Origin of the sequence: Pedobacter sp. BMA (assembly GCF_001027745.1) — a bacterium.
Classification (GTDB): Bacteria; Bacteroidota; Bacteroidia; order Sphingobacteriales; family Sphingobacteriaceae; genus Pedobacter.
The window spans coordinates 1-57,671 of sequence record NZ_LECU01000004.1 but is presented as its reverse complement, the minus strand read 5'-3'; the positions used below and the strand labels follow the sequence as shown (position 1 = coordinate 57,671).

Sequence of the window (57,671 nt, the reverse complement as noted above, 5' to 3'; positions counted from 1 at the left end):
GCATCGAAAAAGAAAACCTTTGATGAGGGCGAAACGCCGGCAAATAAGTTGCTTAAGAATAACAGAAACTACTTGTCGTACGAAACGGGGATAGGTTTCGACTTTTATTTTGAGTATTTTAAAATGTCGCCTGAAATTAAACTATCCTATTCTGCCGGTGATTTGTTGCAGCACGATCCAACGGTTTATGCCAATCCCATTGATAAGTTGAAATTACGTCAATTAACGTTCAGTTTGATTTTTCAATAGCTGCAGAATTCAAAAAAACTTACCTTTGCCATCAGCGGGTAATCCAAAACGCAGGTTGCTTAAAGGGTTTATCCGGACTTAACATTCATAAATATGTCTAAAATTGCATTAATCACGGGTGCAACCTCAGGTATAGGCGAGGCTTGCGCACATATATTTGCCCAACAAGGTTATCAACTTATTCTCGTTGCCCGTCGCGAAGAACGGCTGTCTAAAATTGCACATCATCTTGCAGATAAATATGCTATCGAAATAAAGGAAGTACTGGCCGATGTACGCGATAATGGGAAGCTGACCGAAGCATTTGAAAGCTTACCCGATGCCTGGAAAAAGGTAGACGTGCTCATTAATAATGCGGGTTTAAGTCAGGGTTTAGAGCCGGTAAATGCCGGCAACATCAGTGATTGGGATACCATGATCGATACAAATGTAAAAGGCTTGCTTTATGTCACTAAAATAGTATCAAACTGGATGATTCCACACCAGTCAGGACATATCATTAATATTGGCTCTATTGCCGGGAAAGAAGTGTATCCAAACGGAAATGTATATTGTGCAAGCAAGCATGCCGTAGATGCCTTGAGTAAAGGGATGAGGATCGACCTGCTGCCTCATGGAATTAAGGTTACAGAAATCAACCCCGGTATGGTAGAAACAGAATTCTCTGTCGTGCGATTCAAGGGTGATGAAGAGCGGGCCAAAAAAGTTTATGAAAACTTTGAGCCACTCATCGCAGATGATATTGCAGATGCCATCTGGTATGTAGTAAGTCGCCCGAAACATGTAAACATCAACGATATGCTGATTATGCCAACGGCGCAGGCCACAGCAACAATAGTGAACAGGAGTTAATTGCATACTCCACTCAATCATTTCATCAATTAAACAATCTCCACATGATATCAAACACCATAGATCAGGAAATTAAAAAAGCCATGCTGGCTAAGGATAATGCACAATTAAGAGGTTTAAGAGCAATCAAAGCGGCCTTATTACTGGCAAAAACAGAAAAAGGCTCTTCGGAAGAAATCACCGAAGAAACGGAACTGAAGATTCTTCAGAAACTGATTAAGCAACGTCGCGAATCAGCAGATATATACCGCTCACAAAATCGCGAAGATTTATATCAGGTTGAAGAAGAGGAAATTAATGTAATCAACCAGTTTTTGCCAAAGCAGCTGGACAGGGCAGAAGTTGCCGCAATTATTGAAGACGTGATCAAACAATCTGGTGCTACATCGGTTAAGGATATGGGGAAGGTAATGGGAATGGCTAACAAAGCACTTGCCGGTAAAGCAGATGGTAAATTAATTGCGGAGATTGTAAAGGAGAAGCTCAATTAAGCTGGGATGAGGCTTAGCGGTTTAACGGATCAGGATATAAAACGCCCCGAAAACCTTCACTAAGCCTTGCAAATGGCATTTTTGTACCGTTTTCGTTTTTATTTCATAAAAATGGCATATAAATGCGAAAAATTAATTTTACTCTACTAACTTAGTGCACAATACCATCTAAAACAATATGACATACCAGGTAATAGAAGAAGAAGGATTTAAATACATTGAAGCTGGAAAAGGCGAGACGCTGGTATTGCTACATGGCCTGATGGGCGAGTTGAGCAACTGGGAGCTTGTAATTGAACAGTTTAAAGACCGCTACAATGTTGTGATCCCGATTTTGCCCATTTATGACCTCCCGATTTTAACCCTTGGCGTTAAAGCCTTGTCACGCTATCTCCACCGTTTTTTGAAATTTAAAGGCCTTAATCAGGTTGTACTGGTAGGCAATTCATTAGGCGGGCACGTTGGCCTGGTATTTACGGTTGCGCACCAGGAGTTTGTAAAGGCGTTGGTACTAACCGGAAGTTCTGGTTTATACGAGAATGCTTTTGGTGGGTCTTTTCCACGTCGCGAAAGCTACGACTACATTAAAGAAAAAGTAGAATTTACTTTTTATGATCCGGCTACTGCTACAAAAGAACTGGTTGACGATGTGTTCAAAACAGTTAACGACCGCTCGCGTGTAATCAGGATCCTAACCATGGCCAAATCGGCTATCCGCCATAACATGGGTAAGGAACTTTCAAAAATTACCATTCCCGTTTCTTTGATCTGGGGAAAAAACGATAAAGTTACACCGCCCGAAGTGGCTGAAGAGTTTCACGAATTATTGCCAAACTCCGAGCTAAACTGGGTAGATAAATGCGGGCATGCACCGATGATGGAACATCCCGAGGTATTTAATGCTTACTTAGAAAAATTTTTAGACAGGATTTTACTTAAATAATGTTTGCTGAAGAAATCATATCGTATGCTATACCATCACTAAAGATTGATGACACCGTTCAAAAGGCCCTTGACCGCTTAAATGAATTTAAGCTGAGACATTTGCCTGTTGTTAACGATGCTGCTTTGGTGGGGCTGGTTGCGGAAGATGATTTGCTGAACCTTACTGATCATGATACCTTGCTTAGTGACGCTTCGGTTCGAACTTATAATGCCTTTGTACTCAACGATGCACATACCTATGATGTGATCAGGCTGTTGAGCCAGTTAAAATTAACCTTATTACCGGTTTTGGATCAGCAGAAAAATTATCTCGGTGCAGTTAGCTATGAGAATGTGATTGACGCTGTAGCCGGACAATATGCGGTGAACGAGCCTGGTGGAATCATTGTGCTGGAAATCAGCAACCGTGACAATTCACTTGCCCACATTTCGCAGATTGTTGAAGCCGATAATGCTCAGATTCTTTCATCGTATGTTAATTCATTCGAGAATTCTACCCGTTTGGAAGTGACATTAAAAGTGAATAAAACTGAAATCACTTCTCTTGTGGCTTCATTCGAAAGATATAATTACCTGGTAAAAGAAGTTTATAACAACACCCAGGTTGATGATGGTTCTCAGGAACGATATGATTCGTTTATGAACTATTTAAATGTATAAACCAAACTATGAGGATTGCAATTTACGGAAGAGACTTTAACGATACGGTTTTGCCTTACGTTCAGGAGGTTTTTGACCAGCTGGAGGCACATGATATCCAGCCCCTGCTGTATTCAAAATTCAAAACCTCTTTACATGGTAAAATCCACCTTCCGGCAAATACAGTTATTTTCCACAACCATAAAGAGTTAAAAGACCACGCCGATGTGCTTTTAAGTTTAGGGGGCGATGGTACTTTACTAGATACCCTTTCGCTGATCCGAAACTCAGGTATTCCTGTCATCGGGATTAACTTTGGGCGACTCGGATTTCTGGCCAGTATCAATAAAAACGAAATCAGCTCTGCGCTTCATGCATTGATTAGCGGCGAATATACGCTTGACAGCCGCTCTCTATTGATTCTTGAATCGGATAACGGTCTTTTCGGTGAGGAAAACTTTGCCTTAAATGACATTACCATTCACAGAAGGGATAATTCGGCAATGATGATTATTCACGCCTCCATGAACGGGGAATTCATCAACTCCTACTGGGCTGACGGACTAATTATAGCTACCCCAACGGGTTCTACCGCATATTCACTGAGTTGTGGCGGACCGATAATATACCCGGATTCAGAAAACTTTGTGGTGACACCAATTGCACCGCATAACCTGAATGTGCGTCCGGTGGTTTTACCGGATGATAATACCTTGTCATTTGAAGTGGAAGCGAGGGAATCTAAGTTTCTGGTATCGTGTGATAGCCGGACTGTTACCGTAGAACGCTCTGTTAAAATATCCATCAAAAAAGCCGACTTTTGTATAAATCTGATTCGCCTTAACAATGAAACGTACCTAAACACGTTAAGGAATAAATTATTATGGGGAATCGATACCCGTAACTACTAAGTATGACGCTAAAAAAACTCCTGTTAATCATCCTCTGTTTTACCTTGGGCGGTGAAATTTCCCGCGCACAGGAAGGGACCTGGGAATTGGGATTAATGGGTGGCGGAGCAGGATACATGGGCGACCTTAATCAGAATAATCCTTTACAAATCAGCGGCTTTTCTGCAGGTGCTTATGCCAAGCGAAATTTTAATCAGTACCTGGGCGTTCGGCTCAACTATAATTACGGACAAATACAGGCCAGGGATGCCAAATCAGATAATGAGCAGTTCCGCGAAAGGAACCTGGCATTCAAGACATCGTTAAGCGAGCTGAGTGCACTCATTGACTTCAACTTTTTCAATTTTAATCTTGGTGGCGGAACACGGCAGTTTACGCCGTATCTTTTTACTGGGGCGGGCTTTGTGATTTTCAAGCCAACAGTAAAATTTGATGGAGACAAGTACCGTTTAGACCGGCTCGCTACAGAAGGACAGGAAAATGGTTACGGTAATGTGGTGCTCACCATCCCGTATGGTGTTGGTTTGCGCTATAATTATAAAGATACCTGGAGTGTTTTTATCGAAATTGGTTACAGAACAGCCATGACCGACTATATTGATGACGTAAGCGGACGATATCCGGATAGGCCTGTTATCTTGTATAGCGGGGATAAACAGCTCAATTTATCTGATCCATCTATCAACCAAATAGGTGCCCCTGGAACACAAAGAGGAGATTTTAGAAAAAGGGACACTTATCTATTTGTTAGTGTTGGCATATCTTTTACCTTTGTAACCTCAAAATGCTATTCCTTTTAAGCTGATTTTGACATAATTAATGGGATTTAAAGAACAAATAGACTATAGTCGCCTGCCAAAACACATTGCCATCATTATGGATGGTAACGGTAGATGGGCAAAAGGCCAGGGCAAAGTAAGGATTTTCGGACACGAACAGGGCGTACTTTCGGTGAAAGATATTGTGGAAGGCTGTGTAGAAGCAGGCATAGAATACTTAACACTTTATGCTTTTTCGACAGAGAACTGGAACCGACCTAAAGAAGAAGTAGATGCACTGATGCAGATTCTCATTTCTACGATTAACCGCGAAACTGAAACCCTCAACAAGAATAATATTAAGCTTAATGCCATTGGCAACATTGCCTCTTTACCCCAGGAGTGTATTGATGATTTAAATGAAGCCATGGCCAAAACGGCACATAATGTAAAGTGCACCCTTACTTTGGCGTTAAGCTATAGCTCGAAGTGGGAAATTCTGGAGGCGACCAAGAAAATCGCTGCGGCAGTTAAAGACGAATCCTTATCAATCGATGATATCGATGAAACCTTGTTTTCATCAAAGTTAACCACTGTTAATTTACCTGATCCTGAACTGATGATCAGGACCAGTGGTGAACACCGCATCAGCAATTATTTGCTTTGGCAAATGGCTTATACCGAATTTTATTTTACCGATGTTTTATGGCCGGATTTCAGAAGAGAAAATCTATTTGAGGCCATTGTAGACTTCCAAAAACGTGAGCGCAGATTTGGCAAAATTAGTGAGCAATTAAACTAATTTTTCTTTTAACACTTTTTAACAAGCCTTTAAACTAACTTAGCTGCACTTTTATACGATAAATGTAACCATAACAAGGAGAATGAAAAGCGTAATGATTTCCGCTTTCAGTAACCGAAAATTGTGGTCATTACTGAACAAATTATTTTAATGAAAAGAATATTTCAAGTTTTAATCCTACTAGTTTTAGCCGCTCCGGCCTTTGCTCAAATACGTCCACAAGGTCAGGCTCCGGCAACCCCATCCCTAAAGGTTGGAGGCTTAGATCTCGATTATTTTAGTCCAAAAGAATATATTATTGGTGGTACAACGGTTACAGGTACACAATACCTTGATAAAGAGGTGCTGATTACCTTATCAAAGTTAACTAAAGGCGATAAGGTAGTGCTTCCGGGAGAGGCGACTTCTGATGCGATCAAAACCCTTTGGGCGCAAGGCTTATTTGACGATGTAAAAATTAACATCGAGAAGTTTGTACAGGATTCAGTGTATTTCGAAATTGAAGTTGTTGAACGTCCTCGTTTGACTTCAATAGAATTAAAAGGAATAGGTAAATCGCAAAGAACTGCTATTCAGGAAAAGTTAAATGATAAAACAGGTAAAATCGTAAACGATAACCTGTATAATACAACTTCTGCCATCATTAAGAAATATATGCTGGATAAAGGTTTCTTCTTTACTAAAATTGATTATAAAACCCGTAAAGATGCCAATGCTGAAAACAGCGTGGTGCTGGAAACTTATATCGACAAGGGTTCGAGGGTTAAAGTAAGGCATATTGACTTCACGGGAAATAAAGACTTCAAATCAGCAAAGCTTAGGAAATTCCTTAAAAACCCTAAGCAATTTGCCTGGTGGCGTTTCTGGGGTTCCGGAAAATTCTCTAAGGAGAAGTATGAAGAGAATAAGGTAAAAATGATCGGCAAGATGCAGGAAAAAGGTTACCTGGATGCTGAGCTGATTAAAGATAGTGTTTACCAGTACAACGAGAAAAAGGTAAGCATCAAAATGGATCTTTATGAAGGTAAAAAGTATTATGTAGGTTCGGTAAGCTGGGCTGGAAATGCAATTTACCCGGATAGTATTCTGAATAAAGTATTAACCCTGGAAAGAGGTGATATATACAGCGAAGAGAGACTGAACAAAAAATTAAACGGTGGTGGTGAGAACGGTGGCGATATTAACAGTTTGTATACTGATAATGGTTACTTAACATTCAACATTGATCCGGTTAAAACCATTCGTGGCGATACTGTTGATGTGGAGTTAAGGATGTATGAAGGTCCGCAGTTTACCAACAACCGCATTACCTTAAAAGGAAATACCATTACCAATGATAAAGTAGTATTGCGTGAGATCCGTACTAAACCGGGACAGAAGTTCAACAAAAGTGATTTGATCCGTACCATTCGTGAGATTGGTCAGCTGGGTAACTTTGATGAATCTAAAACGGTACCTACACCACGCCCTAATCCGGCAGATGGAACGGTAGACATTGAGTATGCTGTAGAAGAGAAACCTTCAGACCAGATTGAACTTTCGGGTGGTTTTGGTGGTGGCCGTATTATCGGTACATTGGGTTTAACCTTCAATAACTTCTCATTACGTAACTTATTCAATTTAAAAGCCTACAAGCCGCTACCAAAAGGTGACGGACAGAAATTAAGCTTACGTGGACAAACGAATGGTAAATACTATCAGTCGTACAGTTTCTCATTCTCACAACCATGGTTTGGTGGTGAAAAACCGGTAAGCTTTGGTGTAAGTGCATTTACCTCATTGCAATCTAATGGTTATGATGAAGCAAGTAATCAGTATCAGAAGATTCGTTTAAATGGTGTTACTGTAAGTTTAGGTAGAAGACTGAACTGGCCGGATAACTATTTCCAGTTAACCCATGCCGTTAACCTGCAACAATACATCCTGAATAATTATTCTGGTTATTTGTTCAACACGGGTACATCTTACAATTTAAACTTATCACAGGAGATTAGCCGCGATTCAAGGGATTCGCCTATCTTCCCGAAATCGGGTTCATTCCTGCGTTTCACGGTTCAGGCGACGCCTCCATACTCGTTGTTTAATAAGACGAATTACGCTACTGCATCAGATAAGGAGAAATATCGTTTCACCGAATACCACAAATGGAAATTCGATTCGCAATGGTACCAACGCGTTGTGGGTAATTTAGTTATCAAGGCTCAGGCTCAATTCGGTTTTCTGGGTCAGTATAACAAAGCAGTTGGTCAATCGGCATTCGAACGTTTCAAACTGGGTGGTGATGGTATGCAGGGATTCGACTTTTTGCAGGGATCAGAGTTGATTGCAATGCGTGGTTATGCCAATAATACTGTTATTCCGGTAGGATCAAATCCGACTGTTGCACAACAATCAGGTAGCCCGATTTATACCAAATATGTATTGGAGGCACGTTACCCGGTTATTGCAAGTCAGCAAGCTACCGCTTTCGTACTGGCATTTGCTGAAGGTGGTAATACCTGGAACAGGTTTAGTGATTACAATCCATTTAACATCAGGAGATCAGTTGGTGTAGGTGCAAGAATCTTTTTACCGATATTTGGATTACTGGGTATTGATTATGGTTATGGTTTTGATGCCATCCCTGGTTTGTCTGATGCGAACAAAGGTCAGTTTCACTTTAGTATCGCACAACAATTAGGTGGATTTTAATTGATAAAGAATAAAAAAATACCTAATTATGCAATAAAACATTGCAAGAAGAGTTTAAAGGAAGCTTAGGTTATTATAAACTATATCATTAACACACACATGAAACCATCACGATTTTCCCTACCAACAAAAAACAATACAAAATCGTGATAGCTTCATCACCTTTAAAAAACAAATATTAAACTTGATGAAAAAATATCTTTTAATTGCATTTCTAATTTGCACTTCGTTTGGCGCATTTGCCCAGAAGTTTGCTTATGTAGATACAGAGTATATTCTGAAACATTTGCCAGAATATAAATCGGCTTTAAGCCAGCTGGATGTTGCTTCTAAACAATGGCAGCAGCAGGCAGATCAAAACTTCTCGGAGATTGATCGCATGTATAAAGCTTATCAGGCAGATCAGGTTTTATTAACTGACGATATGCGTAAGCGTCGTGAGAATGAAATCATCGAGAAAGAAAAACAGGCAAAAGAATTTCAACGTTCTAAGTTTGGTCCTGACGGTGACCTTTTTCAAAGCAGGATAAAACTGATTAAGCCTATTCAGGACAAGGTTGCTGATGCGGTGAAACAAATTGCAAAAGCAAAGTATCTGGACTTCATTTTTGACAAGAGCAGCGAAGCTACCATGATGATTTACGCCAGCAGCAGTTACGACGTAAGTAACGACGTAATTGTGAAATTAGGCTATAAACCAGGGACTGCAAATAATTAGTATATTCGCGTCCTTGATTTCGGGAAAAATAAATTAAAAAAAATAAAAAAGTAAAATAGAACGATGAGAAAGTTAATTAACGTATTCTTTGTAGCAGCAGGGTTATTGTTTACAGCGAATATGGCAAGTGCGCAACAGAAGTTAGGCCACATTAATTCGGAAGATGTTTTTGCTAACCTTCCTGAAGCAAAAGCGGCTCAAGGTACATTAGAGACTTTGGGTAAAACCAAACAAGCAGAGATTGATGCCATGATTAAAGAATATCAAACACAATTAACTGCAGCCCAGGCGAAGGAAAAAACTTTAAGTGAAGCTAACAAAGAGCAGGTTGGTAAAGAATTACAAGCTGCTGGTCAGGCTTTACAGGATCTTGAAAAACGCATCACCGATGCACGTACTAAAGCATCTCAGGATGTAGGTACTAAACAAGGTGAATTATTTCAACCAATCCAGGCTAAAGTTGCAACTGCAATTTCAGCTGTAGCTAAAGAAAAAGGCTTAGCATATGTATTCGATATCGCTAACGGTCAAGGTGGTAATAACCTGGTTTTCTGGGATGGTGGCGAAGACATTACCGGAGCAGTTAAAACTAAATTAGGCATTTCTGCAACTGCAAAACCAGCAGCTGCTGCACCTAAAAAATAGTATTAAGTTTAACCGGGAAAGATACGCTTCCGGTATAAGATTAAAGAAATTGCGGAATTAAGTTTAACTTAGTTCCGCTTTTTTGTTGAATACATGATGAACACTCCGATAGGTATTTTCGATTCAGGCTACGGCGGATTAACCGTATTCCGGTCAATTGCCGATCGCCTGCCACAGTATAACTATATATATCTTGGCGATAACGCTCGTTCACCTTATGGAGATCATTCTTTCGATACCATTTATAGATACACTTTAGAATGCGTGGAATGGCTGTTTGCGCAAGGTTGTGAACTCGTTATTTTGGCTTGTAATACCGCCTCTGCGAAAGCCTTGAGAACCATCCAGCAGAAGGATTTACCATTCAAGTATCCAGGTAAACGTGTGCTGGGTGTCATCCGCCCAACTGCAGAGGTGATAGGGGATTTTACCGCCAATAAAACTGTTGGAGTGATGGGTACGCGGGGGACGATTAATTCGCAATCCTATCTGCTGGAAATTAATAAGTTTTTTTCTGATATTAAGGTTCATCAGCAAAGCTGCCCAATGTGGGTTCCTTTGATCGAGAACAATGAACACCTTCAGTCGGGTGCTGATTTTTTTATCAATGAATACTGTGATCAGTTGATGCAGCAATCGGAAGCGATCGACTGCGTGTTACTGGCCTGCACACATTATCCCTTATTGTTGCCTAAACTCAAAACTGTCTTTCCTGATTATATTAACATTTTAACGCAGGGAGAAATCGTTGCCACCAGTTTAGTTAGCTACCTGGAAAGACACCCGGAGATGGAAGGTAAACTGGGCAGAGGCGGTACACGGGCTTTCTACACCAGCGGCGATCCACAAACGTTCGACGAAAGGGCTTCTATCTTTTTTGGTGAAGAACTGAAGTCGGGAAAAATGTAGCGAAGTTTCAGTTTAGATCTTAAGTTCAAGTTGTCTATACTGCTCTATCATCAGAGCAAATATCCCTTAAAATTGCTATAAAAAAATAGCAATATCCAATATTATTGATTCTTTTTACATGCAAATTTGTAGTGATTTTCTGCTCAGGGTAACGATAAGCTTAGCTATGATGCCGATAGAGACATTACCAAATTAACCTCAACCTGACAAAAGAAAGTATTTTTGTTTAGGTAGTGATGCTTTAAAAGGATAACTTTGCGGCTTCAAACCCACACAATGAGTGATCAGATAAAACACGAATGCGGAATCGCTTTTATTCGCCTGTTAAAACCACTTTCTTACTACCAGCAAAAGTACGGTACAGCACTTTACGGCCTTAACAAATTATATCTTTTAATGGAAAAACAGCATAACCGGGGCCAGGATGGCGCGGGTATTGCCACCATTAAGCTGGATATGAAACCCGGCAGTAGGTACATTAGCCGCTACCGGAGCATGGCTTCGAATGCAGTTGCAGATATCTTCGAATATGTTCAGAACAAATTTGTAGATATACAGGAAAATACGCCTGAATTAATGCAGGATACAGAATGGCTCAAAGACAACGTAAGCTTTATCGGCGAAGTGTTATTGGGCCATTTGCGTTATGGCACCCACGGCAAAAACAGCATCGAGAACTGCCACCCTTTCTTAAGGCAAAACAACTGGATGACACGTAACCTGGTTATTGCCGGTAACTTCAACATGACTAATGTAGACGAATTGCTTGAGCAATTGTATGAATTGGGTCAGCATCCTAAAGAAAAAGCGGATACGGTAACCGTGCTGGAGAAAATCGGTCACTTCCTGGATGATGAAAATCAGGATCTGTTTGATCAGTATAAAAAAGAAGGGCACGACAATGTGGCGATTACCCAGAAAATTTCTGAGCATTTAGATATTGCCAACATCCTTCGCCGTTCGGCTAAAACATGGGATGGTGGATACTCGATTTGCGGTATGGTTGGTAATGGCGATTCGTTCATTATGCGTGATCCGGCAGGTATTCGTCCTGCTTATTACTATTATGATGATGAGATTGTAGTCGCTGCGTCAGAAAGACCGGCATTGCAAACCGCATTTAATATTCAGTTTAAAGATGTTAAGGAAATTGATCCGGGACATGCTTTAATCATCAAGAAAACGGGTGAGGTGAGCATGGAACAATTCCGTGAGCCTACCGAAAGATTATCATGTTCATTTGAACGCATTTACTTCTCTAAAGGAAGTGACGTGGAAATTTACCGTGAGCGTAAGCAATTGGGTAGATTACTAACGGAAAAAATCCTTCAAACGGTTAATTACGATCTGAAGAATACGGTGTTTTCATTTATTCCAAACACGGCAGAAGTGGCCTTTTTTGGAATGGTGGATGGGGTGAACCAATATGTTCGCAGGCATCAGAAGGATATTCTTTTACATAAAAAAGAAGAGCTCAGTGATGAACAGCTGGAAGAGCTGCTATCAATGGCGCCGCGTGTTGAAAAGCTTGCTGTAAAAGATGTAAAGCTTCGTACGTTCATTACTCAGGATGCTGACCGTAGTGAAATGGTTGCACACGTTTATGATACTACTTACGGTATCATCAATAATCATAAAGATACATTGGTGGCATTGGATGATTCAATTGTTCGTGGTACAACTTTAAAGCAGAGTATCATTAAAATTGTCGATCGCCTGCATCCAAAGAAAATTATTATCGTTTCTTCTGCACCTCAGATTCGTTATCCGGATTGTTATGGGATCGATATGAGTAGAATGGGACAATTTGTAGCCTTTGATGCCGCAATTCAGTTACTTACTGAGCGTGGCATGTGGCAGGTAATTGAGGATGTTTACACCAAATGTAAGGCCTCATTGTTATTGCCTAAAGAGGAGATCGTCAACCATGTGAAAGAGATCTATGCACCATTTACGCCTGAAGAAATTTCAGCGAAGATTGCACAGATCATTACACCTAAAGGCACTGTAGCAGAAGTAGAGGTGATTTACCAGAGCCTGGAGAACCTTCACGAAGCTTGTCCTAAAAATAAAGGCGACTGGTATTTCTCCGGAAATTATCCAACGCCAGGTGGAAATAAAGTAGTAAATAAAGCTTTCATTAACTGGAAAGAAGGAAACAATCAGAGAGCTTATTAAGCTTTTGTTATTCTTATAATATACATACAGAAGGTCCGTAAAATACGGGCCTTTTTGTATTTCAGGGGTTATAATGGCATCCTATCAGAAATAGGAGAAAATTTAGGGCAGGAATTCAATAATTTGGATGGGGTGCTTACTAATAATTAGCAATGAAATGTCCTTACAATCCTTAAATGGTTAACATTCTACACCAATCAATCAGGCATAAAATTTTAAATAGGTTTTGATTACCAGCCAGAAGGCGAACACAATAATAATGACGCCCGCAATTTTATTCAGCTTTCTAAGTGCATCTTCCTTAATGCGGTAACGTAGTTTACTGGAGTAAAAGCTTTTGGCTCCGTCGATACTCAGCTGAGTTGCCATGGCAATGAAGAAGCATAAAAGCTTTTCGTTAAGCATGTTATTAAGTTTCACAGAGATGATCCCGCTTACCACGATCCAGAACATCAGTGTTGAAGGGGTAAGGATGCACATTAAAAAACCCTTCAAAACGTAGCTTCTTTTGCTTACTTTCTGAAGGGTTGCGCTGTTGTAATGAACTGCTATTTTGGATACGAGGTAGTAGATGCCGACGGCCAGGAGGAAAACACCCCCGATGATGCCTACATACTTATCGAATTCTGCTTTATAATCAACAAACTGGGCACCGAAAAGCACCATACTGATGAGGATGACATCACTGATAATCACACCAATAGCCAGAGAAAAGCCGGCCATAAAACCTCTTTCTATACTGGTTTTAATCATTGCGAAAAATACCGGACCTGTTAAAAACGACGAAATAATCCCTGCCCCAATACCTAATAATATGGCTTCAAACATGTATTGTATTATCTTATAATATGCGAATATGCAATTTTAAATATAAACATGTAGCATTTATTTTTGTTGCACAGGTTGCATAAAAGTTACGGGTTTTTAACTTTTTTTTATTTATGTTTAGCCCCACTAAAACTAAATATATAAAATGAATTCAGAACAAACACAAACCAAGTGGGGGCAGTTCATCCCCCTCGTTACGGTATTCTTTTTTTGGGGCTTTGTAGCCGCGAGTAACGATATCTTGATCCCTGTATTTAAAAAAGCATTTGATCTTTCGCAAGCTGAAAGTCAGCTGGTGTCATTAGCTTTTTATATTGCCTATACCGTTGGGGCATTAATTTATAACGGTATCTCTGTATTGATGGGGCAGGATATTGTAAACAAGCTTGGCTATAAAAACTCATTGGCGCTTGGTTTGGTGATTTCAGCCTTGGGAACACTATTATTTTATCCGGCTGCAAATCTTCACTCATTCCCTTTAATGTTATCAGGATTGTTTATTGTTGCCCTGGGCTTCTCATTACAACAAACAGTTGCCAATCCTTTGGCTATTGCCTTAGGTCCGATCAGAACAGGTTCACAACGCTTAACACTTGCAGGCGGGATTAATAACTTTGGTACCACTATTGGTCCGTTGGTGGTTAGTTTTGCAATTTTCGGATCAGCAGCAACCGCTTCTACAGATATCAGCGTGGAGAGTGTTAAAATACCTTACCTGATTTTAGGAGTAGCTTTTATTGCTGTTGCCATTTTCCTTAAACTATCTTCATTACCTGACAGACCAGCTTTAGTGGAAGCTTCATCAGATGATACTAAATCGATTAAGGGATCTGCCCTGAAATATCCACAATTGGTTTTGGGTATGATTGCGATTTTTGTTTATGTGGGTGTTGAGGTATCTACGGCGAGTAATTTACCTGCCTATATGGAGAAAGACCTTGGTTTTGCCCTTCATGATATTGCACCGTACATTTCACTTTACTGGGCAAGCATGATGATTGGCCGTTGGACGGGTGCTGTTGAAGCGTTTACAGATAATGTAAGCACTCAAAAGATATTGAGATTTATTGCGCCTTACCTGGCTTTCGGAATTTTCCTTGCTGTGAATGCTATCGCAGATCATGATCTGGCACCTTTTTATGTGTATGGCCTGATTATTCTGGTACTGATTGTTGCTGATATGGCTAGTAAAGGAAACCCTGCCCGCATGTTATTGATTTTCTCAGCCATTGGCATCACTGCATTATTGGTTGGAATGTTTACTACAGGAATGGTGAGTGTTTATGCCATCACCAGCGTAGGCTTGTTCTGCAGTACGTTATGGCCATGTATTTTTACTTTAGCGGTGAGCGGCCTGGGTAAACATACCAGTCAGGGTTCCTCATTCTTAATCATGATGATTATGGGTGGTGGTATCATCAGCTGGTTACAAGGTGTAGTATCGGAATTCACAGGGATTCAATACAGCTATGTTGTAGGGATTATCTGTTTTGCCTACCTCGCATTTTATGCCTGGAGAGTGAGTGGTATTTTAAGATCGCAGGGAATCAGTTTTGATAAAAAACTTTCTGGCGGACATTAATTTATAATAAACTATTTTTACAGCCACAAAGATTCATGTCTTTGTGGCTTTTTTGATTTTATAGATGACTAACAAACCTAGTTTCGATACCATATTTATGAATCTGGCGACAGATTTAGCTGCCCGTTCTCACTGTGTCCGGGCACATGTTGGTGCGGTTTTAACAAAAGATACCCGGATTATTTCCATTGGTTATAATGGCCCTCCGGCAGGTACACACAACTGTGATGAAGAGTGGCCGGAACATGGTTGTGCACGCGATAGCAAAGGTAGCTGCTCACTTGCGCTGCATGCGGAAGAAAATGCCATTCTTTATGCTTCAAAAAACGGTTCGAAAATAGAAGGCTGTACTTTGTATACCACACTATCTCCATGTATTGCCTGTGCCCGTCTGATTTTATCATCAGGGATAAAACTGGTTTATTATTCTAAATCTTATGCAGCCTATAAGGGGTTGCCAAGCGATGAAGGTGTAGATTTCTTAAGAAAATTTGGCGTTGAAGTTGTTTTGCTGGAGTCTTAAATTCATTTCTAAAAATCTCTTGCCGCACCTCTCAAATCTCACATCTAATCACTAACTTTGCGGATGCAAGAAAAAATCATTATCGTCGATTTTGGTTCGCAATTTACACAACTCATCGCTCGTAGAGTTCGCGAACTGAATATTTACTGTGAAATATATCCATATAATAATCTTCCGGAGGTTACGCCAGATGTTAAGGGAGTGATCTTCTCAGGAAGTCCTTATTCTGTTCGTCAGGAAGATGCCCCTCAGATCGATTTATCAAAATACCATTTAAAATATCCGTTACTGGCTGTTTGTTATGGTGCACAATACATTGCCCAGCATGCTGGCGGTGCCGTTCAGGCATCTTCTACCCGTGAATATGGCCGTGCTAACCTGAATTTTGTAAATCAGGAAAATAAGTTATTCAAGGGTATCAACATCAATTCGCAGGTTTGGATGAGTCATGGGGATACCATCACAGAAGTCCCTGAACACTTTGAGCTGATTGCCAGTACCGAAAGTGTTAAAGTTGCAGCATACCACATTAAAGATTCTGATACCTATGCGATACAGTTCCATCCGGAAGTGACGCATAGTATCGATGGAAAAATCCTCTTGGAAAACTTCCTGGTAGATATTTGTGGTTGCAGTCAGGACTGGACTTCAGCGGCTTTCGTAGACACGACCATTGCGGAGTTGAAACAGACTTTAGGGGATGATAAAGTAGTGTTGGCACTTTCTGGTGGTGTGGATAGCAGTGTAGCAGCGGTATTATTGCACAAGGCGATTGGTAAAAACCTCCACTGTATATTCGTAGATAATGGTTTATTGCGTAAAAACGAATATGAAAGTGTATTAGAGCAATACAAAGATTTCGGTTTAAATATCAAAGGTGTTGATGCAAAGGATAAATTTCTGGGTCAGTTAGCTGGAGTAGAAGATCCGGAGCAAAAGCGCAAAATAATCGGCAGGGTATTTATCGAAGTATTCGATGAAGAATCTCACCAGATTCAGGATGTAAAATGGCTGGCTCAGGGAACCATTTACCCAGATATTATTGAGTCAGTTTCAGTAAAAGGCCCATCCGCTACAATCAAATCACATCATAATGTTGGGGGCTTGCCTGACTTTATGAAATTGAAGGTGGTAGAGCCGCTTAAAACGTTGTTTAAAGACGAAGTACGAAGAGTAGGGAGCACACTTGGTTTAGAATCTTTCATCTTAGGCCGTCACCCTTTCCCGGGTCCGGGTTTAGGTATTCGGATTATAGGTGAAGTTACACCAGAGAAAGTAGCCATTTTACAGGATGCTGATAAGATTTACATCGATAACCTGAAAGAAGCCGGTTTATACGACAAAGTATGGCAGGCTGGTGCCATTTTCCTTCCGGTTCGATCGGTAGGGGTAATGGGTGATGAGCGTACTTATGAGAATGTGATTGCTTTAAGGGCAGTAGAATCTCTTGATGGGATGACGGCAGATTGGTGTCACTTACCTTATCCTGTGTTGGCTAAAATTTCAAATGATATTATTAATAAAGTGAAAGGGATCAACAGGGTTGTTTATGATATCAGCTCTAAACCGCCCGCAACTATCGAGTGGGAATAATTTAGTTGGGGTCTGCAAATAAAATCAGTATGCTAGCAAGGTGGAATAAACTTTGCTAGCATATTTTGTTAAAAGAGAAAGGTATGAATTTGAAAAAGGTTTACTGGGTTTTATTTTCTTCTGTTGTGATTTTGAGTGCCTGTTCGCCGAAGGTATTAACGCCAAAAGCGGATAACACGAAAAAAACAGAAAATAAAGAAAAGCCTGCCGAGAAAAAAACAATTAAAAAGTTTAGCCAGGCAGGAATTTCATTACTGGTACCTTTCAAACTCGATGAACTGAATTTAAAAACAGCCAGCAAAGCAGACATTGAAAAGTATGCAATGCCAATCGACTTTTATCAGGGCTTTAAACTGGGGCTCGACTCTGCTGCCGCTACGGGTGTGAACTTTAAGCTGAATGTGTTCGATACACAAGATGATAATGCACACATTTCGATGCTGTATAAAAATGAGCGGTTTAAGCAAAGCAACCTGCTGATTGGTCCTGTTTTTCCTGACGGGCTCAGGTTTATCAGCACCTATTCTAAAGAGAACAACGCTTTAGTGGTATCTCCTCTTGCCGCTACAAACCCTGCAGAGATTAATAATCCCAATCTGATCTCTATCGTCAATAATGTCGATTTGCATGGGAAGAAGATTGCGGCATATATTTCGAAAGAGTACAATCCGGCGAATACCATCATCGTAATCATCAATCCAAAGAAAACGGAAGATGAAAGTTTTGCAACTCCAATTCGTACCTATTTACAAGCCAATGGTAAGTTTATTGTGCAGGAATACGCTTCGGCGTACACCTTTGAAACTAAAATGATCAAAGGAAAGCAATATGCAGTTATTGTTACTTCTTCTGACCGAGCCTTTGTACTGCCTACCATAGAGAAGCTATACAAACTCAAAACGCTTGCTTCAGGAGGATACAATATTAATCTGTTTGGTCATCCAAACTGGGTCAAACAAAACTATCCAACTGAAAAGGTTCAGGCATTGAATACCATTATCAGTTCGTCGTATAAAGTTGATTACAAAAGCCCGGGTACGATTGCCTTTATTAAAAAATACAGGTATCAGTATGGATTTGAGCCTGGCGAATATGCTTTTAAAGGCTTCGATATTGGTTTCTATTTTGGCAGATTACTTTCCAGCTATGGTGAAGACTTCAGGGATTACCTTACGAAAGAAAAATATAAAGGCTTACATAATTCATTTTCATTTATCCACGACGAGAAATTAGGCTATATTAACACCAGCTTAATGCTGTTGAAGTACAAAAACTTCGCATTGACTGCAATAGACTAAACTAAATTTTCACCAAGCTGTATGAGAGCAGAGCATCAACTTAAAGCCTTTGAACAAATTCTAAGTCAATACGACGGCGTTTTACCCCTACATCGTTTCCTGCCGGTTTATTTTAAACAGCATAAGCAGATGGGCTCGTCAGACAGGAGATGGGCTACCCGGCATTTATATAGTTTTTTCCGGCTGGGAAAAGCATTGCCTGCACTTGGTAACGAAGAGCGTTTAAGCATTGCCGATTTTCTTTGCCATGATACTTTAAGTTTGATTGTAGAAAAAAACCTGCCGGATTTCGCCGCGCATATTCAACTGTCGTTTAAAGAAAAGCTTTCGCTGGTAAAGAATAAATATCCGGCATTTGACCTGGCTGCCGTTTATCCGTTTCATGCTGATCTTTCTGAAAGTGTAGATCAGGAGGGTTTTTTTGAGTCATTCTTTAAACAACCTGATCTGTTTATCCGTGTGGAGGCCATGGATGCTCCCGGGATTATTCAAAAATTGAAGTCGGAAAACATTGCTGCCAGGCAGCTTTCCGAAACCGCTTTGGCATTGCCGAATGGGACTAAGCTTGAAACGATTCTGAAGGAGGGATCTTATCAGGTTCAGGATCTTTCATCACAGCATACGGGCAGTTATTTTCAGCCTGCCAAATGGGATAAATGGTGGGATTGCTGCGCAGCTTCTGGCGGTAAAAGTTTACTTCTTCATAGCATGGAGCCTGTAGTTGAGTTGCTGGTTAGTGATTTAAGGGCTTCTGTTTTAACGAATCTCGATGAGCGTTTTCAACAGGCAGGAATCAGAAAGTACCATAAAAAGGAAATAGACCTCTTAAAAAATAACGACCAGATTTTGCACCATTATCAGTTTGATGGCATTATTCTGGATGCACCATGTACAGGTTCTGGCACCTGGGGCCGTACCCCGGAGATGCTGACTTTCTTCGAAGAACGGAAGATTAATCAGTTTGCCGCCATTCAAAAGGGGATTGTGCAAAATGTGGTGAAATACCTTAAAACCGGTAAGCCTTTGGTTTACATTACCTGTTCAGCATTTAAAGCTGAAAACGAAGCCATAGTGGAGCACATGCTGGCGACGCTTCCGCTGGAACTGGAAAGGATGGAAGTAATTAAAGGATATGAAGGTCATGCCGATACGATGTTCGTGGCCAGATTGGTCAAAAAGGATTAGGAATGTTCAAACCAGGATCTGAAATTCTTTTTGAAGTATTTTGCTGCTTCGATTAAAACAGCAATTGCTCCGATGATTAAGGTATATTCTTCAAAGCTGTTCATTCTTTGGTTAGCTTTATTGTTAAGATGAATATACGGATAATTTGTTACAGATCCTAACCACCTTTACCGTGTAGCTGCTAAAGTCCTGTATTGTTTCTAAAGAGCTTGATTGCAATGGCCAGCAGGATTACCCCAAAAGCTTTACGAAGGATATTCAATCCTGTTTTACCAAACAGCCTTTCTAAGCGCTCGGTGTTTTTAAGCACGAAATACACAAATAGCATGTTTAAAATGATACCAACCAGGATATTTTGAGTTTGATATTCCGTTTTAAGTGATAGTAAAGTAGTCATCGTTCCGGCACCGGCAATGATCGGAAAAGCCAAGGGCACAATTGAAACCGTTTCAGGCGCTTCTTCTTTGAAGATAGTTAATCCCAATACCATCTCCATGGCGATACAAAAGATTACCAGTGAGCCTGCGATGGCAAAGGATTCTACATCCAGACCAATTACTTTAAGCAGTGATTCTCCTAGAAAAAGAAACAAAATCATCAATCCGGCAGCTACAATCGAAGCTTTTTCTGACTCAATATGGCCTGCCTTTTTCCGAAGCTGGATCACTACCGGTATGGATCCCAGAATATCAATAATGGCAAAAATAACCATTGTTGTGGTCAGGATCTGATTAAGGTCGAATTTCATGAAATCCAGTTTCATATTAGCGCTTTTTAACAAATGTAACGCAATAGTATTAAATTCTACCTAGAAAGGGGTTAAAAATAGAATTGCGTTCGTAAAGTGAATACATTATCCTTGCGGTCGGCAGTGTATCCCGATACCTGCGTACTTTCATTGCGTATCACGTCGTAATATACTACCGCTTTAAAATGAGGATTAAAATGATGCAGAAAGCCAAAGCCGAAGGTGTCGAATCTAACATCCGCAGCCGATAAACCCCTTGCTGAGCTGATGTCCATTCCTTTAACTTTTGAATTGGGATCATACCAGTCGTATTTTAAAATTAACTGATCACTGGTACTGCTCAGGGTTTGAACGAATGTCAGATAGGCACCGTTAAATGTTCGGGTATAGTATGGAAGCGCAACAGATTTGCTGTCTACAGGATAGGATCCGGGGGTAGTGGAGGTGGTAGATGTTCCGGTCTGCATTCCCGATATTACTTCAGCCCTTACTTCTGATTTCCAGCTTTTCGTCGTCGTGGCCAGCTGAACGTCGGCTCCATAATAGCGGCGTGGTGCCACCTTATTTACGGTACTTGCCGATGAGTCTTTCACCATCTGATACATCCCGTTTACGTTATCCATTTTATAGCTTACCGGAAGACGGTGATTTAATCCGCCCTGCAGCATGCTGATGCCTCCGGCGATAGAAAAGCCTGCATTTTTGAAAGTGTAAGGCTTATGACTTAGTCTGAAAATAACGTCTTTACTGTTATCAAATTCGCCTGTGCCTGCAAGGCCCTGGCCATTGTAAACCCCAATATCGAGCACCAAATTTTTTAGCGTCGCATCTTTCCATCTCGGATTGAATGAAAAAGTTGCCCCCAGATCACGTTCTGTTTTCATTAATATCTGCGACATTCTTCCACGCTCGGGTGCTTCACGTACTGATGAAGACAGCTGTAGCTCATTGCCGAAAGGACGACCGGAAAGACCAATAGTTACATACATGAGTTTCCATTTGTTTTCATAGTACCGACCCCAGAAATCGCGGATGGCTACGCCCTGTTCAGTTCCGTCGAATTGAAGAACAAAGTAAGTCGACGGGTCGCCTTCGTCAGTTAGTAGCATATAGTCTGCCCTTAAGCGGCCTCTGCGCAGTCTGAAACGGTTATTGGTAAATTCTCCGAAATTCCCACCCTGGTATTCAGCCTGGGTTCCGTTTGATTGTGCAAACTGAAACTGGGGTTGCAGGTAGCCGCTGAAAGAAAGTGAACCATACTTTTTGGAAATAATGAGCAGGTGGTTAACTGTGGTTGAGTCCATTACATCGTTGATGGTACGTTGTGCAAAGAGGTGCGAAGAAATCAGTAGCAGCACTGAAGCAATCACATAACGAGGTTGAAATAATGGTAATGAATGGCGCATTGCGTTTTTTCTGCAAAGTTAATTTATTAACAATAACTTAACATAAAAAAAGCCCCGACTTTCGCTGGGGCTTTCAAAAATTATTAAAATTTTAATCTAAAATATCAGGTTTTGGCGGATCATTAGGGAAAACTGTTTTTCCGGTTTTACGTAAAACCGAATTCTTCACACTGTATCCGAAATATATTACAAATCCAATGGCCAACCATCCAAATAATCTCAACCAGTTTGTCCAGCCTAATCCGAATATCATCGCTCCGCAAACTACAACACCTAAAATCGGTACTAAAGGCACCCAAGGGGTTTTGAACTGACGAGGTAGATCCGGATCTGTTTTTCTCAGGATAATTACGGCGATACAAACGAGCATGAATGCAAACAATGTACCGATACTCGTCATATCACCAACCACATCCCCAGGGATAAAGGCAGCGAAAAGGCCAACCAGTACCAGGATAAATAAGTTTGCTTTATGCGGTGTTTTGAATTTTGGATGTAAATCACTAAACATTTTAGGCAATAAACCATCTTTACTCATGGAGTAGAAAACACGGCTCTGACCCAGTAGCATCACTAAGATTACTGATGAGAAACCAGCCAGGATTGCTACTGTCACCAGTTTAGCTAACCAGCCATATCCTGTCATATATTCACTGATTGCTGCTACCACTGAAGCTTCTCCACCTTTAGTACGGAAGAATTCAATTGGCGCCATTCCGGTTAATACGTGGGCAAAAAGGATATACAATACGGTACAAACGGCAAGTGAACCAAGAATACCGATTGGCATGGCTGTTTTAGGATTTTTAGTTTCCTGTGCAGCGGTACTTACGGCATCGAATCCGATGAAAGCGAAAAATACGGTTCCGGCGGCACCGAGGATTCCCATAATACCACCATAACTATGGCTGATTCCTGCATGATCTAAATAGGTTGTAGCTGGCGGGATATAAGGGTGGTGATTTGATTCATTGATAAAGCCCCAACCTAGAATAATAATTAAAATTACGATACTCACCTTGGTGATTACGATTATCCCGTTTACAAAAGCAGATTCGGATGTTCCTTTGATTAGCAATAAACTCAATAATACTACAATGAATAAAGCCGGTAAATTGATAATTCCAGACACAGTACCATCTACGTGGGTTTGGAAAGGGGAGTGACACCATTCATAGGGTATGGGGGAGGTGTGTAAAACTTCGACCAGTAATTTATTGAGGTATTCGCTCCAGGCTATACCAACAGTCGCAGCACCTACAGCGTATTCAAGTACTAAATCCCATCCGATAATCCAGGCCATTAGCTCTCCCATTGTTGCATAGGTATAAGTATAGGCACTACCAGAAATCGGAATAGAAGATGAAAGTTCAGCATAACATAAACCTGCTAATGCACAGCCTATGGCAGCAATGATAAATCCAATCGTTACAGAAGGGCCGGCGTTTTGCGCAGCAGCAGCAGCTGTACGTACAAACAGACCTGCTCCAATAATTGCCCCTATGCCCAGCGCAACCAGGGCACCCGCACTAAGCGTACGTTTTAAGCCCTTACTCGAATCTCCAGCTTCCTCAAGGAGAAGGTGCATAGGCTTTTTTGCAAATAAACTCATATTATAGTTTTGTTTAGATTAATTCAGTGCCAAACCTAAATAAAAATTACGGAATTGTAAAAGGGATTTAAGTTAAAAGTCCCTTTTACCCGTTTTATATCTAGCTTTTTACAACTAATGAGAAATTGTATCTGTTGAATTTATTAAAGTGTCGGTTATTACCCTTCCTGTTTCATTGGTTTTTTGCTCAATTCTGATTTCTTTGCGAACTTCTTGCTTAACTTCACCGGGAATTGCCTTCACTGCAATATATGGTGCAATTACTAGTGAAACAATAGACATTAATTTAATTAAAATGTTCATAGACGGACCTGAAGTATCTTTAAAGGGGTCGCCAACTGTATCTCCCGTTACAGAAGCTTTATGTGGTTCTGATTTTTTATAGAAAGTTTCCCCGTTTATCATTACCCCTTGCTCAAATGACTTTTTGGCGTTATCCCATGCACCGCCGGCATTGCTTTGAAATATTCCCATTAAAACACCTGTTACCGTTACTCCGGCCAGTAAACCACCCAGTACTTCAGGGCCAAAGGTAAAGCCAATAATAATAGGCGTAATCAGGGCAATTGCTCCGGGCATCATCATTTCGCGGATAGATGCCTTGGTAGAGATGGCCACACATTTTTCATATTCAGGTTTGGCTTTATACTCCATAATACCGGGTATTTCGCGAAACTGGCGGCGTACTTCCTGTACCATATCCATAGCGGCTTTACCTACTGCCTGAATGCACAGGGCTGAGAAAATAAACGGAATCATCCCGCCCACAAATAGTCCGGCTAAAACAGGTGCTTTGTAAATATCGATGGCGCTAATGCCGGCAATACCCACAAAGGCGGCAAACAGGGCTAATGAGGTTAGTGCTGCGGAAGCAATGGCAAAACCTTTACCTGTTGCCGCAGTAGTGTTGCCTACCGCATCGAGGTTATCGGTGCGTTCGCGCACTTCCGGAGGCAGCTGACTCATTTCGGCGATCCCACCGGCATTATCAGCAATGGGTCCGAATGCATCTATTGCCAATTGCATGGCTGTGGTAGCCATCATGCCTGCTGCCGCAATGGCCACACCATAAAGTCCGGCGAAATGATAAGAGGCCATGATGCCTCCTGCCAGAACAAGAATCGGGATCACCGTAGATTTCATTCCAACGGATAATCCGGCAATGATATTCGTAGCGTGTCCGGTAGAGGATTGCTGAATGATAGAGTTAACCGGGCCTTTACCCATAGCTGTAAAATATTCGGTAACGATGCTCATGATGGTTCCCACCACCAGGCCAACCATAATGGCGTAAAATACATTGATGCTGGAGAATGAATAGCCACGTAAACTTAATGTTTCCGGAAGCATCCATTTTACAATAAAAAACGAGGCTATTGCGGTGATCACGATTGAAGACCAGTTTCCAAGATTCAACGCATTCTGGACATTGGATTTATCATCCTTTATGGTGACAAACCATGTCCCTATAATCGAAAATACAATACCCAGTCCACAGATCACCATAGGAAGTAGAATAGGTGACATTCCACCAAATTTGTCGTTAACATTGATTTCCTGTCCGAGAACCATTGTGGCTAAAATGGTTGCCACATAGGAACCAAACAGATCGGCTCCCATTCCAGCTACATCGCCTACATTATCGCCCACATTATCTGCAATAGTGGCTGGGTTACGAACATCATCTTCAGGGATACCAGCCTCTACCTTGCCAACCAGATCGGCGCCAACATCGGCTGCTTTGGTGTAAATCCCACCTCCCACTCTGGCGAACAATGCGATTGATTCGGCGCCAAGTGAAAAGCCGGTTAGTACCTCGATTGCCGTTTTCATTTCTACGCTGTTGACAGAAACGACATTAAAGTGCTTTAAAAATACGATGAACAATCCACCAAGGCCTAATACTGCAAGTCCGGCAACCCCAAGTCCCATTACCGTTCCGCCGGTAAAGGAAACTTTAAGTGCCTGTTTAAGGCTGGTACGGGCGGCTTGTGTGGTTCGCACGTTGGCTTTGGTTGCCGATTTCATTCCGATATATCCTGCCGTTGCCGAGAAAACAGCGCCGATTAAAAAGGAGATGGAGATAATCCAGCTAGAGTGCATGGGAATCCCTTTGATTTCGGTAATGGTGCCCGAATAGGCCAGCAGTGCAGCAGTAAAGATGGCGAAAATGCTCAATACCCGCCATTCTGCTTTCAGGAATGCCATTGCTCCGTCGGCAATGTAGCCTGCAAGTTCCTGCATATTTTTATCGCCGGGATCCTGTTTGTTTACCCAGGCGCTTTTAAACAGCATCACAATAATCCCCAGAAAACCCAGGGCAGGAATAAAGTAGATTAGGTTGTTTTGTAAAAAATCCATAATTAAATATTTGGTTATTGGTTAAGTTATATCATGTTCCGTTGTTTTACGCTCATAAGTAAAGAACACTGATTTTTAATGGTTAAGCAATATAATAATTTATTCGCTAAGAGAAGACTGATTATCAGCGTGATTTGAATAGTGGGAGAATGAAAGAATGACTGAGCGGGGAATGATTGATCGTTAAATTTACGTTTACAATATTGAGATAGCAGCATCGGGATGACGATAAAAATTATACCTAAAAGCATTTAAGTTCTCTTTTTTTAGATAAATTAGCCACAAACAAATGCTAAAAACCAAAAACTAAACTAAAAAATGGAAAATATACCGGAAAATGGGCCTTCTAAACGGAAATTAGGTCTTTTTGATGCTGCTATGCTGGTGATGGGTTCAATGATCGGGAGTGGTATTTTTATAGTAAGCGCCGACATCATGAGAAACCTGGGTTCCGGCTACTGGCTGATTATGGTTTGGATCATCACTGGTGTAATGACGGTTGCAGCAGCCATTTCCTACGGCGAACTTTCCTCAATGTTTCCGAAGGCCGGTGGACAGTATACCTATCTGAAAGAGATTTTCGGTAAAATGATGGGTTTTCTCTACGGCTGGGGTTTGTTTACCGTCATCCAAACTGGTACCATAGCTGCCGTTGCAGTGGCCTTTGGTAAGTTTACAGCTTATTTAATCCCTGCCTTGAATGATGCAGCCCCCTTGTTTCAAAGCGGAGGTTACAAAATTACCTGGATACAGATACTGGCTATTGGTGTGATTTTACTCCTTACGTATATCAATACTAAAGGCGTTGAAAGTGGTAAATTACTTCAGAACGTTTTTACAGGATCAAAAATTATTGCCCTCATCGGTCTGATTATATTAGGATTTCTGCTGGTTAAAACCAGCTTCTGGTCGGAGAATATGAATTTCGGCTGGGATGCGTTTAATAATCTGAAAACCGACGCTGTTGGGAATTTTACCAAAAGTGGCTGGGAATCTATATCAGGAATGACCATTATGGGTGGGATTGCGGCCGCCATGGTGGGTTCAGTTTTTTCGAGTGTAGCCTGGGAAAACGTAACGTTTGTGTCGGGAGAAATAGAAAACCCTAAAAAGAATGTGGTGCGTTCAATGGTGCTGGGTACATCGGCAGTGATGGTCCTTTATTTACTGGTTAATTTTATTTACTTAAATACTTTGGGCAGAGACGGAATCGCTTTTGCACCAAACGACAGGGTTGCAGTTGTGGCATCTGAACAGATTTTTGGTAATGGAATAGGGACAATTGTTATGGCTGTGCTGGTGATGATATCTACGTTTGGCTGTGTTAATGGAATCGTACTCGCGGGTGCGCGCGTTTTTCAGACCATGGCAAAGGACGGGATGTTTTTCAAGGCAGCACTTGAGAATAATAAAAACGGTGTGCCCGAAAAATCCCTCTGGATGCAGGGGATCTGGGCATCAGTGTTATGCCTAAGCGGTCAATACGGTAATCTTTTAGATATGATTTCTTTTGTAATCGTACTTTTCTACATGATTACTGTTTTTGGTGTAATTTATCTGAGGCTAAAAAAGCCTGGTTTAGAAAGACCCTATAGAACATGGATGTATCCTGTTACGCCCATAATTTATCTGTTGATAGGTGCTGCATTTTGCATTTTATTATTGATTTACAAACAACAATATACCTGGCCCGGGCTGGTAATTGTTTTATTGGGTGTTCCGGTTTACTTGTTCATTAATAAAAAAGAACAACAGGCTTAGGCCGGTTTTATATAGTAACTTATTTATCTTACTCAGCCCCGCATATGCGGGGTTTTTTGTTTGCCCTTACTTTTGTAATCTTAAAAAACCAACGCACTATAATAAATGTATTTGTGTATTTTTGCCGGATGGGAACTCAGGTTGATTTTGGAATAAAAGGGTATAAAAATTACGGAACACATTTACGGGAAAAGTACAATGGCCAGCGTGTGTTCAAGGTAATTGTTGATGGAGGATTTACCTGCCCAAACCGAGATGGGAGCAAAGGGTATGGGGGCTGTACCTATTGCAATGTCGATTCCTTTACTCCAGAGCCTTCACGCAAAATGCCAACCATAAGAGAGCAGCTTGAAGAAGGCATTAAAAGGGCTAAAAATGGTTATCGTGCGGACAAGTTTATTGTCTACTTTCAGCCAAATACCAATACCTATGCGCCAACACATTATTTAAAGATGATGTATGATGAAGCTTTATCAGTAGAAACTGAGAATATCGTAGGTTTTGCTGTAGGTACACGTCCTGATTGCATTGATGCAGAGAAGGTAGCCCTGCTGGAAAGTTATACCGATCGCTTTGATGTAGATTTAGAGATGGGCATGGAGTCTATATATGATGAAACACTGGAGCAGATTAACAGGGGCTGTAGTCACGGTGAATTTGTTGAAGCCGTGAAGCTTCTTGAGAACAGCAAACTGGATCTGTGTGTGCATACTATTTTCGGATTTCCATGGGAAACCAGAATACAGATGCATGGCTACATTCACGAAATTAACCGCTTCCCGCAAATCAAGTTTGTTAAATTCCACCACCTTCATATCGTAGAAGGCTCGATAATGGGGGCCAGGTATAAAAAAGAACCTTTCAAACTATTTTCTCTTGAAGAGTATACTGATCTTTTGTGTGAACTGATTCCTATGCTTCGTCCGGATATCGTCATTCAGCGGCTTTTCGGTATTTCGGACTGGGATTTGCTTATTGCACCGAACTGGGGTTTAAATAAATCAGCGATTCAAACTTATATTGATAAAGAAATTGAAAAAAGAGGTGTAATTCAGGGTTCAGCGTATTCAGCTTAATTTTTGAAATTTTATTCATATTTTTTGTAAAACCAGTCATTTTTTGACTGGTTTTTTGTTTATATGGTGTTTTTAAAGGTAATTTATTATAAAATAATGGTATTATAGTATAAATAATCGAAATATGGTTTTTTTGATTTTCTTAAAATCTCGCAATCTGGAGGCCTGTTTTTTGACTGATTCGCATTTTGGTTGAGTTTTTTTGGGTGGTTTTATAAAAATTTAGCTTTTTTGTTAAAATATTTCTATTTTCTGGTGTAAAAATGACAATATCTTGTATTTTTATAAAAATTAATTCCTATTAAATCACATATTTAATCAATACAAACAAATTAATCTAAAAACCATGAGTAAATTCTCCTTTAAACAGTTTGCACCTTTTGCGGTCTTAATGATCTTCGCAATCTTAGCGCTCTTTGTTCCCCTTCTGCCCAATTTCGACGAAGGCAAATACAATGGAGCTGATGTAGCTTTCATCCTGATTGCTGCAGCTCTAGTATTTTTAATGACTCCAGGCCTTGCCTTTTTCTATGGTGGTATGGTTCATCGTAAGAATGTACTTTCGACCATGATCAAAAGTGTTGTGGCTGCAGGTGTAATTACCGTGTTATGGACAGTTGTTGGTTTCAGCTTAGCATTTGGTGATACAATCGGCGGTTTTATTGGAAATCCATCCACATTCTTGTTCTTTAAAGGCGTTAATTCGGGAGCCCCACATTTACAGGGCGGTGCTGATTTAACCATTCCACTTTCATTATTCGCTGTTTTCCAGTTAATGTTTGCGATTATCACTCCAGGTTTGGTTGTTGGTGCGGTTGCAGAACGTATTAGGTTTACTTCTTACATCCTTTTCATTGTATTATTTGCGATTTTCGTTTATTCACCATTGGCACACTGGACATGGCACCCACAAGGTATCTTATTCAAAATGGGCGTTCTTGATTTCGCCGGAGGTACCGTTGTTCACATTTCCGCTGGTATGGCTGCATTAGCTGGTGCATTGGTGTTGAAAAGAAGAAAATCTCACTTAGAGCATAAAGAAGTTCCACCAGCTAATATCCCATATGTATTAATTGGTACTGGATTACTATGGTTCGGTTGGTTCGGTTTTAATGCTGGTTCTGCATTAAGTGCTGGTAGCTTAGCTGTATCTGCTTTCTTAACTACAAATACTGCTGCTGGTGCTGCTGGTTTATCATGGATGTTCTTTGATGTTGCCAGAGGTAAAAAACCATCAGTTTTAGGGTTTTGTATTGGTGCGGTAGTTGGTCTTGTTGCCATTACTCCGGGTGCAGGTTTCGTAAGTATTCCATCAAGTATTTTTATTGGGGCAATTGCTGCGGTAATTTCAAACCTTGTTGTTTCATGGAAACAAAAAACTGCTTTGGACGATACGTTAGACGTTTTCCCTTGCCATGGTGTAGGTGGTATTGTTGGCATGTTATTGACCGGTGTTTTCGCAACTAAAACTGTGAATGCTGCAGGTGCCGATGGTTTATTCTACGGCGGTGTTGATTTCTTTATTACACAATTGAAAGGTGCTGCTTTGGTTATAGCGTTCAGTTTCGTAGTTTCTTTCATCATCTTTAAATTCATCAATTTGATTCAGCCAATCCGCGTTTCTGAAGAAGATGAAGAATTAGGTCTTGACCAATCTCAACACGATGAAAAATACTCACAAGGTACATTGCTAGTAGAAGAAAAAGCAATTTATGTAGAAAGTCACAGACCCCTCACAGAAGCAATTTAATCCCCCCTAAAAATAAATATCTAAACCCCCACAAAAGCTCAAACATGAAAAAAATTTTAACTGCTATTTTCGCAATGGCCAGCACTACGTGTGCCCTGGCTCAGGAAACGCCAACATCCCCTCTGGAAATTTCCGGATCAGTAGATACTTATTTTAAATATGATTTTGCGAAAGACCCAAGAAACGCGAAAACCTCATTTGTAACAGATCACAATTCAGTTTCTCTGGGCATGATTGATATCGCCTTGAAAAAGAAAACAGGCAAAGCTTCGTTTGTAGGTGAGCTGTCTTTTGGCCCTCGTGGGCAAACACAATCTATTCCTGATGCAGCAGCAGCAGGTTCATCATTCAACATCCAGAACTTATATGTAAACTATGATTTTACTGACGAGTTTTCAATGACCGCAGGTTATATGGGTACATTTATTGGTTATGAGGTGATTTCTCCGGTAGGTAATTTCAATTATTCAACTTCATATTTATTTACCAATGGTCCATTCCAGAATGCGGGTATCAAAGCGACATATAAATTTAGTGATAAAGTAAGTTTAATGGCTGGCTTATTCAATGACTGGAATGTATATTCTGCTTCAAGAGGCGTTTCTGCTATTGGTGGTCAGTTAATGGTAGCGCCGGTTGAAGGCTGGACAGCATACCTGAATGTTCTGTCAGGTGCCGGATTTGGCGGATACGGAACGATTGAAGATTTAACAACCTCTTATCAGATTACAGATAAGTTTAAACTGGGGTTAAACGCGGCGAACTATGATATTAAGGATAGCAATGTTTTCGGAAGCTATATTGGTGCTGCGTTATATCCTCAGTATGCCGTTGCTGATGCTGTAACATTAGGTTTAAGAGGAGAATATTTTCAGTACAAAAAATACGGGACTACTCCGAAAACTTCCTTCACCGCAGTAACCTTCACCGCTAATATCAAAGCTGGCGGTTTAACTTTTATTCCTGAAGTAAGGTTAGATCACAATAGCGACAAGCCATTTTACAAAGAGAGTGGTGCAATTGCTCCTAATGCAGGTCAATTCTCTTTAGCAGCAGTTTACGCCTTCTAATACAAAAACAACTATTTATATTGCCGCCGGTTTGCAAAAGCTGGCGGCTTTTTCTTAAATTCATTTTTGCTTAACTCCATTTATAAATGAGATCTATCCTTGTCGTACTATTTAGCATCTGCTCATTGTGTTTGTTTGCCCAGCAGAAAAACTTCTCTAAAGATGATCAGGGTAAGTTTATTTACTATAAAGTGGTCGATTCGGTAAATTTGAATAAACAGGTATTAACATCGAGGGCTTCTAAATTTGTAAATGACTTTTACAAAAAACAGTTAAAGCAATCTTCGGCTACGGATAGTTCTGTGTTAGCCACTGGTAAAGTTGTGATTGATAAAACCCTATTGGTTGCTGGACACCCGAGTGGAGAAGTAAGTTATCAGTTCATTTTTGAGGCGCGTGATGATAAGTACCGTTTCTGGCTGACTGATTTTAGTTTTGTTCCATATAAGCGAGATCGCTATGGTAATTTTGTAGCATCAACCACAATTAGTACGCCTTTAGAAAAACCTGTTGGCAAACTCAATGCCGGGGAGTGGACGGCCATTCAGGAAAGTGCTTATTCGAAAGCTGTAAAGTTCGCTGAAGATTTCAGGAAGTATCTGGCAACAGAGTTGCCGGCACAGCCGAAGCCTAAAAAAACAGAGACCATCTCAACTAAAAAATGGTAGTGTTGTTTAGAACCTCCCGAAAATCTCCTCTACCTTTTTATACCTGAAATTAAAAATAGACTTCACTTTTCTATTCACGGTAATGGCGTTGGCTATTTTGCCAATGGGTCCCCAGCCTATACTATAGTGCAGGATATCGTGCATCAGTACGCCTCCATCTATTTTACTGAAATGGTGCTGGTGGTGCCAGAAAGCAAAGGGTCCAAAACGTTGCTCATCTATAAAGTATTCATGGTCTTTAACATGGGTGATCTCTGTCATCCAGTCGAGTTTGATTCCTAACAGGGGTGAAACTTTATAGGTGATGATTAAGCCGGAATACATTTTAGTGTTTTCCATGCCTGGCGTTGTCACCTCAAAGGTCATGTCTTCAGGTGTAATCTCTGAAAGGTTTAATGGAGAAGAGAAAAAGTCCCAGGCGTTTTCCAGCGTGATGGGTAATTTTTGAGTGAATTCTAAGCGGTAAGTTTTCAATACAGTGTTTTGATTTACAAACAAAGAACGCCGTTTTTAGTTTTGCATTTTTTGGCACGGAAGCACTGCATACATCTCATTAAAGCAGGTGTATATTTTCACGGTATCTAAAGTGCCTTCGCGACTTTGCAATTACAACTGACTACAAAAACGCAAAGGACACAAAGATTTAGTATTTTATCGATAATTAATGAACCATTTTATCTGCGCAGGTTGAGCTTGCAAAGGCTTCAGGCTTGGCTTTGAAAATGAATCCCATGCTCATAATATATCCCATTGCATCATTCAGGGCTTTATTGGATTTGAACGACGGGTTGGTATTGATATCAGCATGAACCTCCAGTGCAACATCATAAATATCCAGTAAATCACAGATCGCGTAAGCGGTTTCAATTGATTTTTGTACCTCTGTAAGCATGCGTTCTTTGATACTGACCTGTTGGTTACTTTTCTCCTGATGGATGTACATGAATCCTCCATGGTGTTCGCGAAGCAATACAATAACGGTTGCGAAATCGGTAATAACGCCCTTTACCTGCGAGTCTGTTCCGATACAAACTTTTAGTTTATATCCGTTCTCAGTTTCTCTGATAATTGCTTTTTCGATTTCTTCGAGGATGGAAGATTGAATAATCTCTCCACTAAATTTTTTCCATGTCATACATTGTGTTTTTTTGAGGTTAACAAATGGTAATCAGGTTTTTATAAAAATAGGTGGTAAAAATTAAATACTTGTTAACTTCAGGTTGTTTATTTGCTAACAAAAGTTTAGTTATCAACAGGTTATACGGGATTTTCGGAATCAATGTATGTTTTTTGAAACAATTGCAAAAAGACACCGTTCTTTTAATGATAACAAAATGAAAAAATTATGGTAAGCACAGAATTAATTCAAGAGTTTCAACTATTACAAAACAGCAGGGCAAATCGTATTGCCGATGAATTGGCCGACCGGATTTTATTGTCGGTTGACAGCGTTAATGAAAAACTGCATTCTTCATTGGGGAAAAGAGGTACTATGCTTCTGGCCCTGGAGAAAGGACTCAATGCGAAGGTTATTCGGAAACTCAGAAACCGTTTCTTAAATAAAGGCTAACAATCATTAGAGGAAATCAGAAATGCTTACCTTTACGGCATATGATGGAAAATGCCCTTAAAAGGTTGAAAATATCTGCATTAAATGAAATGCAGGAAGCATCTTTAAATGCATCGTCGAAAGGTGGAGATGTGGTTTTAATTGCACCTACCGGTTCGGGTAAAACGCTGGCATTTTTGTTGCCGCTGATCAATAAACTTAAAACTGAGGTTAATGGTGTGCAAACGCTTATTCTGGTACCCTCGCGAGAGCTTGCTTTACAGATTGAACAAGTTTTCAAACAAATGGGTACTGGCTTTAAAGTGAATTGCTGCTACGGCGGACATGCAGTCAGGATAGAGAAAAATAATCTTGCTCATCCTCCGGCGGTGCTCATTGGTACACCTGGAAGAATAGCCTACCATCTGGAGCATCAGAATTTTGATGAATCTTTTATTGAAACCCTGGTTTTAGATGAATTTGATAAGTCGCTTGAGTTCGGTTTCGAGAATGACATGAGCTACATCATTGGTTCGCTGTTATCTTTAAAGCAAAGGGTACTTACTTCGGCAACCAGGATGGATGAGATTCCGGCATTTGTGAAGTTAAAGCAGGCGATTGAAGTAGATTTCTCGGCTCACATTCAAAATAAACCCGCCCTGCAGTTAAAAATGGTTAAAGCGCCTGCCGCTGATAAACTAGAGATTCTTTTTAAGCTGCTGAGCAAAATCGGAGGGAAGAATACCCTTGTTTTCTGTAATCACCGGGAAACGGTCGATCGGATAAGTGATTTGCTTTTTGAACACGGATTGGCCCATGATGTTTTTCATGGTGGAATGGAACAGCTCGATCGCGAAAAAGCCCTGTTGAAATTTAGAAACGGAAGTCACAAAATATTAATCACCACCGATCTTGCAGCACGGGGACTCGATATTCCGGAGGTGGAATATATTGTTCACTATCAGCTTCCATATACTGAAGATGCCTACATTCACCGCAACGGCAGAACTGCAAGAATGAATGCGAAGGGTACAGCGTACGCAATTCTAACTGAAGAGGAACACTACAAGTACCTGCCGGAAGATATTGAAGAGGAAACATTGGATCAGGACTATCAATTACCTGAAGCAAGCGATTGGGTAACCTTGTATCTTGCCCATGGCAAAAAAGATAAAATCAATAAGGTAGACATCGTAGGATTACTGCTAAAAAAAGGTGGACTCCACAAAGAAGACCTGGGTTTGATTGAGGTGAAAGATACCTCCAGCTATATAGCCGTAAACAGAAAAAGCATAGATAAGTTATTGAAGGTTTTAAGTGGCGAAAAGATTAAGGGAAAGAAACTTAAGATCGCTATAGCGAGTTAGGCCGAGTGTTCACTCGTTCATTATTCCGAACTATAAGGTTAAGACTCCATTCAGCCAGTAAACCATTCATTCACTCATTCAAATTGAATAATTATAAAATATGAGCAACAACGACATACTAAAAAAACTTAGAGTAGCACTTTCGCTAAAAACAGAAGATATTATTACCATTTGTGATTTGGTAGGCTTTAAAGTAACGAAAGCCGAGCTGGGTGACATCTTCAGAAATGAGGATCATGAAAATTTTAAGCCTTGTGGTGATCAGATTTTACGCAACTTTTTAAATGGCCTTGTGATTTACAAAAGAGGTCCGAGGGAAGAAAAGAAATAAACTACAGCATCGGCACCTGATATGAAACCAGAAAACATTAAAACAAAGGCCATATTTTGCATTTTCATTGTTACTTTATTTTGTCGCATTAATTTATTTGCGCAAAGTGCAGCAAGCGATCAAAAGGAAAACTTCGCTGATGACTGGGCAAGACTGACTAAATATCAGAAAGAAAACGACTCCGTTGGTCAACCGAAAAGAGGGGAAAAGCGTGTAGTATTCCTGGGGAGTTCCATATTTGAATTCTGGAAGCAGAAAGACCCGGAATACTTTGAAGGCAAATCTTATCTGGACAGGGGAATATCGGGACAGATTTCTCCTCAACTGCTTATCCGTTTCAGGCAGGATGTGATTGATCTTAAACCAAAAGTGGTTATCATCCTGGCTGGCAGTAACGATATTTCGGGCAATACAGGGCATGTTACCAATGAGAAGATCATGAAGAATATCCAATCAATGGCAGAGCTTGCTAAGCTACATCACATTAAAGTGATCTTGTGTAAATATTTGCCAATAAATGAATACCCATGGGCAAAACACATCCGGCCGGCAGATCAGATTATTGCTTTAAATGATATGATTGAGGCCTACGCCAGGAAAAAACACCATACTGTTTTGGATTACTGGACACCTCTTGTGGATGAGCAGAAGGGGCAGCGTAAAGAATGGTCTGTGGATGGTGTTCATCCTAATCTGGAAGGGTATAGGATTATGGAAAAGGTTACAGAAACTGTGCTGGATAAGGTTTTGAAGCGACGATAATCTTACGCTCAGGCTGAGTACATAAAAGCTAAAAACTCCCGGTGTAAACCGGGAGTTTTTAGCTTAAATTGCGGTTTTTTCAGCCATTAATCAAGTTTTTTATACCTGATTCGTTTAGGAGTTACATCACCCAAACGTTTTTTGCGGTTTTCCTCATAGTCAGAGTAGTTACCTTCAAAGAAATATACTTCCGAATTACCTTCGAACGCCAGAATGTGCGTACAAATCCTGTCGAGGAACCATCTATCGTGACTGATTACCACAGCGCAGCCACCAAAGTTTTCCAGTGCTTCTTCAAGCGCCCGTAAGGTGTTTACGTCAATATCGTTGGTAGGCTCATCCAGTAATAGTACGTTAGCACCTTTTTTAAGCGTAATGGCTAAGTGAACACGATTTCGCTCTCCCCCAGATAGAACACCTACCTTTTTCTGCTGATCGCCACCATTAAAGTTGAATTTAGAAACGTAGGCACGGCCATTTACAGCTTTATTACCCAACTGGATATTGTCCAAGCCATCAGTAATATTTTCGTAAACAGTTTTATCTGCATCCAGGTCATTGTGCATCTGATCCACATAGCCCAACTCTACAGTTTCGCCAACACGAAACGTACCGTTATCAGCCTCTTCCTGACCGGTTATTAAACGGAATAGCGTGGTTTTACCTGCACCATTGGGGCCTATGATTCCAACAATACCCGCAGGAGGAAGCGAGAAATTCAGGTTATCAAACAATACTTTATCGCCATACGTCTTCGTTACGTTGGTAGCCTCAATCACCACATTACCCAAACGGGGACCTGCAGGAATAAATAATTCCAATTTATCTTCTCTTTCTCTTCCGTCTTCAGAGGCCAGCTTATCGTAATTAGCTAAACGTGCTTTGGATTTTGCATGGCGCGCTTTCGGCGCCATCCGCACCCATTCCAATTCACGCTCAAGCGTTTTCTGGCGTTTGCTCTCGGTTTTTTCTTCCTGAGATAAACGCTTGGCTTTCTGGTCCAGCCAGCTGCTGTAATTTCCTTTCCATGGAATACCTTCACCACGGTCGAGTTCTAATATCCAGCCTGCTACGTTATCCAGGAAGTACCTGTCGTGGGTTACTGCAATAACAGTACCTTCGTAATTTTGCAGGAACTGCTCTAACCAATCTATACTTTCTGCATCAAGGTGATTGGTAGGCTCATCTAGTAACAATACGTCTGGTTTTTGGAGTAACAAACGGCACATGGCCACACGGCGGCGTTCTCCACCTGATAATACGCCTATTTTGGTTTCAGGATCAGGACAACGAAGTGCATCCATTGCTCTTTCCAGCTTAGAATCAAGTTCCCAGGCACCTGATGCATCAATTTTATCCTGAAGCTCACCCTGGCGGGCCATCAGCTTATCCATTTTATCAGGGTCGGAGTAATTTTCTTCCAAGCCAAATGCTTCGTTTACCTCCTCATATTCTTTCAAAAGTGCAGTCACTTCGGCAACACCTTCTTCCACTACTTCACGTACAGTTTTATCAGGATCCAGAATCGGCTCCTGCGCCAGGTACCCTACAGAGTAACCCGGAGAGAACACCACTTCGCCCTGATATGACTTATCCAGGCCGGCAATGATTTTAAGTAATGATGATTTACCTGAGCCATTTAAACCGATTACACCAATTTTGGCACCGTAAAAGAAGGAAAGGTATATGTTTTTTAGAACCTGTTTTTGTGGAGGGTAAATTTTATTTACTCCTGCCATTGAAAATATTATCTTCTCGTCAGACATATTGATTTATAAATTTTTACATGTTTTTTGAAACGGCGATCAGTATTTAGGTAGTATGTATCTGTTGTTCCAATTCGCACAAAGATAGAACACCGCCAAGAAAAAAGGATAAAATTTGATCACTTTGTTGGGGAGTTGTTTAGCATACCCTGATGTTTCATAAAAAAAGCGGCAGTTCTCTAGAACTGCCGCTTTTTTTACTGGTTAACTTTATGAATTAAAAGCCTAAACCGAGTGCGAATCCTCTGGCAGCTGTGCCAATGGTAGCACCTGCGGTTGCCGCGCCTGTTGTTAAGTTAATGCTGTAAATTTTCTGGGTTCCACCTACAGTAAGCAGTGCATAAGCCTGGCCACTAGTGCCGCCGATGTCAAAACCATTATTGGCTTCAACATTCACACCTAGCGCACCCACATCTACCAATGTTCCAGCGTTTGGCGGGTCTTGTTTATAGAGTCTGTCACCTGTCGAATCGATGTCGTACAACACTGTCGTAGCGGTTCCGGCGAAGTTATTAGTATATGCTGAGCCTGATATGGCTGCAGTGGTTATTGATATCATGCCGTCAACAGTTAACGAAGCATCTACCGGGTTAATTCTGAAATTCTGCCCATTGATGCCTACTATTCTAATCCTGTCGGCAAATGGATTGAAATCGAAACCAACCTGTGTGGCGGTAAGCAGTGTACTTAGCGGACCAGTACCTACCAAGGTTGCTGCACCAGATGATGCATTGATGGTATAAATACGGCTGGTACTTCCCAGAGCGTATAATTGTCCGTTTACAGGGCGCATATCGATTCCTAAAATACTCTCACCAGTCTGAATACCTGAAATGGTTTTGGTACTGATTGACGGTGTTGAAGCAAAGGGATTGAAAATGAGCAATTCATTATTGTTTGAAACCGCATATGCCACGGCTTCCGTCGGGATAGCAATGGCAGTAATTGTTGCACCTATATTGCCAATTTTAGCTGCTTTTCCCGTATTTAAGTCGATAGTATATAATGCGGAAACACCAGCACTGGTCATTGCGGCAATTGCTGCGGTACCATCAGGATTAATATCAAAACCACCTGTTTCATCAACATCATATCCAAGCGAACCTACTTCAACCAGTTTTCCATCATTTGGCGGATCTTGTTTGTAAAGTTTGTCTGTTGCTGCATCTATATCAAAAAGCACGGTTGTTGTTGCTCCGGCTTTGTTTTGGGTATAAGCTACAGACGCTACACGTGCATTGGTAGCCCCGTTAATTGACCCATCTGTTGCTGCAACTGTACCTGTTTCCGGATTTAAACGCAGGTTTTGACCTGTGTTCGTTACCAGGCGAATCCGGTCTACAGTAGGATTAAAATCGAATCCTACAGATGAACCTGAAATAGCCGGTGTGAATGCTGCCGTGGCAATAGATCTTGCAACCCCGGTTTTTTGATCAATAACATATAAGCGGCTAGTGCTTCCTATGCCATAAAGCTGACCTGTTGCTGGCCTGAAATCAATTCCCAGAATGGATTCTCCGGTTTGTAACCCCGAAATACTTACCTGTGAGACAACTGCATATGGATTTTTCGCATTAATTAATAGCAATTTGCTATCAGAGGTTAATGCATAAAAATTTAGGTCAGGTCCGGCAGTTAACATCTCCTGGTCGTTGCCTCTGTCTTTTTTACAGGCTGTAAATATAATCGGGCTCATTATGGCACACAAGGCCACAATGATAAAGTGTTTAAGTTTAATCATTTCAATAAGGTTTTAATAGAAAAAAATGTAATTGTATCAGATTAACAGGCCTTGTTTTTAGGCGGCTGAATCAAAATAGGAAGGTGGCAAATGGTAAGATTGAAATTATTTGCAAATAAAGTCGATGCTTGGTTTTTGGTATTGATGAATTCAAATTTAAATCCGGTAGGTACTATAATGTCGGCGATTTTTACTTTGTTTTCCGTTGAATCTTCCTTTTCCTGTTTTTCGCCGGAATCATTTTTGGAAACTTCTGTTAACAATTTTGATTCTGTCAGGGCGTAAACAGTAATTCTTCCTCCAAAAGCGGTGAGCAACATCATCATAATCACGAAGCGGTATGCAAAGAAGGACATTAATGCGATTTAATTTTAGTGTACATACGGGAAATTTGTATGCTCAGATTCTATAAGCTTAAAAAGCTTTTTGATTTTTGTCAAATAACCTAAAACATGCCTTTATGAGTTGCGGGCCGCTTTCCCCTAATACACCTCTGAATTTTCTTCAGACTTTCACTCAAAACGATTAGTGGCTGATTGTTGCAAAAAAAAAGGGAGCCAGATCATGACAATCTAGCCCCCATTCTTAATTAACGCTCTCTGAAACAAAACTAGATATCGATTATGAAGGTTTAATGAAGATTATTTTCTTTTAATAACGGCATTGTTCCTAAAACAAAACGGTATTGTTTAGGTTATTTCGATGGGAACTTTAAGTTAATGGAAAATTCGTCCTTTCAAAGTTGTAATTCACTTACTCGGTCCGCAATTGATGTCAGATTTTTTTGTTTTCCTGTCAAAAATTGTAAATTGCCTTAGTGAAAAGTTACAAATTGTCAGTTTCAGTGGCTGATGAAATACTTACAATACACAGACATTGATCAAATCAGTTTAAACTTCCTGCAATAAATGTGTTTTTAAAACTTAAAAAACACTTATTACGTAGATAGATAAAGGCTAAAATATTATTACCGTCGTTATTCCTGGGTAAGTATTGAGCAAGTTAATACGAGTAAAAGGGTGTTTATACACCTACATGGCGCAATTGTTGATAAAATAAAGAAAACAGTAAGTACGCTATTTATAATTAATTTTATAGTTTAGGGACGTAGCTGTTAAGAAAGGAATTATGGAAGCAAAATTTTCACCACAGGTTAAAGATGTGATCTCTTTCAGTAGAGAGGAAGCGCTGCGTTTAGGGCACGATTACATTGGAACCGAGCATTTATTATTGGGCCTCATCCGCGAAGGCGATGGTATGGCTATAAAGATTTTACGATCGTTGGGAGTTGATACTGGTAAATTGCGCCGCTCAATTGAAGATGCCGTTCGCGGTACTTCGAGTGTAACAGTTAATCTGGGTAATATTCCTTTAACTAAACAAGCCGAAAAAGTTTTAAAGATTACTTACTTAGAAGCTAAGATATTTAAAAGCGATTTAATTGGAACCGAACACTTATTGCTGTCTGTTCTTAGAGATGATGATAACATCGCCTCACAGATACTATTGCAGTATGGTGTTACTTATGATGTATTTAAACAGGAGGTAGAGGTGAACAAAAATGGTTTTAGGGACGATATTTCAAACAGCGCATCTACAGGAGGCGATGATGATTATCGTGAAGAGGAGAGCTTTAGTGCCCCTAAGAAAGTTTCCGATATTAAATCTAAAACACCTGTTTTAGATAACTTCGGTCGTGATTTAACCAAGGCAGCAGAAGAGGGTCGTCTGGATCCGATTGTTGGCCGCGAAAAAGAGATTGAGCGTGTATCACAGATTCTGTCGCGTAGAAAAAAGAACAATCCTATTTTAATAGGTGAGCCAGGTGTTGGTAAATCGGCAATTGCTGAAGGTTTGGCCTTACGCATCGTTCAACGTAAAGTATCGCGTGTACTTTTTGGAAAACGTGTTGTCACACTTGATCTTGCCTCACTGGTAGCAGGTACAAAATACCGTGGTCAGTTTGAAGAGCGTATGAAAGCGGTGATGAACGAGCTGGAAAAATCTACTGATGTAATTTTATTCATTGATGAGATTCACACTATCGTTGGCGCAGGTGGAGCTTCGGGCTCGCTGGATGCATCGAATATGTTCAAACCTGCTTTAGCAAGGGGTGAAATTCAATGTATCGGTGCGACTACATTAGATGAATATCGCCAGTACATCGAGAAAGATGGTGCGTTAGACCGCCGTTTCCAGAAGGTAATGGTTGAGCCGGCTACACCAGACGAAACCATTGAAATTTTAACGCGTATTAAAGATAAATATGAGGAGCACCATGGTGTAACTTATACTCAGGACGCGATTGAAGCTTGTGTGACTTTAACCTCACGTTACATTTCTGACCGTTTCTTACCTGATAAAGCCATTGATGCTTTGGATGAGGCGGGATCAAGAGTGCATTTAACCAACATTCACGTTCCGCAGAATATTATTGATATCGAAGCTAAAATTGAAGATATCAAGCTTGAGAAGAATAAGGTTGTTCGCAGTCAGAAATATGAAGAAGCAGCAAAACTGCGTGACACAGAGAAAAATCTGATTGAGGAATTAGATAAGGCTAAAGCCGAATGGGAAGCTGAAACAAAAACCAAGCGTTACGAGGTATCGGAAGATAACGTAGCTGAAGTTGTCGCCATGATGACTGGTATTCCGGTTCAGCGCGTTGGACAAACAGATAGCCAGAAGCTTTTGAATATGTACGATAAGGTTGCTGAGAAGATTATTGGTCAGGATGATGCGATCAAAAAATTAACGAAAGCCATTCAGCGTACAAGAGCAGGTTTAAAAGACCCTAAAAAACCAATTGGTTCATTTATATTCTTAGGTCCTACCGGTGTGGGTAAAACGGAGTTGGCGAAAGAACTTGCGCGCTTTATGTTCGATAGTGATGATGCATTGATTCAGATCGACATGAGTGAATACATGGAGAAATTTGCCGTATCACGATTAGTGGGTGCGCCTCCGGGATATGTTGGTTACGAAGAGGGTGGACAATTAACTGAAAAAGTAAGAAGAAAACCTTATGCGGTAATTTTACTGGATGAGATCGAAAAAGCGCATCCTGACGTATTTAACATCTTATTACAGGTTTTAGACGAAGGTCAGTTAACTGATAGTTTAGGACGTAAGGTTGATTTTAGAAATACAATCATCATTATGACTTCAAATATAGGTGCCCGTCAGCTTAAAGATTTTGGTCAGGGTGTTGGTTTCTCTACTTCAGCGAAAACTAACCAGGCAGAGCAGCATAGCCGTGGTGTAATAGAGAGCGCATTGAAACGTGCTTTTGCACCAGAGTTTTTAAATCGTGTTGATGATGTTGTAGTATTCAATAGCCTGGGTAAGGAAGAAATCTTCAGAATTATCGATATTGAATTGAAAGCATTATTTGGTCGTGTTCATACATTGGGTTATGAAATTGCCTTAACTGAAAACGCTAAAGAATATATAGCGGAGAAAGGTTTTGACAGCAACTTCGGCGCCCGTCCGTTGAAAAGGGCAATTCAGAAATATCTTGAAGATCCGATTGCAGAAGAGATTTTGAAGGGCGAGCTTACTGAAGGAGATGTTTTGGAAATTGATTATGATAAAACAACTGAAGTCATTTCAGTTGTGCATAAAAAAGGTGAAAAAGAAAAGGAAGCCCCTAAAGAGGAAGATTCTCCCAGTAAATAAAATGAAAAACTCCCAATGAAAATTGGGAGTTTTTTTTTTGCTTAATCACATCCAGGAATGTGAATATTTTTGTTTGGGCGTAAATATTTCTCAAAAATCGCTGTATCTTTCGACAAACAAACTTTCTAATGAAATCTTTGACTAACCAAATGATGTGCCTTGTGGTGCTTTGCTTTGCGTCATCCTGCAAGAAAGGAACTGACACTTCTGCTTCAGAAGCTTCCACAACCTTAAAAATCGAAGCATCGACTACGACAAATATTAACAATGATGCCCTTTTAAAACTGGTGAATGATACAAGACTGGCAGGCTGTACATGCGGTACAACCCCGATGCCTGCTGTAGCTGCAGTAACCTGGAATGCTAATTTAGCTTCAGCTGCGATTTATCAAAGCAACTACATGGCATCTATTAAGCAATTGGTACATACTTCCGGTAAGGGCGAAACTGTGGGCGACAGGGCAAAGGCTGCAGGTTATGTCTGGTTGACCGTTGGTGAAAACCTTGCTGAAGGACAAACGACAGAAGCGCAGGTTTTTACCGATTGGATTAAAAGTGAAAGTCATTGCAAAAACATCATGAATGCATCCTTCAAAGAAATGGGCGCAGCAAAATCTGGTGTTTACTGGGTGCAGGTGCTTGGAGCGAGATAATATCATAATCAATATTGAAGCCCTTTAGCATTTTAAGCTATCATCGCTTATTTGCGGTGTTATTATATGAGCTCCATTAACGCCTGGTAGTATCGCTCATAGTTTTGCGGATCAGTATTCAGGAAAAGAAACGGCTCTATAAGTTCCAACTCCATCAATAGAAATTCGTCCTGGACGAAAGTTCCGTCAACACGTGCATAAAGGCAATTTTTGGCAAACTGGTTTACATATTTCGCAGCTGTTTCGATGATATGGAGTTCAGGATGTTGCGGATGGACAGAGCCGCCATGTGCGGGTTGCACCCTAAAGTCTCCTGCCTTCGCTTTTTTGATTAAGGTGTGACTATATTTTCCATTGAAAAATACAAACGACCATTCTCCACTTTCCAGAATCTCAGGCAAAAATGGCTGAATGATAAAATCTTCTGTTTTCTTTAATTCATTCAATATTTCGTGGATTTCTGTTACGTTGGCCTTCGTTACCTTAAAGGTATTTTTCGCACCTCCACTGATACAAGGTTTTACGATCAGCTTATCCGAATTAAATTTTTCAAAAAAATCATTTAGATCTATCTGGTCGGCTGCGGTTACGAAAACACCAGGTGTAATTTTCAATCCTGCCTGTTCAATTTCTTTGAGGTAATGTTTATTGCTGTTCCAGCGAATGGTATTGACAGGATTTAATAGTCTGATGCTTTTTTGTTCCAGTAGATCAAGCCATTGATAAAAGTCTTGAATGAGATCGAAATAGTCCCATGGAGATTTCAAAATGGCAAGTTGATATTCATCCCAATTAACTGCCGGATCATTCCATATTACTTCTTCTATATCTAAACCTTTGGCTTTTAAAAATCCAAGGAGTTTGTCGTCTTCCGATTCAACAGTTTCGCTGTCGTAGGCTCCCAGATCCAGGTAGGTAATAAGTGCAATCTTCATGCACCTAAACTAAGTGAAAGAGGTGGTTTTTTCAAGCTTAGCTAAATTTATTGACGTATTGGTGATGCTAAAACAAGGTCATCTGACTCCTGGGAACTTTGAAAAGAGTATGATCTAATATGATATCGTTTTGGTTTAATCCGTTTAACCGGCTATGCAGCCTGAAATTGTCGCGAATCATTTTGGCAATATTTCCATCACCCCGCATCCTGTCGCCAAATCTGCTGTCATTTACATTGCCGCCATGACAGCTTTGGATCATGTGCCACACCTTATCAAACCTTTCAGGAAAGTTCTTCCGGAGCCAGTCTTCAAATATCTGCCCGATCGCGCCGTTTAATCTGACCACGGTATAACCTGCTTTAACAGCGCCCGCACTGGCTATTGCTTTAAGAATATTTGGAATTTCATGATCACTTAAGCCGGGCACGAGCGGCGCAACCATCACGCCCATCGGAATTCCGGCTTTGCTCAGTTCCTCAACTACTCTAAGCCGTTGTTTTGCTGTAGTGGTGCGTGGTTCCATTACCTGTCTTAATTCCTCATTCAAACTATTGATGGAAACATAAACCATACACAGGTTAAGTTTGGCCATTTCCTGCAGAATATCACGATCGCGCAGAATAAGCGAGTTTTTGGTGATCATGCCTATTGGCTGTTTATATTCGAGCGCTATTTCTAAAAGCTGTCTTGTGAGTTTAAATTGTCTTTCGGCAGGTTGATAACAATCTGTGTTGCCAGATAAGGAAATCGTGGCGGCATCCCAACCTTTTTTCTCCAGAAATTTCCTGAATAGGGCAGGGGCATCCTTTTTTACGATAATTTTCCGCTCAAATTCCAGGCCTGCACTATAGCCCCAGTACTGATGAGAATTTCGTGCGTAACAATAGGTACAGCCATGTTCGCAGCCCTGATATGGGTTCAGTGAATAAGCCATGCCCACATCCGGGCTATCCACTTTGTTTACTATGGTTTTTGAGTTTTCAAAGAGGAAGGTTGTTTTTCGATCACTTTCTTCCCAATCGTCAATTCCTTCACCGTATTCTTTAACATAAACATCTTTTAAAAATTTGTTATGCGGATTTACCTGAGCACCTCTTCCCTTAAAATATTGTTTTTCTTCGTCACCAATCATGATCTAAAATTACTAATTAAATTAGCAATTTGATCGGCTAGGTAAGGCTACTTTTCAACAATTTGCTATAAAATAATTCAATCACTTTCAGCGCATCCATCTCAGATGTTCTTATTTCTTAGGTAGCGGAATGTAATCCATGGGTACCATATCTGCGATTTTTTCATATGCCCAATAGCCTTCATAAAGTAATGAACGCGAATCATAGATACCGCCATTTTCGTAGAACCGAACAGGTCCTTCAGTTAAGTTGGCCACAGAGATCTCATTTTCGGGTACATCTAAGGGTCTGAAAATCCAGAAACCTGTTTTAGAATAAGCAAGAGATTCTTTTTCTTTGGTATATTGAATCAGTAAACCGTCGGTATAGTTCAGGTATCTGAGGTTTTGATTAAAGTAGTGTACGAGCGTATCCGTGAGTACATCGGCCCTTGAGAATTTATCAATAGTTCTTGGCATTTCCTTTTGTTTGGTCCAGAACGCCAGTAAAGCAGTATCTATCTTTCCTTTGTTTTGCCTGATTCCTGTTTTCTCAGCCACGGCTTTAATTTTTTCCAGGTTACCATTGATGAGGTATTCAGGATATCGGTTTGGGTTTGGGATTTTTACCATTTTGTTGATAATAAATCCTTCTTCCTGGCTTTTACCTGCATACAGTGACCTGAAAAAATGTTGTGATGAACCATAGTAGGCAACCTCACGTGCGGCGATATATTTCTTTTTTTTGGCTGCGGATGCTTTTAATTCCTCGAAAAAAGGATGCCCTGAATAATAAATGATGTGTGTTCTCGAGTTATATTCGAAATGATCGAGCATGTACTTTAAGCGATATCCCAGGGCTTTGTTTTCCACGACCAGAAATTCAGTTGTAGAAACAGTGAGTGTACTTTTGGTAATATCAAAGTCTACGTTCAAGACCTGTGGATTTAAAATTCTGCACTGCGTTGCATTTGGAGTTTTTCCGATGAAAAATTCCTTAAACTGGTTAATATATTTCTGACGATTGGGATCTGCCCGAACCGTAACCTCATCAAGTTGCGCAACATTTTCTTTCAGTACCAGATCAACCTCTACTGATTTGTCTGATATAATCACACTTTTGGAATAGGGCAGGTATCCAACAATCTGTACAAGTAAATCGTAGCTTCCGGGTTTCAGGTTAGTGAGCTTAAACCTCCCGTTGTTGTCAGCTACAGTAGCAACTTTATACCCACTCAGGTATATGCTTGCCCCCGGCAGGCCGTCCTTTTTATCCCTAACAATGCCACTGATGGAGAACGTGTTTTGTGCAAGTGCATTAGCGCCTAAAATGAAGAATAGCAGGGCGACTAAAAGGCGTTTATACATAATGACGAATGTAGCCAAAAGGCGGAATATTTATTAAAATGTTCAAATATATTTAACAATTTTAACACTTCAAGGCTTATTTTCCTGGTGGTATATAATCCATTGGAACGCTATCTGCTATCTTTTCCCAGGCCCAGTAACCTTCATAAAGCATTGCACGGGGGTTGTAAACACTACCATTTTTATAAAAATATGCCGGCGGGGATGTCATGTTGATCAAAGAGATCTGAGTATTGTTCAATTCTGATGGCCTGTTCACCGGCATGCCAATACGGGCTTTAAAACCTGAGCTTTCGCGCTCTTTGGTGTAGATCACATAAAGTACATTTGTGAAATCTATCTTTTTAATTTGATCATTATAACGGTGAACTAATGTGTCTGTTAAAATCTCCGCCCTGTTTAGTGCTGCAAAGCCTTTCGACTGTTTGGGTTTCGAAACAGTAACCGCAGTATTTGTAGTTTTCGGTGAACCAAACTGGTGTGTGCCTGGCAGGGTAAGCAAAGTAGAGGTAAATCCACCAACCTGTGCCTGGATAATGCTATCTGCAAGATTTTCCTGAACCTGATTTCTGATCAGTTTATTGATTATGAACCCTTCTTCTTTAATCGTGTTATTGAATAAGGCACTAAAAAAGTGTTGTGACGAGCCATTATAGGCTTCTGATCTTCTGATCGCCCATTTTTTCTTCTGGTTGTCTGTGCCCGGAAGGTCTTCATAATTAGGATAACCTTCATAATAAACAATTCTGGTTTTGTAATCGTATTGAAATTCTTTAACGAGATATTTGATTTTATAACCTAATGCTTTGTTCTCTATGATCAGAAATTCGTCGGACTGAACGGTTAGGGTTCTTTTTTCATTATCGTAATCAAAACGCAGGATTTCGCTGTTAAGCATTTTACATTTCTGAGCATTTTCAGTTAAGCCGATAAAATAGGTTTTAAAGGTATTTAGATAATGTAAGCGGTTGGGATCAGGTTTTATGGTTACATCTGACAATTGTGTTTCACTTTGTTCTAAAGTGAAATTGAGGTTTACAGGTTGATTGTTGATCACTACATTTTTATTAGTGGCCTTAAAACCAAGTAACTGTACCAGGATATTATAATTTCCAGCTTTTAATCTAAGGGCATATCTACCTTTATCATCAGTAGATGTAGCAATTTTGTAGTCGCTTACATACACACCCGTTCCCGGAAGTGGTTCGCCATTTTTGTCTTTAATGGTTCCGCTTAAGGTAATGGTTTGCTGAGCTTGAACTACGTAGCAGGCAAGGAGAAGAATAAAGAAAAGTAAAGACTTCATTTCTTAAAAATAACTAAATAATTAGTTTTATGAAAAAAATATTTACCTTAATAATTCTTTCGCATTTTCTATTGCCGAAGCACCAGGATTTCTTCCGCTCAACATCTCTGCAATAACGGCCACGCGTTCTTCTTGTTTCAGTTTACGGATACCGGTGGTTGTTTTACCTCCAGACTCATTCTTATGCACGAAGTAATGAGATTCTCCTTTAGCAGCAATCTGTGGCAGGTGAGTAATTGAAATTACCTGCATATTTTCTCCGAGAGCTGATATCACTTCTCCGACTTTCAGAGCCGTTTCGCCTGAAATACCCGTGTCAATTTCATCAAAAATAATGGTTGGGAGCGAAGTATGTTTAGCTAGCAGTGCTTTAATCGCCAGCATCAGGCGGGATAGTTCACCTCCTGAAGCGACTTTATTTACAGGCGCAGGGCTTTGACCGGCATTTGCCGTAAACAATAAAGTAATTTCATCCAAACCATCTTTGCCCAACTCGCCGAGGGGCTTTTGTTCCAGCACCAAACGGGCACTGGCCATACCAACATTTTTCAGCGTTTTACCGGTTTCATCCTCAACCACCTTAATCGCTTTTTTACGGTTTTGACTTAACTGGTTGGCTTGCTTTGTAAGCGTTGTTTTAAGCGCTTCAATTTCTTTTTGCAGTTTTTCAATGTTTTCATCTGATGAAAGCAATTGATTCAGGTTTTGTTCCAACTGATGCTGTAATGCCAGTAGCTCATCATTGTTGCTTAAACGATGTTTTTGCTGAAGAGAATAAAATAAATCTAAACGCTGATTAATGGTTTCCAGACGTTCGGCGCTATGCAGGGTATTTTCTTCAATAACTGAAACCTCATCTGCAATATCCTTGATTTCGATGATGGATGATTTAAGACGCTCAAAAAGTGTATTGATCGTGGAATCAAATCTCTCCACACCTTGTAGCTGTAGCTGAGCCTCTTTCAACATTTGCAAAGCCGATGGCTCGCTTTCAGTCAACAACCCTGTAGCAGTAAGCAAAGCTCTTTTTATGGTTTCTGCGTGCGTAAGTTTTTCAAGTTCAGTTTCAAGCTCTTCCTGCTCTCCGGTTTTGAGTTGCGCCTGTTCCAGTTCATTGAACAGAAACTGTTCATAATCTTGTTTGCTTCTCGCCTCATCTGCATCGCTTACCAGTTTTTTTAACCTGCTGCTTTCCTGCCTGAGCCTTTTATAACCTGCACGATAATCGCTAATCATCGTATTGTGACTGGATAACGCATCTACAATGAGCAATTGGAACGAAGCATCATTAATTTCCCGGGTAGCATGCTGCGAATGAATGTCGATCAGCTTTTCGCCAATTTGTTTTAATATGGTTAAATTAACAGGGCTGTCATTTATAAAAGCCCGTGATTTTCCATCTATTGATATCTCTCTGCGAAGTATACTCTCCCGCTCAAAATCCACATCACACTCTTCAAATACCTCTTTTAAATTTTCATCGGAAAGCACAAAATTTCCTTCAATCACACATTTTTTATCCTGGTTAAAGAAATACTTGCTTTCCGCCCTTTGCCCTAAAATAAGTGATAATGCACCGAGTATAATGGATTTTCCAGCACCCGTTTCTCCGGTGATAATATTCAATCCTCTATCAAATTCGATATCAAGGCTATCGATTAGTGCGTAATTACGAATAGAAAGTTTTTGTAGCATACTTGGTTACGAAAATACTAAAAGTTATTTCAACAGCCAGTATAAAACAAAAACAGCGGAGAATTTTCTCCGCTGTTTGAGCTGTTTGGTTTGATTAATTTTTAGACTTTTCTTTTTGTTCTGACTTTTCCATTTTGACTTTAAGTTCTTTTACTTCCTTATCGAATTTTTCTTTGAGTTTTTTATACTCTTCAGAATTTTTAAGCTTGAGGGATTCGCCGTTCAGGAATATAACATTGTCATTGTTTGAATCAAAAGTGTAGACATCTTTTCCGCTGTTAAAAGCAGTATCGAGCTTTAGCCGTCTCAGGTCCTTCAGCTTAGCGTAATTTTCATTCGTATAAAGCCTAACCTTTGTATCTCCTTTTAAATTTTCCACCGTAGGCAAGGCAGCAACGAGCTCACCAATTTTTTCAAATTTTGCAATAGCTTCTGGTGATGAATACTGTTTTGCAACATCTTCACCAAACTTCTGCCATTTAGCCTGTGCTTCAGGCGAGTTGTATTCTTTAGCGATATCTTCACCAAATTTCTTCCATTTTGCCTGTGCTTCGGGCGAAGAATATTCCTTTGCCACATCTTCACCGAACTTTTTCCATTTCGCTTGTTCTTCTGGCGAATTATACTTTTTTGCTAAGTCTTCGCCAAATTTTTTCCATTTAGCCTGGGCCTCGGGAGAATTGAACTGTTTATATATTTTAGCATGGAAAACCGAATCACGGAATTTGAAACCAGAATCAGAAGTGATGCGGAAGACATTCCGACCTGAAAATAATTCATTCGCATCAAGATCCTTTTTGATGCTATCCGGAATTTCTTTCATAGAGTTGTATTCTGTTCTGTTCCCATTTTTATCTATGGTGACTATTTTTAATTTGCGTTTTTTAGTAGTATCCTGGAATATGATTGTTTGTAAATCATTCGATTTATCATTAGAACTTATCACCTGTTCAACCACAGACTTTTTATTATCCTTGGTTTTCTCTGCGGGATTAATCCATGCAATCGAGAAAATACAGGCTATTCCCAGGGTAAGGGCAGCCATTTGTTGCTTTGCATTTAAATAATTCGTTTTCATATTGGTTATCCTTTTAATGCGTTGATATAAATTTTGTGTTTTCCCTGTTGCAGCCATTGCGTATGCAGGGCTCGATTTATCTTTAAGAAGTTCCAGCTTGAGCAGCGCATGTGCATAGTTCAGTGGTTTGCCGGTAATTTTCAGTACCAGATCATCGCAGGCATGTTCGCGTTCGATGTGGATAAACCTGCCGGCCATCCATACAAATGGATTATAGAAAAGCAACGTTTCAATAGCTGTTTTGATCAGATTTAACAGAAAATCGTTTCTTCTGATATGAGAGAGTTCGTGGATCAATATCGCTTCTACCTGATCATGATCCAATTGATTGACCAAGGCAACAGGAAACAATACCACCGGCTTCAGGTAGCCAATTACCAATGGAACATTTACTAAAGCTGACAGGTTAAACCGGATTTGTTTTTTAATGTTCAGCTGCGCGGTTACATGCGCAAAAATGTTCTTCCATTCGTCGGGAATAATACTCAGGCTATCTTTCTTTAATTTCGAAAGCTGTTTATAACCTTTTGCAATTACAAAAAGCTGTAATAAAATGCCAAGGATATAAAAGGCGACAACTACCGGAAAGTATTGCTCTGCCCTGCTGGCGAAACTAGGAGGGAGGTTGTTGAAATACTGGTACGCCTGAATTTGATCTGTGCTAAGCCCGGGAGACTGCTTAGGGGCGGTAATCATAATTTGCTGAAAAAAATTATAGGCAAAACCTGCAAACATGAAGATAATTGAACCAAAAGCGAGGTTGTGCTTGTGTTTGGCAGCTAGCTTAGGCAGGCTAAGCATGATAATGAATAGGATACCATAAATGATGGCGCTTTGCCAGAGGGAGTTTAATATACTCCAACCAAATGCTTTAACAAACTGTTGTACTAAAGTTTCCATAATGGTGATTTTTGGGTTCTTCGACTTATTTCAGGCTATCTAAATATTTTTTAATTTCATCAATTTCATCCGCACTTGCACTGTGATTACCTAGTGCCTGCATCACAAGCCTTGCAGCTGAACCATTGAAAACATTATCAATCATTTTATTTACCAGTTGTTTTTCCGTTTTATCCTGGTTTACAATTGCCTTATAAATGTGTGTTTTCTGATTGGTATCTCTTTCTACCATACCTTTCTCGTGCATGATTTGCATCAGTTTCAAAGTGGTGGTATATCCGGCATCCTTTTTATTCAGCGCTTCATGAACTTCCCTCACAGTTGCCCGGTCTCTTTGCCAAAGCACCTGCAGGATTTCCATTTCGCCTTCTGTTGGTTTGATGTTACTGGCTGTCATATTGTTACACGTTGTACGAATTATTTCGTAATCAAATGTACGAAGATATTCGTATAAACAAAATATTTTAGAAAAAAATTATTGATGTTCAGTTTTTTTGCTCCCATGGAGCTCAGGAACATGGATTCGCCTCTGCATCAGGCCAGGAAATCTATTGATTATTGTTTTAGTCCCTCGTATTTTCCGATATTTGCAGGATCAATTTCGGCCAGCATATTGTAAGCTTTGATTCTTTCCTGCGTATTCAGTTTAGACAGGACATTGGTTACTTCTTCGGCTTTTGAGGCGAAGTAGACATTTGGAAAAATAGAGCCCAGTTTTTGTTTATCCATTTCCTGTAAGGCAGGCAACGCTGCTACTATTTGCGTAAGGCCCTTGTCGTTATCGGTTAATTGATCCAGGCCATTAAGGTGGTAGCTGTAAATGAAATTCCTTAACTCTTTGAAAACCGGATTTAGAACATTTTCATTGAACCAGAAACGATTTCTAAGTCCGTCGGCTGCTTTCCAGCCGGTATTTCCCGAAGCCTGAGCGAGGTTAATGATATTCTGTGCTTTTTTAAAGTATGGTGTTCCTCCCATACGGGCGAAGCTGTCTTTATCCAATCCAATAATAGTATAAGCATAGTAGGTGAGCAAGGCGCTGATATTGGAAATGTAGTTCTGGTCTGAAAAATCTATGGTAGAACCATCATTAAAACTGAAGTCGAAGTTTTTATCGCTCATATTCAACAAAGTGCTGTTATAAGTACTGTTAAAAACAGGTCGGCTACTTTGAATCTGTGCTTCAGCGGTATATCCTGATCCGCCATCCCATGAATTGATGGTAATGATAAAACTGCAATCTATACGTTCATTGGGTCTGTAGTTTTCATTACTGAACTTGTTATTGTTTAAAAAATCACGGATTGTTTTTTGCAATGCCTCTAAACCAGGTTTGCTAATGTTGGAAACCTGAGGTGCCAAAACTGTAACCCGGGCATTAAGCTCCTGGGCATGTATTTTGCCGGTAACCAACAATAATAATATCCAAACGATTTTCTTTATCATCTTACAATTTTAAGATAGCCTCACAAATGTCTTTAGCAACAGCAACTTTCGATTTTGTTTCAAAGGTGGTACGTTGCAATGCTTTGTTAAAAATAGTAATTTTATTGGTATCAGATTTAAAACCTGCTCCTTTATCGTTTAAAGAGTTGAGTACTACAAGATCGAGATTTTTCTTTTCCAGCTTTCCCTTGGCATAGTTTTCTTCATCGTTCGTTTCAAGCGCGAAGCCAACCAGGATCTGCCCGGGTTTCTTTACTTTTCCGAGTGAGGCCAGTATATCGGTTGTTTTTTCCAGTTCCAGCACCAGCTCATTTTCCTGTTTTTTAATTTTCTGGGTTGAAACCGTCTTAGGGCGGTAGTCTGCTACGGCTGCACACATGACGGTGATATCTGTTTCAGGAAACAGGGAAGAACAGGCATTCAGCATTTCTTCGGCACTTACCACGTCGACCCTTTTTAAAGACTGTTCAGTCTTCTGGGCGGTTGGACCAGCTATCAAAGTTACTTCTGCGCCCAGCCTTGCCAGTTCATCAGCAAGGGCAAAACCCATTTTACCGGAAGAGTGGTTGCCAATGAAACGCACGGGGTCAATCGCTTCATAGCTGGGGCCTGCTGTTACCATCGCTTTTTTCCCAAACAAGGGAAGCGATTGTTTAATGGCATTGGTTAAGAATGAAACAATTTCTTCAGGTTCGGCCATTCTACCTTCGCCGTAAAGTCCGCTGGCCAGTTCGCCGCTTGTAGGATAAATGATGGTATTTGCGTAGCTCGTAACCCTGGCAATGTTTTGCTGGGTTGTTTCGTGCTTCCACATATCGAGATCCATTGCCGGAGCTACATAAACAGGGCACTTAGCCGAAAGATAAACTGCAGTGAGGAGATTATCGCATATTCCGGTCGCCAGTTTTGCCAGTGTGTTTGCGCTGGTGGGCGCGATGAGTATGAGATCAGCCCAAAGACCCAATTCTACATGGTTGCTCCATACCCCGGTTTCTTCTTCGAAGTATTGGGTGTATACCGGGTTTTTAGAAAGCGTAGCAAGGGTGAGTGGCGTAATGAAATTCGCGCCATCAGGGGTTAAAATAACTTTGACGTTTGCACCAGCTTTAACCAAAAGACGAACCAGAAAGGCCGACTTATAGGCTGCAATACTGCCACAAACGCCAAGTATTATGTTTTTATTGTTGAGCATTAAGCAAGGAGTTTAAAGCATAGTGCAAAGAGCATACTCTAAACGCTCGGCTCCAAACTCCATGCATTGTGCCAATATTATTTTTGTTCTTTAGCAGGGTTTCTGTGGTAAACTTTACCATTCAAAAACTCATCCATCGCTACTAAAACAGGTTTAGGCATGCGCTCGTAGTGCTTGCTGATTTCAATTTGCTCACGGTTTTCGAAAATTTCCTCCAAATTATCGTTGCTTGATGCAAATTCTGCTAATTTACCGTGCAACTCCTCTTTAACGTTGTTCGAAATCTGATTTGCTCTTTTAGCAATTACAACTAAAGACTCATAAAGATTGTCTGTAGTTCTATCTAAATCGTGCACATTTCTGGTAACTGTAGTGTTTGGTACAGCAGGTTTGTTAGTATTCATGTATTACTTGTTTTTAATATTCGTTATTTCTGATTTGTTTGGAGGAGTTGCAGACACAGTGTCTTTAATCTTTCCGGTTCTAATCAGCATTTGTCTGTATTTTTCCTGCTCATTATTATTGAGCGCAATTTCCTGTTTTGTCAAAACGATCCCTGCTTCGGCATCAGCTTTTAATCCTTTAGCATCTTTGGAAAAAGGGCTGTCGGGATATTTGTCAGCAAAAGCAGTATATAAAGAGATTGCTTCGTTAAAGCGGTCTTCCTGACGGAATAAATAACTGTTTTTAGCATACAGATATTGTGCCCTTATCATTAGGAAATCCATTTCTTCGGCATATTTTATATCCGGATAGTCTCTTTGTGCGTTTTGAAGTGCAATAACTGCTGCTCTGTAATTATCTACATTACTCGGGCCTGTTGTTAAGTACATCTTCGCATTTTCAAAAGCCTTGTCTTCCAGTTTTGTTCTCAAATCAGCGATATACTTGCCTGCTGCCGCTGCACGGTCGCTTGTAGGGTATAAGTTGATAAACAATTGAAGCGCGTCAATAGCCTTATAGGTGTTCTCCTGGTCTAGCGAGAAAACAGGTGACTCCAGGTAATAGCAGTATGCGGCCATATAACGGGCTTCCTCTGCATTTTTACTTGCCGGATAAGTATCTGCGAAGCTTTTGAACTGATATCTTGCAGTAGTATAATCGCTTAATCTATATAAGGTATAAGAGTAGTAATAATTTAAATCTTCTGCTTCTGCACGACCGCGGTATTTTTGAGAAAGGTCTTCAAAAAGCACAAGTGCCTTACTATAATCCCTTTTGTTGTACAGTCGAAGGGCTTCCTGGTATTTTTTTGCAACGTCATTACTCGCTCTCAATTTTTCGAAACGACTTTTACAACCCGCAATACCTAAAGCGGCTACAAATACTAAAATAATTAAGTGTTTAACTTTAAACATTCTGCAAAGATAATTAATAATACGATAACATCAATAAAAACAATTCGCCGCTAAGCTATGCAAAGCAATTCACTACCTATATATAGTTAACAATTTTTAACAAAAGCGAATTTGTTTAGTTGTAGTGCTTTGAAGGCACTATCGACGCGGTCTACACATGTATCTCAACATCATAGGATGGTTTGAATGACTTTAAACAATCCATAACGGTCCTTTGTAGTATCGGCTTGTTTTAACACGTGCTGCTTGTCCATTCTTTCAATCCCTCAAACAGAAACTTATATCGTCTATTGCTATTAATCAATCATACGGTTGATGCTGCAAAAAGTCGTGCAGACGCTTATATATCTGGATACACTCATAACCCTTAGGTCGGCGTTTATTCGTCGATTCGTCACTGTTTGGTCGGGTACAATTGTCACAAGCCCGACCAAAGTCCGACTTAGCAGTGACGAAAGACAAAATACTGGTACCAAAAAATAGCCTTTAATACTTTGTTTTAATGTTGTTTTATACTTCTAATTTGCCTCAGGACCAAAAGTGTACCTATCAAGTGTGTATACAGATTTCAGGGATAACCTGGCTCTTTTTTGCAAATTGGCGATGTAGTATATATAGCAGTACAGTATCGGGCAGTAGCCAGTAGTGCTTTCCTGATAGGTTTAAATGGCCAGCGGCTTTTGCATACAAATTTCTTTTAAAAATGTTTGAGTGATTGGTAAATTTTTGAGACTGTAAAACAGTACTTTAGGATGTTGATCGTATAAAAGCTTAAAATATATTTGCCGGGTGGTTATTTTTTTCTACTTTTGCATCCCGCTTCGGAGGAAGGGATTGATTGAAAAGGTGGTTCAAGATGATGTGAGAGGGGAAAAGTCCAGAGATTTATTTTAAAATAAATTTGCGGAAAACAAAAAGATGCTTACCTTTGCAACCCGGTTCGGAAGAACGGAAAGCCAGTAAACTGGCAGATTGAAATAGCGGAGATAGAGAAAAGAAAGAGGCAAACAAATAAAAAATATTTTATTTGGAAGTTAAAAAAAGTTTTCTACCTTTGCACTCCCAACCGAAAGGAAGGGAAGAAAAGCTGAGCGGCGGATGTCGCGGATGAGCAAATGAAAAAAGATTGAAACAGACGAAAAACACGCTAAGACGAATACGACTTAAGCGAACTGAAGACTGA

General features: G+C 40.3%; 50 protein-coding genes (1 of these 50 running past the window's edge). 29 read left to right on the top strand and 21 right to left on the bottom strand.

The annotated features are described in order from the left end of the window. The 13 genes from AB669_RS06580 to AB669_RS06520 all read left to right on the top strand — a co-directional run. A protein-coding gene (locus AB669_RS06580) for an outer membrane beta-barrel protein (RefSeq protein ID WP_047798528.1) crosses the window boundary here: on the top strand, nt 1-249 show its 3' end. The gene continues 549 nt to the left of window position 1, outside the view; 249 of the gene's 798 nt are visible here — the last part of the coding sequence; the start codon falls outside the window, past its left edge; its stop codon occupies nt 247-249. A 93-nt stretch (nt 250-342) separates the two neighbouring features. Then, the gene (locus AB669_RS06575) at nt 343-1,101 is read left to right on the top strand and encodes an SDR family NAD(P)-dependent oxidoreductase (RefSeq protein WP_047798527.1); all 759 of its coding nucleotides are present in this window, start codon (nt 343-345) and stop codon (nt 1,099-1,101) included. Nucleotides 1,102-1,145: 44 nt separating this feature from the next. Further along, nucleotides 1,146-1,592 carry a GatB/YqeY domain-containing protein gene (locus AB669_RS06570; protein ID WP_047798526.1) on the top strand — a complete coding sequence of 149 codons (447 nt, stop codon included), beginning with the start codon at nt 1,146-1,148 and terminating at the stop codon, nt 1,590-1,592. A gap of 178 nt (nt 1,593-1,770) precedes the next feature. Then, on the top strand, nt 1,771-2,535 hold the full coding sequence (locus AB669_RS06565) for an alpha/beta fold hydrolase (RefSeq protein ID WP_047798525.1): 765 nt from the start codon (nt 1,771-1,773) through the stop codon (nt 2,533-2,535). Next, the gene (locus AB669_RS06560; RefSeq protein WP_047798524.1) at nt 2,535-3,197 is read left to right on the top strand and encodes a CBS domain-containing protein; all 663 of its coding nucleotides are present in this window, start codon (nt 2,535-2,537) and stop codon (nt 3,195-3,197) included. The genes AB669_RS06565 and AB669_RS06560 overlap by 1 nt, the downstream gene beginning before the upstream one ends. A gap of 8 nt (nt 3,198-3,205) precedes the next feature. Then, entirely contained in the window at nt 3,206-4,087 is an 882-nt protein-coding gene (locus AB669_RS06555; protein ID WP_047798523.1) for an NAD kinase, read from the top strand. Nucleotides 4,088-4,089: 2 nt separating this feature from the next. Then, nucleotides 4,090-4,887, top strand: coding sequence for a DUF6089 family protein (locus AB669_RS06550; protein WP_047798522.1), 798 nt, complete (start codon nt 4,090-4,092; stop codon nt 4,885-4,887). Nucleotides 4,888-4,906: 19 nt separating this feature from the next. Next, complete coding sequence (locus AB669_RS06545; RefSeq protein WP_047798521.1) at nt 4,907-5,647, top strand: isoprenyl transferase; 741 nt, start codon at nt 4,907-4,909, stop codon at nt 5,645-5,647. A 150-nt stretch (nt 5,648-5,797) separates the two neighbouring features. Then, nucleotides 5,798-8,338, top strand: a complete 2,541-nt coding sequence (gene bamA / locus AB669_RS06540; protein ID WP_053058309.1) for an outer membrane protein assembly factor BamA — start codon at nt 5,798-5,800, stop codon at nt 8,336-8,338. 187 nt (nt 8,339-8,525) lie between these two features. Further along, nucleotides 8,526-9,056 carry an OmpH family outer membrane protein gene (locus AB669_RS06535; RefSeq protein WP_047798520.1) on the top strand — a complete coding sequence of 177 codons (531 nt, stop codon included), beginning with the start codon at nt 8,526-8,528 and terminating at the stop codon, nt 9,054-9,056. Nucleotides 9,057-9,119: 63 nt separating this feature from the next. Further along, nucleotides 9,120-9,701: an OmpH family outer membrane protein gene (locus tag AB669_RS06530; RefSeq protein ID WP_047798519.1), complete on the top strand. Its 582-nt coding sequence runs from the start codon at nt 9,120-9,122 to the stop codon at nt 9,699-9,701. A 93-nt stretch (nt 9,702-9,794) separates the two neighbouring features. Then, nucleotides 9,795-10,610 (top strand): glutamate racemase, encoded by an 816-nt coding sequence (gene murI / locus AB669_RS06525; RefSeq protein WP_197082372.1) that lies wholly within the window; start codon nt 9,795-9,797, stop codon nt 10,608-10,610. Between the two features lie 276 nt (nt 10,611-10,886). Further along, nucleotides 10,887-12,788: a class II glutamine amidotransferase gene (locus AB669_RS06520; protein ID WP_047798517.1), complete on the top strand. Its 1,902-nt coding sequence runs from the start codon at nt 10,887-10,889 to the stop codon at nt 12,786-12,788. Nucleotides 12,789-12,989: 201 nt separating this feature from the next. Here AB669_RS06520 and AB669_RS06515 read toward each other — a convergent pair whose 3' ends face one another. Next, nucleotides 12,990-13,616 carry a LysE family translocator gene (locus AB669_RS06515; protein WP_047798516.1) on the bottom strand — a complete coding sequence of 209 codons (627 nt, stop codon included), beginning with the start codon at nt 13,614-13,616 and terminating at the stop codon, nt 12,990-12,992. 145 nt (nt 13,617-13,761) lie between these two features. Between AB669_RS06515 and AB669_RS06510 the strand changes: the two genes are divergently transcribed. The 5 genes from AB669_RS06510 to AB669_RS06490 all read left to right on the top strand — a co-directional run bounded on the left by AB669_RS06510 (nt 13,762) and on the right by AB669_RS06490 (nt 19,797). Beyond that, nucleotides 13,762-15,198, top strand: a complete 1,437-nt coding sequence (locus AB669_RS06510) for an MFS transporter (protein ID WP_047798515.1) — start codon at nt 13,762-13,764, stop codon at nt 15,196-15,198. Nucleotides 15,199-15,262: 64 nt separating this feature from the next. Beyond that, entirely contained in the window at nt 15,263-15,721 is a 459-nt protein-coding gene (locus tag AB669_RS06505; protein ID WP_053058308.1) for a dCMP deaminase family protein, read from the top strand. A gap of 63 nt (nt 15,722-15,784) precedes the next feature. Then, nucleotides 15,785-17,314, top strand: coding sequence for a glutamine-hydrolyzing GMP synthase (gene guaA, locus AB669_RS06500; RefSeq protein WP_047798514.1), 1,530 nt, complete (start codon nt 15,785-15,787; stop codon nt 17,312-17,314). Nucleotides 17,315-17,397: 83 nt separating this feature from the next. Continuing rightward, nucleotides 17,398-18,612, top strand: coding sequence for an ABC transporter substrate-binding protein (locus tag AB669_RS06495; RefSeq protein ID WP_047798513.1), 1,215 nt, complete (start codon nt 17,398-17,400; stop codon nt 18,610-18,612). A 21-nt stretch (nt 18,613-18,633) separates the two neighbouring features. Further along, nucleotides 18,634-19,797, top strand: a complete 1,164-nt coding sequence (locus AB669_RS06490) for an RNA methyltransferase (RefSeq protein WP_047798512.1) — start codon at nt 18,634-18,636, stop codon at nt 19,795-19,797. A 181-nt stretch (nt 19,798-19,978) separates the two neighbouring features. Here AB669_RS06490 and AB669_RS06485 read toward each other — a convergent pair whose 3' ends face one another. The 4 genes from AB669_RS06485 to AB669_RS06470 form a co-directional block, all read right to left on the bottom strand. Further along, nucleotides 19,979-20,545 (bottom strand): MarC family protein, encoded by a 567-nt coding sequence (locus AB669_RS06485; RefSeq protein ID WP_047799024.1) that lies wholly within the window; start codon nt 20,543-20,545, stop codon nt 19,979-19,981. Between the two features lie 71 nt (nt 20,546-20,616). Next, nucleotides 20,617-21,951, bottom strand: coding sequence for a hypothetical protein (locus AB669_RS06480; RefSeq protein ID WP_053058307.1), 1,335 nt, complete (start codon nt 21,949-21,951; stop codon nt 20,617-20,619). A gap of 91 nt (nt 21,952-22,042) precedes the next feature. Continuing rightward, complete coding sequence (locus AB669_RS06475; RefSeq protein ID WP_047798511.1) at nt 22,043-23,563, bottom strand: amino acid permease; 1,521 nt, start codon at nt 23,561-23,563, stop codon at nt 22,043-22,045. Nucleotides 23,564-23,677: 114 nt separating this feature from the next. Further along, nucleotides 23,678-25,924 carry a sodium-translocating pyrophosphatase gene (locus tag AB669_RS06470; protein ID WP_047798510.1) on the bottom strand — a complete coding sequence of 749 codons (2,247 nt, stop codon included), beginning with the start codon at nt 25,922-25,924 and terminating at the stop codon, nt 23,678-23,680. A 318-nt stretch (nt 25,925-26,242) separates the two neighbouring features. Here AB669_RS06470 and AB669_RS06465 point away from each other — a divergent pair, with 318 nt between their 5' ends. The 5 genes from AB669_RS06465 to AB669_RS06445 all read left to right on the top strand — a co-directional run bounded on the left by AB669_RS06465 (nt 26,243) and on the right by AB669_RS06445 (nt 32,249). Continuing rightward, the gene (locus tag AB669_RS06465) at nt 26,243-27,685 is read left to right on the top strand and encodes an APC family permease (protein WP_047798509.1); all 1,443 of its coding nucleotides are present in this window, start codon (nt 26,243-26,245) and stop codon (nt 27,683-27,685) included. A 128-nt stretch (nt 27,686-27,813) separates the two neighbouring features. After that, on the top strand, nt 27,814-28,761 hold the full coding sequence (locus AB669_RS06460) for a TIGR01212 family radical SAM protein (RefSeq protein ID WP_047798508.1): 948 nt from the start codon (nt 27,814-27,816) through the stop codon (nt 28,759-28,761). Between the two features lie 346 nt (nt 28,762-29,107). Continuing rightward, nucleotides 29,108-30,511, top strand: coding sequence for an ammonium transporter (locus AB669_RS06455; RefSeq protein ID WP_047798507.1), 1,404 nt, complete (start codon nt 29,108-29,110; stop codon nt 30,509-30,511). A gap of 44 nt (nt 30,512-30,555) precedes the next feature. Further along, entirely contained in the window at nt 30,556-31,581 is a 1,026-nt protein-coding gene (locus tag AB669_RS06450) for a porin (RefSeq protein WP_047798506.1), read from the top strand. Nucleotides 31,582-31,667: 86 nt separating this feature from the next. After that, nucleotides 31,668-32,249, top strand: a complete 582-nt coding sequence (locus tag AB669_RS06445; protein WP_047798505.1) for a DUF4468 domain-containing protein — start codon at nt 31,668-31,670, stop codon at nt 32,247-32,249. Between the two features lie 6 nt (nt 32,250-32,255). On the opposite strand, the gene AB669_RS06440 is transcribed toward AB669_RS06445, so the two are convergent. Beyond that, nucleotides 32,256-32,747: an SRPBCC family protein gene (locus tag AB669_RS06440; protein ID WP_231582636.1), complete on the bottom strand. Its 492-nt coding sequence runs from the start codon at nt 32,745-32,747 to the stop codon at nt 32,256-32,258. A 163-nt stretch (nt 32,748-32,910) separates the two neighbouring features. Further along, the gene (locus AB669_RS06435) at nt 32,911-33,384 is read right to left on the bottom strand and encodes a ribonuclease H-like YkuK family protein (RefSeq protein WP_047798503.1); all 474 of its coding nucleotides are present in this window, start codon (nt 33,382-33,384) and stop codon (nt 32,911-32,913) included. Between the two features lie 210 nt (nt 33,385-33,594). Here AB669_RS06435 and AB669_RS06430 point away from each other — a divergent pair, with 210 nt between their 5' ends. From AB669_RS06430 to AB669_RS06415, 4 genes are all read left to right on the top strand, one after another. Beyond that, a complete protein-coding gene (locus AB669_RS06430) occupies nt 33,595-33,819 on the top strand; it encodes a hypothetical protein (protein WP_047798502.1) in 225 nt (74 codons plus the stop codon). Nucleotides 33,820-33,860: 41 nt separating this feature from the next. Beyond that, nucleotides 33,861-35,165 carry a DEAD/DEAH box helicase gene (locus AB669_RS06425; RefSeq protein ID WP_047798501.1) on the top strand — a complete coding sequence of 435 codons (1,305 nt, stop codon included), beginning with the start codon at nt 33,861-33,863 and terminating at the stop codon, nt 35,163-35,165. 100 nt (nt 35,166-35,265) lie between these two features. Beyond that, the gene (locus tag AB669_RS06420) at nt 35,266-35,496 is read left to right on the top strand and encodes a DUF1456 family protein (protein WP_047798500.1); all 231 of its coding nucleotides are present in this window, start codon (nt 35,266-35,268) and stop codon (nt 35,494-35,496) included. 21 nt (nt 35,497-35,517) lie between these two features. Beyond that, nucleotides 35,518-36,258 (top strand): GDSL-type esterase/lipase family protein, encoded by a 741-nt coding sequence (locus AB669_RS06415; protein ID WP_053058305.1) that lies wholly within the window; start codon nt 35,518-35,520, stop codon nt 36,256-36,258. Between the two features lie 86 nt (nt 36,259-36,344). Here AB669_RS06415 and ettA read toward each other — a convergent pair whose 3' ends face one another. From ettA to AB669_RS06400, 3 genes are all read right to left on the bottom strand, one after another. Continuing rightward, the gene (gene ettA, locus AB669_RS06410) at nt 36,345-38,024 is read right to left on the bottom strand and encodes an energy-dependent translational throttle protein EttA (protein ID WP_047798499.1); all 1,680 of its coding nucleotides are present in this window, start codon (nt 38,022-38,024) and stop codon (nt 36,345-36,347) included. A gap of 217 nt (nt 38,025-38,241) precedes the next feature. After that, entirely contained in the window at nt 38,242-39,765 is a 1,524-nt protein-coding gene (locus AB669_RS06405) for a DUF4394 domain-containing protein (protein WP_047798498.1), read from the bottom strand. Between the two features lie 41 nt (nt 39,766-39,806). Next, on the bottom strand, nt 39,807-40,121 hold the full coding sequence (locus AB669_RS06400; protein WP_156166695.1) for a hypothetical protein: 315 nt from the start codon (nt 40,119-40,121) through the stop codon (nt 39,807-39,809). A gap of 772 nt (nt 40,122-40,893) precedes the next feature. Between AB669_RS06400 and AB669_RS06395 the strand changes: the two genes are divergently transcribed. Continuing rightward, nucleotides 40,894-43,443, top strand: a complete 2,550-nt coding sequence (locus AB669_RS06395) for an ATP-dependent Clp protease ATP-binding subunit (RefSeq protein WP_047798496.1) — start codon at nt 40,894-40,896, stop codon at nt 43,441-43,443. A 128-nt stretch (nt 43,444-43,571) separates the two neighbouring features. After that, nucleotides 43,572-44,096, top strand: a complete 525-nt coding sequence (locus AB669_RS06390; RefSeq protein WP_047798495.1) for a CAP domain-containing protein — start codon at nt 43,572-43,574, stop codon at nt 44,094-44,096. A gap of 62 nt (nt 44,097-44,158) precedes the next feature. Here AB669_RS06390 and AB669_RS06385 read toward each other — a convergent pair whose 3' ends face one another. The 11 genes from AB669_RS06385 to AB669_RS06335 all read right to left on the bottom strand — a co-directional run bounded on the left by AB669_RS06385 (nt 44,159) and on the right by AB669_RS06335 (nt 56,488). Continuing rightward, a complete protein-coding gene (locus AB669_RS06385; protein WP_047798494.1) occupies nt 44,159-45,031 on the bottom strand; it encodes a RimK family alpha-L-glutamate ligase in 873 nt (290 codons plus the stop codon). Nucleotides 45,032-45,098: 67 nt separating this feature from the next. Further along, a complete protein-coding gene (locus AB669_RS06380; protein ID WP_047798493.1) occupies nt 45,099-46,166 on the bottom strand; it encodes a PA0069 family radical SAM protein in 1,068 nt (355 codons plus the stop codon). 111 nt (nt 46,167-46,277) lie between these two features. Beyond that, on the bottom strand, nt 46,278-47,513 hold the full coding sequence (locus AB669_RS06375; protein ID WP_047798492.1) for a carboxypeptidase-like regulatory domain-containing protein: 1,236 nt from the start codon (nt 47,511-47,513) through the stop codon (nt 46,278-46,280). Between the two features lie 76 nt (nt 47,514-47,589). Beyond that, complete coding sequence (locus AB669_RS06370; RefSeq protein WP_047798491.1) at nt 47,590-48,819, bottom strand: carboxypeptidase-like regulatory domain-containing protein; 1,230 nt, start codon at nt 48,817-48,819, stop codon at nt 47,590-47,592. Between the two features lie 42 nt (nt 48,820-48,861). Next, a complete protein-coding gene (recN, locus tag AB669_RS06365) occupies nt 48,862-50,514 on the bottom strand; it encodes a DNA repair protein RecN (RefSeq protein WP_047798490.1) in 1,653 nt (550 codons plus the stop codon). Nucleotides 50,515-50,608: 94 nt separating this feature from the next. Then, a complete protein-coding gene (locus tag AB669_RS06360; RefSeq protein ID WP_047798489.1) occupies nt 50,609-52,492 on the bottom strand; it encodes a M56 family metallopeptidase in 1,884 nt (627 codons plus the stop codon). A gap of 25 nt (nt 52,493-52,517) precedes the next feature. Beyond that, nucleotides 52,518-52,889 (bottom strand): BlaI/MecI/CopY family transcriptional regulator, encoded by a 372-nt coding sequence (locus AB669_RS06355; RefSeq protein ID WP_047798488.1) that lies wholly within the window; start codon nt 52,887-52,889, stop codon nt 52,518-52,520. A gap of 158 nt (nt 52,890-53,047) precedes the next feature. Continuing rightward, nucleotides 53,048-53,938 carry a DUF4835 family protein gene (locus AB669_RS06350; RefSeq protein ID WP_047798487.1) on the bottom strand — a complete coding sequence of 297 codons (891 nt, stop codon included), beginning with the start codon at nt 53,936-53,938 and terminating at the stop codon, nt 53,048-53,050. 1 nt (nt 53,939) lies between these two features. Then, the gene (coaBC, locus tag AB669_RS06345; RefSeq protein ID WP_047798486.1) at nt 53,940-55,130 is read right to left on the bottom strand and encodes a bifunctional phosphopantothenoylcysteine decarboxylase/phosphopantothenate--cysteine ligase CoaBC; all 1,191 of its coding nucleotides are present in this window, start codon (nt 55,128-55,130) and stop codon (nt 53,940-53,942) included. 77 nt (nt 55,131-55,207) lie between these two features. Continuing rightward, nucleotides 55,208-55,534 carry a DNA-directed RNA polymerase subunit omega gene (locus AB669_RS06340; RefSeq protein ID WP_047798485.1) on the bottom strand — a complete coding sequence of 109 codons (327 nt, stop codon included), beginning with the start codon at nt 55,532-55,534 and terminating at the stop codon, nt 55,208-55,210. Between the two features lie 3 nt (nt 55,535-55,537). Then, the gene (locus AB669_RS06335; protein WP_047798484.1) at nt 55,538-56,488 is read right to left on the bottom strand and encodes an outer membrane protein assembly factor BamD; all 951 of its coding nucleotides are present in this window, start codon (nt 56,486-56,488) and stop codon (nt 55,538-55,540) included. Nucleotides 56,489-57,671 lie beyond the last annotated feature (1,183 nt).

Coding starts and splice junctions, on each gene's coding strand:
- AB669_RS06575 (WP_047798527.1), top strand. CDS start 343: ATGTCTAAAATTGCATTAATCACGGGTGCAACCTCAGGTATAGGCGAG.
- AB669_RS06570 (WP_047798526.1), top strand. CDS start 1,146: ATGATATCAAACACCATAGATCAGGAAATTAAAAAAGCCATGCTGGCT.
- AB669_RS06565 (WP_047798525.1), top strand. CDS start 1,771: ATGACATACCAGGTAATAGAAGAAGAAGGATTTAAATACATTGAAGCT.
- AB669_RS06560 (WP_047798524.1), top strand. CDS start 2,535: ATGTTTGCTGAAGAAATCATATCGTATGCTATACCATCACTAAAGATT.
- AB669_RS06555 (WP_047798523.1), top strand. CDS start 3,206: ATGAGGATTGCAATTTACGGAAGAGACTTTAACGATACGGTTTTGCCT.
- AB669_RS06550 (WP_047798522.1), top strand. CDS start 4,090: ATGACGCTAAAAAAACTCCTGTTAATCATCCTCTGTTTTACCTTGGGC.
- AB669_RS06545 (WP_047798521.1), top strand. CDS start 4,907: ATGGGATTTAAAGAACAAATAGACTATAGTCGCCTGCCAAAACACATT.
- bamA (WP_053058309.1), top strand. CDS start 5,798: ATGAAAAGAATATTTCAAGTTTTAATCCTACTAGTTTTAGCCGCTCCG.
- AB669_RS06535 (WP_047798520.1), top strand. CDS start 8,526: ATGAAAAAATATCTTTTAATTGCATTTCTAATTTGCACTTCGTTTGGC.
- AB669_RS06530 (WP_047798519.1), top strand. CDS start 9,120: ATGAGAAAGTTAATTAACGTATTCTTTGTAGCAGCAGGGTTATTGTTT.
- murI (WP_197082372.1), top strand. CDS start 9,795: ATGATGAACACTCCGATAGGTATTTTCGATTCAGGCTACGGCGGATTA.
- AB669_RS06520 (WP_047798517.1), top strand. CDS start 10,887: ATGAGTGATCAGATAAAACACGAATGCGGAATCGCTTTTATTCGCCTG.
- AB669_RS06515 (WP_047798516.1), bottom strand. CDS start 13,616: ATGTTTGAAGCCATATTATTAGGTATTGGGGCAGGGATTATTTCGTCG.
- AB669_RS06510 (WP_047798515.1), top strand. CDS start 13,762: ATGAATTCAGAACAAACACAAACCAAGTGGGGGCAGTTCATCCCCCTC.
- AB669_RS06505 (WP_053058308.1), top strand. CDS start 15,263: ATGACTAACAAACCTAGTTTCGATACCATATTTATGAATCTGGCGACA.
- guaA (WP_047798514.1), top strand. CDS start 15,785: ATGCAAGAAAAAATCATTATCGTCGATTTTGGTTCGCAATTTACACAA.
- AB669_RS06495 (WP_047798513.1), top strand. CDS start 17,398: ATGAATTTGAAAAAGGTTTACTGGGTTTTATTTTCTTCTGTTGTGATT.
- AB669_RS06490 (WP_047798512.1), top strand. CDS start 18,634: ATGAGAGCAGAGCATCAACTTAAAGCCTTTGAACAAATTCTAAGTCAA.
- AB669_RS06485 (WP_047799024.1), bottom strand. CDS start 20,545: ATGAAATTCGACCTTAATCAGATCCTGACCACAACAATGGTTATTTTT.
- AB669_RS06480 (WP_053058307.1), bottom strand. CDS start 21,951: ATGCGCCATTCATTACCATTATTTCAACCTCGTTATGTGATTGCTTCA.
- AB669_RS06475 (WP_047798511.1), bottom strand. CDS start 23,563: ATGAGTTTATTTGCAAAAAAGCCTATGCACCTTCTCCTTGAGGAAGCT.
- AB669_RS06470 (WP_047798510.1), bottom strand. CDS start 25,924: ATGGATTTTTTACAAAACAACCTAATCTACTTTATTCCTGCCCTGGGT.
- AB669_RS06465 (WP_047798509.1), top strand. CDS start 26,243: ATGGAAAATATACCGGAAAATGGGCCTTCTAAACGGAAATTAGGTCTT.
- AB669_RS06460 (WP_047798508.1), top strand. CDS start 27,814: ATGGGAACTCAGGTTGATTTTGGAATAAAAGGGTATAAAAATTACGGA.
- AB669_RS06455 (WP_047798507.1), top strand. CDS start 29,108: ATGAGTAAATTCTCCTTTAAACAGTTTGCACCTTTTGCGGTCTTAATG.
- AB669_RS06450 (WP_047798506.1), top strand. CDS start 30,556: ATGAAAAAAATTTTAACTGCTATTTTCGCAATGGCCAGCACTACGTGT.
- AB669_RS06445 (WP_047798505.1), top strand. CDS start 31,668: ATGAGATCTATCCTTGTCGTACTATTTAGCATCTGCTCATTGTGTTTG.
- AB669_RS06435 (WP_047798503.1), bottom strand. CDS start 33,384: ATGACATGGAAAAAATTTAGTGGAGAGATTATTCAATCTTCCATCCTC.
- AB669_RS06430 (WP_047798502.1), top strand. CDS start 33,595: ATGGTAAGCACAGAATTAATTCAAGAGTTTCAACTATTACAAAACAGC.
- AB669_RS06425 (WP_047798501.1), top strand. CDS start 33,861: ATGATGGAAAATGCCCTTAAAAGGTTGAAAATATCTGCATTAAATGAA.
- AB669_RS06420 (WP_047798500.1), top strand. CDS start 35,266: ATGAGCAACAACGACATACTAAAAAAACTTAGAGTAGCACTTTCGCTA.
- AB669_RS06415 (WP_053058305.1), top strand. CDS start 35,518: ATGAAACCAGAAAACATTAAAACAAAGGCCATATTTTGCATTTTCATT.
- ettA (WP_047798499.1), bottom strand. CDS start 38,024: ATGTCTGACGAGAAGATAATATTTTCAATGGCAGGAGTAAATAAAATT.
- AB669_RS06405 (WP_047798498.1), bottom strand. CDS start 39,765: ATGATTAAACTTAAACACTTTATCATTGTGGCCTTGTGTGCCATAATG.
- AB669_RS06400 (WP_156166695.1), bottom strand. CDS start 40,121: ATGTCCTTCTTTGCATACCGCTTCGTGATTATGATGATGTTGCTCACC.
- AB669_RS06395 (WP_047798496.1), top strand. CDS start 40,894: ATGGAAGCAAAATTTTCACCACAGGTTAAAGATGTGATCTCTTTCAGT.
- AB669_RS06390 (WP_047798495.1), top strand. CDS start 43,572: ATGAAATCTTTGACTAACCAAATGATGTGCCTTGTGGTGCTTTGCTTT.
- AB669_RS06385 (WP_047798494.1), bottom strand. CDS start 45,031: ATGAAGATTGCACTTATTACCTACCTGGATCTGGGAGCCTACGACAGC.
- AB669_RS06380 (WP_047798493.1), bottom strand. CDS start 46,166: ATGATTGGTGACGAAGAAAAACAATATTTTAAGGGAAGAGGTGCTCAG.
- AB669_RS06375 (WP_047798492.1), bottom strand. CDS start 47,513: ATGTATAAACGCCTTTTAGTCGCCCTGCTATTCTTCATTTTAGGCGCT.
- AB669_RS06370 (WP_047798491.1), bottom strand. CDS start 48,819: ATGAAGTCTTTACTTTTCTTTATTCTTCTCCTTGCCTGCTACGTAGTT.
- recN (WP_047798490.1), bottom strand. CDS start 50,514: ATGCTACAAAAACTTTCTATTCGTAATTACGCACTAATCGATAGCCTT.
- AB669_RS06360 (WP_047798489.1), bottom strand. CDS start 52,492: ATGGAAACTTTAGTACAACAGTTTGTTAAAGCATTTGGTTGGAGTATA.
- AB669_RS06355 (WP_047798488.1), bottom strand. CDS start 52,889: ATGACAGCCAGTAACATCAAACCAACAGAAGGCGAAATGGAAATCCTG.
- AB669_RS06350 (WP_047798487.1), bottom strand. CDS start 53,938: ATGATAAAGAAAATCGTTTGGATATTATTATTGTTGGTTACCGGCAAA.
- coaBC (WP_047798486.1), bottom strand. CDS start 55,130: ATGCTCAACAATAAAAACATAATACTTGGCGTTTGTGGCAGTATTGCA.
- AB669_RS06340 (WP_047798485.1), bottom strand. CDS start 55,534: ATGAATACTAACAAACCTGCTGTACCAAACACTACAGTTACCAGAAAT.
- AB669_RS06335 (WP_047798484.1), bottom strand. CDS start 56,488: ATGTTTAAAGTTAAACACTTAATTATTTTAGTATTTGTAGCCGCTTTA.